This window comes from Streptomyces drozdowiczii, assembly GCF_026167665.1.
Lineage (GTDB): Bacteria > Actinomycetota > Actinomycetes > Streptomycetales > Streptomycetaceae > Streptomyces > Streptomyces drozdowiczii_A.
In genome coordinates this window covers 342018-398359 of sequence record NZ_CP098740.1, presented here as the reverse complement: position 1 = coordinate 398359, position 56342 = coordinate 342018, and the positions used below count along the sequence as shown (strand labels likewise).

Sequence of the window (56342 nt, the reverse complement as noted above, 5' to 3'; positions counted from 1 at the left end):
TCCGGGAAGGTCTGCACCCCCAGCTCCCACTGGGGGAAGGCGCCCGCCTCGATCGCGTCGGCCAGGTCCCGGCGGTGGAAGTCCGGGTCCATGCCGCAGGCGATCTGGGCCTCCTCCCACACCTGCGAGTGCACGCCCAGCTTCGGCTTCCAGTGGAACTTCACCAGCGTGGTCGCGCCCTCGGCGTTGACCAGCCGGAAGGTGTGGACGCCGAAGCCCTCCATCATCCGGTACGAACGCGGGATGCCCCGGTCCGACATGTTCCAGAGGGTGTGATGGGTCGCCTCGGTGTGCAGCGTGACGAAGTCCCAGAACGTGTCGTGGGCGCTCTGCGCCTGCGGGATCTCCCGGTCCGGGTGCGGCTTGCCCGCGTGGATGATGTCGGGGAACTTGATCGCGTCCTGGATGAAGAAGACCGGGATGTTGTTCCCGACCAGGTCGAAGACGCCCTCGTCGGTGTAGAACTTCGTCGCGAAGCCCCGGGTGTCGCGCACCGTGTCGGCGGAACCGCGCGAGCCGAGCACGGTGGAGAAGCGGACGAAGACCGGCGTCTCGGCGCCCTCGGCGAGGAACGCGGCCTTCGTGATGCCCGCTGCCGCGCCGTACGCGCGGAAGACCCCGTGGGCGGCGGCACCACGCGCGTGTACCACCCGCTCCGGGATGCGCTCGTGGTCGAAGTGGGTGATCTTCTCCCGCAGGTGGTGGTCCTGGAGCAGCACCGGGCCGCGGGGGCCGGCCTTCAGCGAGTGGTCGGTGTCGTACAGCCGGGCGCCCTGCGCGGTGGTGAGGTAGGCACCGCCCTGGGCCACCTTGTCCTGGTCGGCGCCGGTCGGCTGCCCGGTCGGGCTCACGGTCTCGGGACCGCGCTGGTCGTGCTTGGGCGGCAGCGGCCCGCGCGGCTTCGTGGGCTCGTCGATCTGGGCGGGCTCGGGACCGGGGGCGCCGGGGATCTCGTTGTCGCTCACTGGATTCCAATCTCGTGGGGGGAGGAGCAGCGCCGCGCGGAGTGGTCGGCACGCGCTGGGGACGGCATCGCCCGACCACGCGTACCCTCTGGTCCCCGGCCGGACACCTCGGTTGAGCCATCCGCATCGGCGACCCGTTCCAACGGGCGACGCGCCGTCCTCCGGCCGTCCTCCGGCCGTCTGCCGGGGGACGGACCGGGTATACGGGCCCCGTGAAAGCTCCCCGAACCACGCCCGAGAGCCCGGACGCCCCGACGAGCCTCAAGAAGGACCTCACCACCTGGCTGCTCTACTTCTTCATCCTCGGAGACGTCCTCGGCGCCGGGGTCTACGTCCTGGTCGGCGAGGTCGCGGCCGATGCCGGCGGCGCCGTCTGGGTGCCGCTCCTGGTGGCGCTGTGCCTGGCCCTGCTGACCGCCGCCTCGTACGCGGAGATGGCCACGAAGTACCCGCGCGCGGGCGGCGCCTCCCACTACGCGACGCTGGCCTACGGGCCCTTCACCGGCTTCCTCGCCGGGTTCTGCATGCTCGCGGCCGGGGTGGTCTCGGTGGCGGCCCTGGCCCGGGGGTTCGCCGGTGACTACCTCTCAGAATTCGTCACGCTCCCGCTGGTCCTGGTGACCGTCGTCTTCCTGGTGGCCCTCGCGCTGCTCAACGCCCGGGGCATCAGCGAGTCGACCCGGGCCAACGCCGTCGCCACCGTCATCGAGGTCAGCGGCCTGCTGCTGGTGATCGGACTCGGCTGCTGGATCGTGCTGCGCGGCGACGGGGACCTGGGCCGGCTCACCGACCTCGGCACCGAGAGCGAGGGGCCCGTCCTGGCCGTACTGAGCGGCGCGGTCCTCGCGTACTACTCCTTCGTCGGCTTCGAGACCTCCGTCAACGTGGCCGAGGAGACGCGCGACCCCCGCCGCTCCTATCCGAGGGCCCTGTTCGGCGCGCTGATCACCGCCGGCGCCGTCTACGCCCTGGTCGGCGCCGCCGCCGCGGCCGCCGTGCCGACGGAGAAGCTGGCCGAGTCCAGCGGGCCGCTGCTCGAAGTCGTCCGCACCGCCGGATCCGTGCCCACCTGGCTGTTCAGCGCCATCGCCCTGGTGGCCGTGGCCAACGGGGCGCTCCTGACCGGCATCATGTCCTCGCGGCTGGCGTACGGCATGGCCCGCGACGGGCTGCTGCCGCGCTTCCTGACGGCCGTGCTCCCGGGCCGGCGCACCCCGTGGGCGGCGATCGCCGCGACGACCGCCCTCTCGCTGCTGCTCGCGCTGACCGGCGACGTCTCCACGCTCGCCTCGACCCTGGTCCTGCTGCTCCTCGTCGTCTTCTTCCTCGTCAACACGTCGCTGCTCGTGCTCCGTCGCGACCCGGGCCGCCCCGGCCACTTCAGGGCCCCGACCGCGGTGCCCGTCCTCGGCGCCGCCTCCTGCGTCGGGCTCGCGACTCAGATCGAGGGCGACGTATGGCTACGGGGCCTCGCGGTCCTCGCCGTGGGCGCCGCCCTCGGTGCCGTCGCCGCGCTGCGACTGCGCCGGGCCGGCTGAACAGGGCGGCCAGTAGGCTGACTTCGTACACGCGAGCGACTAGGGGGCAGGGTGCGTGACAGAGCCACGGACGGCCGGGTGATTCCTCCGGTGGCCGGGCGGCCCTGGTGGGCGGCCAACGAACTGCTCGCATTCCTCCTGGAAATGGCGGCGCTGGCCTGCCTCTTCTGGTGGGGGTTCTCCCTCGCCGGCAATCCGGCGGCCCAACTGCTCCTGGGCACCGCCGTCCTCGCCGCGGCCATCGTGCTGTGGGCGCTGTTCGCCGCACCGCGCGCCCGGTTCCGCCCGCCGCTCGTGGGGGTCCTGGCGGTGAAGGCCGCGGTGCTCGGCGGGGGAGCGCTCGCGCTGTACGGGGTCGGGCACCCGGTCGCCGCTGCGGTGCTGGGCGCCGTCGTCGTGGTCAACACGGCCCTGGCGGAGACCTTCCGGCACCGGCCCGCCCCCGCCGCCTGACCGAGGGCCCGGCCTACCGGGGGCGGTTTCCGGCGGGCGCGGCCGGGCAGCCGACCCGTGAAGTCGGTAGCGTGGACATAACGACGACGACCGGGCGCCCCAGGGATTGAGGCCCGCGGAAGCACCACCGGCGCGTCCGCGCCGGGTCCTGCCCGCCGCCCGGGAAGGGACGGCCGCACATGTGCCGATGGCTGGCCTATTCCGGCACGAGTGTCGTGCTCAGCGATCTCCTCTACAAGCCGGAGCACTCGCTCATCGACCAGAGCCTGCACTCCACCATGGGCGTGGAGACGACCAACGGGGACGGCTTCGGGGTCGGCTGGTACGGGCCCGAGCAGGAGACGCCCGCGATCATCCGCGACACCGGCCCCGCCTGGAACAACCGCAACCTGCGGGAGATCGCGAGCCACATCCGCTCGCCGCTGTTCTTCGCGCATGTGCGGGCGTCCACGGGCACCGCCATCCAGCAGACCAACTGCCACCCCTTCCGGCACGGCCGCTGGATGTGGATGCACAACGGCGCGATCGCGGACTTCCACCGGCTGCGGCGCGACCTCTCGCTGGCGCTCGACCCGGCGCTGTTCTCGGCCCTGGAGGGGTCCACGGACTCCGAGGTGATGTTCTACCTCGCGCTGACGTTCGGGCTCGACCAGGACGTGCCGGGTGCCGTGGCCAGGATGGCCGGGCTGATCGAGCGCGTGGGCCGCGACGAGGGCGTGGAGCATCCGCTCCAGATGACCGTCGCGGTGTCCGACGGCGAGCGGCTGTGGTCGTTCCGCTATTCGAGTCTCGGCAAGTCGCGTTCGCTGTTCTACAGCAGCAGGGCGGAGACCGTGCGCGCCCTCCACCCGGACCTGGACTTCCTGCGGGGCGTGTCCGACAGCACCCGGCTGGTGGTGTCGGAGCCGCTGGGCGGACTGCCCGGGGTGTGGAAAGAGGTGCCGGAGAGCAGCTACGGGGTCGTGCAGCCGGGCGAGGACGAGTTCCGGCCGTTCGCGCCCGAACCCGTGTGAAGACCCCAGCCCATGTGAAGGCCGCCCGGAGAGAGAGCCGGGCGGCCTTCGCGGGGTGCCTCAGCCGGCGAGCGCGGCGTCGACCTCCTTGAGGAACGGGTCCAGGTCGCCCGGGTTGCGCGAGGTGATGAGCTTCCAGCCGCCGGACTCGTCCGTCACGACCGGCTCGTCCACCCAGTCACCCCCCGCATTGCGTACGTCGGTCTGCAACGAGGCGTACGAGGTGAGCCGCTTGCCCTTGACGCTCCCGGTCTCCACCAGCATCCACGGTCCGTGGCAGATGGCCGCGATCGGGCGCCCGGAGCCGGTGAACGACCGCACGATGTCGCAGGCCGGGCCCTGGAGCCGCAGCGTGTCGGCGTTCAGCGTGCCGCCCGGTACGAGCAGCAGGTCGTAGCCGGCCGGGTCGACGTCGTCCAGCGTGAGATCGGGGCGTACGGACTTGCCGGGGTCCTTGTCGCCGACCAGCGTCTCGATGTCGTCCTTCTTCAGGGCGGCGACATCGACCCGCACACCGCGCTCGCGCAGATGGCCGAGCGGCACGAGGAGTTCGTCCTGCTCCACGCCGTAGTTGGTGACGATGGCCAGCACCTTGCCCTTGCTGCCGTTGTCGCTCATCTTCTGCCGTCCTTCCGTCCTACGGGGAACACGCCCGGTGACGTGGCTTCCGGGTCGCAGCCTCTGGGTTCCCCGCACGGGCCCGCTCATTCATGTAGCGGCATCGGCGGCGCGCGCACATGGTGGGAGAGCGGCTTTCGAGCGGACGTACGAGGAGTGACACGATGGCCGGTCGGACGGTTGGACCCACGCTTCCCGGGGCCCGCGGCGCGCTCTCGGCGGCGGTCCTCGCCCATCTCCGGGGCGACGGCCCCCTGCCCGCCCCCACCCTGGCGGACGCGGCCGAGCCCTACGGCGACGACCTCCAGCTCGCCCTGTACCTCTGCTACGAACTCCACTACCGGGGCTTCGAGGGCGTGGACCCCGCCCTCGAATGGGACCCCGCGCTGCTGGCGGTCAGGGCGGCCCTCGAACGCCGCTTCGAGTCCGCGCTGCGCCAGGACGTCCCGCTCGGGGCCGGTCTGGACGACACCCTGGACGCGCTGCTCGTCGAGCCGGTCGACGGCACGGGCGTGTCGTACTTCCTCCAGGAACACGCCACACCGGACCGCCTACGGGCCTACGCCGCCCAGCGCTCCCTGTACCACCTGAAGGAGGCCGACCCGCACGCCTGGGTGCTGCCCCGGCTCAGCGGGCGCGCCAAGGCGGGCATGGCCGCGATCGAGTACGACGAGTTCGGCGCCGGCCGCGCCGACCGCGTCCACGCCCGGCTGTTCGCCGACCTGATGACGGACCTGGGCCTGGAGACGGCGTACGGCCACTATCTGGACCGGGGCCACGCCGAAATGCTGGCCCTCGTCAACCTCATGTCCCTGTTCGGCCTGCACCGGCGGCTGCGGGGCGCCCTGGTCGGACACTTCGCCGCCGTCGAGATCACCTCGTCCCCCGCCTCCCGCCGCCTCGCCCTCGCCATGAAACGGGCGGGCGCCGGACCCGCCGCCGAGTTCTTCTACACCGAACACGTCGAGGCGGACGCGGTCCACGAACAGGTCGTGCGGCACGACGTCGTACGGGGGCTGCTGGACGACGAACCCGGCCTGGAGCCGGACATCGTCTTCGGAATCAACACCACCGGCTTCCTGGAGGACCGCCTCGCGGCCCGCCTGCTGACGGACTGGGGTGCCGCCCCGGACACGCCCTAGACCTCGCCCAGCAGTCGGCGCAGCTCACGCGTGCTGCCCCGGCCCCTCGCCCGTACGATCTGCGCCGCGACGGCGCTCAGCTTCCGGTTCGTGCGCTGGGAGAGCGCGCGCAGGACGTCGAACGCCCGGCCCGGGTCGCAGTCCAGCAGGTGGGTCACGATGCCGATGGCCTGGTCGATCACGGCCCGTGACACCATCGCCGTCCGCAGCTGCCGCGCCTCCGCCTCGGCTCCGGTACGGGCGTGCGCGCGCAGTAGCCCGTCGACCGTCTCCTCGGCCAGCACCCCGACCGCCTCGCGGGCCGCCGCCGTCGGCCGCCACGGCCGGAACGCGTACAGGGTGACCGTCGCCGTGACGCCCTCCGCCAGGACCGGCACCGCCGCGCAGGCGCGCAGCCCCCGTGCCAGCGCCGCCACCCGGAAGGTCGGCCATCGCGCGTCCGCGACGAGATCGGTGACCGCGACCGGGTGAAGGGAGCGGGTGGCGTCGACGCAGGGGCCCTCGCCGGTCTCCTCCTGGAGAGCGGCCAGGGCCGCGAGATCCGGGTGGGTCGAAGCGCTGTGGGCTTCCCCGCCGGGGCACCGCAGAAACACCGTCGCGCCCCGGCACCCGGCCGAGCAGCGCATCGCCCGCAGGCCGAGCCGGACGAGCCACGGCGCCACGGCCGCGTCGTCGGTCACCGCACCCCTCAGCCGCGTCACCCTCAGCCTCCCTGGGAACCCCGGGCCCGGTCGCAGATCCGCCGCGCCGCTCTCCGCCGACGCACCGGCGATCGGCTAGCTTCGTCGTATGAACGGGCCACCGGAGGGCGAGAGCGGTCTTCAGGCCCTCGTCGCCCGCGCCCGGGAACTGCGCGCGGCCCGGGACCATCCTCCCGCCGAATACCCGGTCCTGCTCGACGCCGCCCTCGCGGAGCTGGACCACGCGATCGAAGCCCTGCGCCTGGCGGAGGACCCACCGGGACCGCCCAGGACCCCGGGCGCGAAGGCAGCGCCGTTCAAAGCCGTCTTCGACCACCTGCCGTGGCCCGTCGTCCTGACCGACGGGCAGACCGTGGTCCGCCGCCTCAACCGGGCCGCCGCCGAGCTGACCGGGCTCCACCCGGGGTACGCGGCGGGCCGGCCGCTCGCCGCGCTCCTGCGCCCCACCGACCGCGCCGCCCTCCGCGCCCACGCGGCGGCCGTGGCGGCCGGCGAGGGAGGCCGCAGCTTCCCGGTCCGCCTCCCCGGCCTGCCGGACGGCCCGCTGTACGCCACGCTCACCGGTATCGACACGCCGGGGGAGCGGGAGCTGCTGCTGGTGCTCGCACCGGCCCCCTTCACCACTGGCCGCCCCGCCGACCGGGCCGAGCCCTCGGCCGTCGTGCGCCAGGCCGAGCTGACCGGCCTCCTGGACCGCACGGCCCGCGCCCTCCTGGACCGCGAGCCCTCCGCGGCGGCCCTCGGAGCCGTCGCGGGGCTCCTGCGCGACGGCCTCGCGGACTGGGCGCTGCTCGACCTCGGGCCCCCGGACGAGCCGGTCCGGATCGCGGTCCACGGCCCCCCGGCGCCGGACGACGGAGGGCTCGAGAAGGCGTTCCTCCGGCAGGACCCGCGCGCCTGCCCCGTGGCCGCCGAGGTCATGGCCTCCGGCGCGGCGGCCGTGGAGCAGCTGACGGACGACCTGGAGAGGCTGGGCGCGGACGAGGACGGCGTGCCGCTCATGGTCCGCGCCGACGTCACCGCCCTGCTCTCCGTGGCGCTGACCGCGCCCGACGGCACGACGGTGCTGGGCGCGCTGACGCTGCTCCGGGGCGGTACCGGGCCGCCGTTCTCGCTGCTGGAGGCCGGCGCCGCGGAAATCGCGGCGGGCCACATGGCGCTCGTCGCGCGGCGGAGCGGCGTGCGCTGAGCGGCGGGCGCGGCCGACCGGGCGCGGAGAAAAACCCGCCGGTCAGGGGTGCCCGCGCCAGGAGGTGGCATACGGCGAAGTGAGGGAGGGCGGAAAGCGCCTCGGTGCGAGAGCGCCCGCCCCCCGGCCGATCGAGCATGGAGGAATGATGGTGCGGACTGTGGGTGTCGAGGAGGAGCTGCTGCTCGTGGACGAGCAGAGCGGCGAACCCAGAGCGCTGTCGACGGCCGTGCTGGCCCTGGCCGAGCGTCGCGCCGAGGGCGACTCGGCCTTCGAGGCGGAGCTGCACCGCCAGCAGCTGGAGTTCGCCACCGAGCCGCGCGCGGACATGCGGGAACTCGCGGAAGAGATCGTGCGCTCGCGGGCGGAGGCGGCCCGCAGTGCCGCCGAGGCCGGGGCAGCGGTCGCGGCACTCGCCACCTCCCCGCTGGCCGTCAGCCCGTCCATCGGCGAGGGCGAAAGGTACCGCTGGCTGGCCGACAAGTTCGGGCTGACCACGCAGGAGCAGCTGACCTGCGGATGCCATGTGCACGTCTCCGTGGAGTCGGACGAGGAGGGCGTCGCGGTCCTCGACCGCATCCGCCCCTGGCTCGCGGTGCTGCTCGCGCTGAGCTCCAACTCGCCCTTCTGGCAGGGCCAGGACACCGCGTACAGCAGCTACCGCAGCCGGGTCTGGGGCCGCTGGCCCTCGGCCGGGCCGATGGAACTGTTCGGTTCCGCCCGGCGTTACCACGACGAGGTCGAAGCCCTCGTCGCCACGGGCGTCCTGCGCGACAAGGGCATGATCTACTTCGACGCCCGGCTCTCGCACCGCTACCCGACCGTCGAGGTCCGGGTCGCCGACGTCTGCCTCGACCCCGCCGACGCGGCGCTGCTCGCCACCCTGGTGCGCGGCCTGGTCGAGACGGCCGCCCGGGCCTGGCGCGCGGGCGATCCGCCGGAGCCGTACGGGGTGGGCCTGCTCCGCATGGCCGCCTGGCAGGCCGGCCGCTCGGGCCTGGAGGGCGAACTGCTGCACCCCGCCACCATGCGCCCCGCCCCCGCGCCCGCCGTGCTGCACGCCCTGTTCACCCATGTGCGCGACGCGCTGGAGGACAGCGGGGACCTGGACACGGCCCGGGAGGGGATCGACCGGGTCCTGAAGAACGGCACGGGGGCGCGGATCCAGCGCGACGCGTTCGCCCGCACGGGCAGCCTCCACGACGCGGTCACGGAGTGCGTCAGCCGCACCCGCGGGTGACACGCCCGACGGCCTCCCACCCCGGAGGAGGGAGGCCGTCGGAGCGCTCAGGCGTCGTCGTCCGCGCACACCCGTACGGTGTGCAGCTCGGGGTCCGCCGGGTCCGGCAGGTTCATCCCCGCCTCCAGACCGGTCAGGAGATAGCGCAGCACCGGTTCCGTCAGCCGCTCGCCGGGCAGCACCACCGGGATGCCCGGGGGATACGGAGTGATCATCTCGGCGGCGACACGCCCCACCGCCTGCTCCACCGGGACGTCCTCGGTCGCGTGGAAGTAGGCGTCGCGCGGCAGCCTCGCCTGCTCCATCCGCAGCTCCGCCGGGGCCGGGACCGCCACCTCGGGCCCCCGGGGCAGCGAGGGGGCCTGCCGAGCGAGGTCGCGCAGCGCAGTCATCAGCCGCTTCGTCGTCTCGGCGTCGTCGGCGTGGGTGAGCTGCGCGCTGACCCGCCGGTGGTCCATCAGGTGCGTGTCCACATGGTGGTGTTCGCGCAGCCAGTCCGCCGCGAGATAGCCGGAGATCCCGAGCCCCGTGATGTCGATGACCACCGGCAGCGGGTCGAACTCGGCGCCGGCACCCGGACCGCAGAAGTCGTCGCCGTCGTTGACGTGCATCCCGTCGATCGACTCGATCTCCTCGCGCACCGAAGCGGCGAGGGCGAGGGCGCGCGACATCAGCGTGTGCCCCTCCAGCACCATCTGGCGCCGCCAGCCGTCCATGCCCGCGTACAGCAGTACGGAAGGGCTGGTCGTACCCAGCAGATCGGCGCGGGACGCCAGCGTGTCGTGGTCGATCAGGTCGCCCTGCAGATGGAACACCGACCCCTGTTCCAGACCGCTGCCCATCTTGTGGATGCTGGTGACGCAGACATCGGCACCGGCGTCCATCGCCCACGTCGGCAGGTCCGGATGGAACGGCAGATGCGCGCCCCACGCCTCGTCCACGACGAGCGGGCGGGAACGCCGGTGGCACACCTCGGCGATGGCCCGCAGATCGGCCGCCACCCCGTACGGCGTGGGGCTGGTGACCAGGGCGCCCTTCGCGTCCGGGTGCTCCTCGAAGGCCCGCTCGTACGCCTCCGGGGACGGCGGATGCGCCAGGTGGCGTTCGGTGTCCCACTGCGGTTCGATCCACACCGGCCGGATGCCCGAGAGGATGAGCCCGGAGATCACCGCCTTGTGGGCGTCCCGCCCCACCAGGAGCTTCTGGCCGTGCGCGGCGACGCTCAGCATCGCCGCCTTGACCGACAGGGAGCTGCCGCACGTCGAGAAGAACGCGTGCTCCGCGTGCACGGCGTCGGCCATCAGGACCTCCGCGCGTTGCAGCACCCCCGACCTCATCCGCCGGTCGTCGAGACCGCCGCTGGCCAGGACGTCCCCGAGGAACACGGCGTCGCCCAGCACGGCCCTGACCTCCGGCGCCGCGCCCCGGGCCTGTTTGTGCCCCGGGGGCGTGAAGCCCAGCTCGCCCTGCTGCCGGTAGGCGGCCAGGGCGTCGAGAACGGGTGCTTCCTCATGATTCTTCGGCATGTCCGCCGCCTTCCCGTGGTCCGCCCCGTCAACCCGTACGCCGTACGGCCTACGGGAGCGGCGTGCCGCCGGTCGCGTTCACGATCTCCCCGGTGATGAAACTCGCGTTGCCGGACGCGAGGAACACGTACGCCGGAGCCATCTCGGCGGGCTGGGCGGGCCGCCCCAGCGGACTCTGCTTCCCGAACTCCTTCGTGTCCGGCAGCGTCGCCGGAATCAGCGGCGTCCACACCGGCCCGGGCGCCACGGCGTTCACCCGGATGCCGTCGGACGCCAGCATCTGCGCGAGGCCCTGGGTGAACGTGACGATGGCGCCCTTGGTCATGGCGTAGTCCAGCAGATGCGGACTCGGCTTGTACGCCTGCACCGACGTGGTGTTGATGATGGACCCGCCCGCCGGGATGTGCGGCAGGGCCATCTTGCACAGCCAGAACATCCCGTACAGGTTGGTGCGCAGCACCCGGTCGAACTGCTCCGTGGAGATCGCGGAGATCCCGTCGGGCTGCGCCATCTGGTAGGCCGCGTTGTTGACGAGGACGTCGATCCGCCCGAACTCCTGCACCGCGCTGCCGATCAGGGCGCGGCACTGCTTCTCGTCCCGGATGTCGCACGCCTCGGTCAGCGCCTGCCGGCCCGCGTCCTCGACCAGCCGGGCGGTCTCCCGGGCCTCGTCCTCCTCGCTGTCGAGGTGGGTGATCAGCACATCCGCCCCCTCGCGGGCGAAGGCCAGCGCGACGGCGCGGCCGATCCCGGAGTCGCCCCCGGTCACCACGGCCTTGCGGTCCTTCAGGAGTCCATGGCCCCGGTAGGAGTCCTCGCCGTGGTCGGGCGGCGGGTCCATGGGGCCGGTCCAGCCGGGGTGCTCCTGCCCCTGCTGCGGGAAGTCGGGCTTCGGGAAGCGCTCGGTGGGGTCCTGGCCGGGTGTGCTCATGGGGCTCTTCTTCCGTTGCTGGTCGTGGGGGTCGGCCCGGGGGTTACCGGACGTCCTCGATGACGAATCCGCTCCGGGGCGCCGTCGGGACGCGGTGGAGCGGGATGGAGAGGTCCTGCTCCGGCACCCGGTACGCGAGGCCGGACAGCAGCACCGCGAGGGCGGAGAGCAGCGCCAGGGTGATGTCCTCGCCCGGGCAGCGGTGTCCCGCCGCCGGGTCGCCGCCGCCCTGCGGGACCAGCTCGTCGGGCCGCACCGGCGTGCCGTGGAAGCGCGCGGGGTCGAAGACGTAGGGCCGGGGCCACAGGTCCGGGTCGTGGTTCTGGCCGTACAGGTCGAGGAGCACCAGCGTCCCCGGCCGGATGGCGCGGCCCTCCCAGTCCAGCCGGTCCGCCGCGAGACCACCGATGAACGGGGCGAACGGGTAGAAGCGGCGGACCTCCTGCGCGAAGGCCAGGGCGAATGCGGGATCGCCGTCGCGGAGCGCCGCACGGTGCTCCGGCCACCGGTGCAGGGCGTGCGCCGCGAACACCGCGAACCAGCTCACCGCGACGGTCGGGCGCACGATGTTGAGCACCTCGACGGCCGCCGTCCGGGGATCGAGCAGCGCGCCGTCGGCATCGCGATGGTGAACGACGGTACGGAACGGGGTAGCGCGAACCGCGCTGTCGCCGCCGTCGCGTTCCCGCTCCACCAGGCGGGCCAGACGCCTCTCCTGCCGGCGCCGGGCGACCCGGGCGCGCAACTGCCGGGGCCCGGCCGACGCGAACCCGTCCACCATGGCCACCAGGTCACGCGCCACGCCGTCCGCCTCGCCCTCCGTCAGCGGCACCCCGGCCCACGCGTGGACGGCGCGGGTGAGCACCCCGGCCACCTCGTCGAACAGCACGACCCTGCCCCGGACCGCCCACCCGGCCACGGCGTCCTTCCACTCCAGGGCGACCCGGTCCGTCAGCGCCCGTACGCCCTCCGGATCTTTCAGCAGGTGGAGGAACATGCCCTTGCGCGCCCGGTGCGGCTCACCGTCCAGGGTGTGCACCGCCCCCTGGCCGAACAGCGTGTCGATGACCGGTTCCGGCAGCGCCCCCTGGCGGTGGATGTGCTCCTCGTCGTAGAAGAAGCGGACGGCGGCCGGCCCGTGCAGCGCGATCACCCGTTTGCCGAGCAGCCGGGTGCGGACCGGTGCTCCGCCGCTGCGCCGCCGACGGTCGGGCAGCCATGCGTAACCCTGGAGCAGGAGGGACAGGGTGCTGTCGGCCATGAACTCTCCGTAGAACAGGAAGGAGGTGCGCCCCGCCGTCGATCCTGGGCGCACCGGGACGGGCGCGCGACTCGGGGTCCGCTGGACGGCGCTGCGGCTGTGGTCCCAACCGGCAGCGCCTGCTCCCGCGTACGCCGGGAGCCTGGCCAGGCGGGTACCCGTACCGCCCGGGGACATGCGGGACCGGCCGGGAGCGCTTTCGTACGCCCCGATCGGTCCGCCGGACCGAATCGGTCATTCCGGTTGAACCCGGATTCCGTGGGAACCCGTCGCACGGAACCGCTGTGCGGGCACGCCCGCGGGACGACCGGGAGGAACCGAGCAGATATGGGACGGCATGCCGAAATCGCACGCGCCCTGGCCATGAGGGCGAAGGCGGCGAAGCTCAAGTCGGACGGCGCCGCGCTGGGCGACGAGAGCCTGAAGGCGGAGGGGCGCCGGCGCGAGACCGCCGGACGGATCGCCCAGGCGGAGGCCAATGCGGCACGCCGCACGGACCGCCACTGACCCGACAGCGAGGAGACCACTCATGCGCGCACTGACCTGGCAAGGAAAGCGTGACGTCCGCGTCGAGACCGTTCCCGACCCGGTCATCCAGGACCCGACGGACATCATCATCCGGGTCACCTCGACCGGCATCTGCGGATCGGACCTCCATCTGTACGAAGTGCTCGGACCGTACCTCGACCCCGGCGACATCCTGGGCCACGAGCCGATGGGCGTCGTGGAGGTGACGGGTCCCGAGGTGACCGCCGTGTCGCGCGGCGACCGGGTCGTCGTCCCGTTCAACGTCTCGTGCGGCACCTGCTTCATGTGCGACCAGGGCCTGCACTCGCAGTGCGAGACCACGCAGGTCAGGGAGTACGGCACCGGCGCGTCGCTCTTCGGCTACACCAAGCTCTACGGGCAGGTGCCCGGCGGACAGGCCGAGCTGCTGCGGGTCCCCTTCGGCAACACGCTGCCCATCAAGGTCCCCGACGGACCGCCGGACGACCGGTTCGTCTACCTCTCCGACGTGCTGCCCACCGCCTGGCAGGCCGTCGAGTACGCCGCGATCCCGCCCGGCGGCAGTGTCACCGTCCTCGGCCTGGGCCCGATCGGCGACATGGCCGCCCGCATCGCCCTGCACCGGGGCGCCGGCCTGGTCATCGGCGTGGACCTGGTCCCGGAACGCCTCGCCCGCGCCGCCGCACACGGCGTCCAGACCCTCGACCTGGGCCGCTACGGCAAGGACCTCGCGGACGCGGTCAGGGACCTCACCGGCGGCCGGGGCACCGACGCGGTCATCGACGCCGTCGGCATGGAGGCCCACGCCACCGGGACACCGATCGGCAAGGCCGGCCAGTGGGCCACCGGGCTCCTGCCGGACACCGCGGCCCGCAAGCTCATGGAGCACGCGGGCATCGACCGCCTCACCGCCCTGCTCACCGCCATCGACGCGGTCCGCCGGGGCGGCACCGTCTCCATCTCCGGCGTCTACGGAGGCTCCGTCGACCCGCTGCCCCTGCTCACCATGTTCGACAAGCAGATCCAGTTCCGGATGGGCCAGGCGAACGTCAAGCACTGGGTGCCCGACATCCTGCCGCTGCTCGTGGACGACGACCCGCTGGGCGTGGACGGCTTCGCCACGCACCACCTTCCGCTGGAGGACGGCCCGAAGGCGTACGAGACCTTCCAGGCCAAGGCCGACGGCATGGTCAAGACGCTGCTGCGGCCCTGACGCCGCGACGTGAGGAGTCACCGTGAACGCATCGCAAGGGCTGCGCGTCGCCGTCACGGGCGCCACCGGCAACGTGGGCACGAGCCTCGTACGGGCCCTCTCGCAGGATCCCGACGTCGGCTCAGTACTCGGCCTGGCCCGAAGGCTGCCCGACCTCACCCTGCCCGGCGTCGAGTGGGGGAGGGTGGACCTCTCCCACCCGGACAGCGCCCAGAGGCTCGGCTCCCTGCTCACGGGCGCGGACGCCGTCGTCCACCTGGCCTGGCGCTTCCAGCCCACCCACGATCCCGTCGTCACCTGGCGCAGCAACGTCGAGGGCTCCCTCCGCGTCCTCGACGCGGTGCGCACGGCCGGCGTCCCGGCGCTGGTCCACGCCTCATCCGTGGGCGCCTACTCGCCCGGGCCCAAGCGGGAGCCCGGGGTGAACGAGCAGTGGCCGACCCATGGCTGGCCGGACGCCGCCTACTGCCGGGAGAAGGCGTACCTGGAACGGGTCCTGGACACCTTCGAGCTGCGCCACCCGCAGATCCGGGTGGTACGGATGCGGCCCGGCTTCCTCTTCAAGGAGACGGCCGCCCCCGAGCAGCGGCGCATCTTCGGCGGGAAGTACCTCCCCGGCGTGCTCCTCCGCCCCGACCTGCTCCCCTTCGTGCCCGATCTGGAGGGGCTGAGGTTCCAGGTGCTGCACACGGACGACGCGGCCGAGGCGTACCGGCTCGCCGTGCTCGGCGACGTCCGCGGCCCCTTCAACCTGGCCGCCGACACCGTCACCGACGCCCACTCCCTCGGCGCCCTCCTCGACGCGCGGGTGGTACGCGCGCCCGTGCCGCTCGTACGCGGAGCCCTGGCGACCGCCTGGCACGCGCGGGCGGTCCCGGCGTCGCCCCACCTCTTCGACGCCGTGCTGCGCCTGCCCGTCATGGACTGCGCCCGGGCGCACGAGGAACTGGGCTGGCGGCCCCGCTACTCGGCGTCCGAGGCGCTGACGGCCTTCCTGCGCGGCGTCGTACGCGGCACGGGCGAGGAGACCGCCCCGCTGGCGGGGAGCCGGTGGAGCTGAGGGCACCGGACGGTTCGCCGCGAAAGCCGCCGGATGCCACCATGACAACCATGTCCCGCAAGGCGCTGATCGTCATCGACATGATCAACCCGTACGACCACCAGGACGCCGACCAGCTCCTTCCGTCGGCCGAGCGGGCCGTGCCGGTCATCGCGGACATGCTGAAGGCGGCCCGGGGCAGCGGTTCCCTCGTGATCTACGCCAACGACAACTTCGGCGACTGGCGGTCCCACCACGGGGAGATCGTGGAGGCGGCCATGGCGGGCGCGCGTCCCGACCTGGTGGAACCGCTGAAGCCCGACGACAACTCGCTCTTCGTGGTCAAGGCCCGGCACTCGATCTTCTACGAGACGCCCCTGCCGTACCTGCTCCACCAGCTGGACGTCGGCCACCTCGTCCTGACCGGCCAGGTGACGGAGCAGTGCATCCTCTACTCCGCGCTCGACGCGCACATCCGGCACATGGACCTGACCATCCCCCGTGACGGGGTGGCCCACATCCACGCCGACCTGGCCGACGCCGCGCTCCGGATGACCGAACGGAACATGGGCGCCCGGGTGTGCGCCGCCGAAGAGATCGCCCTCTGACACCGGCGGGCCACGCCGGCAGGAAAGGACCCCCATGACGCGCGCCGCACTGTTCGACGTGGACGGCACCCTGGTCGACACCAACTACCTGCACGTCACCGCGTGGTGGGAGGCGTTCCACCAGGCCGGGCACACCGTGCCGATGCCCGCGATCCACCGCGCGATCGGCCTGGGCTCCGGCGACCTCGTCGCCCATCTGCTGGGCCCCGGCCGGGACCGGGAACAGGACGCCGAGATCAGCGCCACCCACTCCGCGCTGTACGCCACCTACTTCGAACGCCTGCCCCCGCTGGAGGGCGCGGCGGACCTGCTGCGCGCCCTGGCCGGCCGGGGCTGGACGATCGTCCTCGCCACCTCCGCCTCCGGCCCCGAACTGAAGGCCCTGCGGCGCGCGCTCGACGCCGACGACGTCATCTCCGGCACCGCCAGCTCCGACGACGTGGACGAGGGCAAGCCCGCCCCGGACCCGATCCGCCACGCGATGGACCTCGCCGGCGCCACCAGCGAGGAGGCCGTGTACATCGGCGACTCCGTGTGGGACATGGCGGCGGCGACCAAGGCGTCGGTCCCCGCCGTGGGCCTGCTGTCGGGCGGCATCCCCCGGGCGGACCTGGAAGCGGCCGGAGCCGTGGAGGTCCACGAATCCCCGGCCGCGCTCCTGGGCCGCCTCGACTCCGGCGTCATCGCCCGGATGAGCCCCTGAGGCCGCGCGCCCTCAGCCGCCGCCGTTGCACAGGCAGAACGGGTGCCCCGCCGGGTCCGCGAAGACCCGGAAGCCGCGCTTGCCGCCGTCGTCGTCCACGTCGAGCGGTGTGGCCCCCAGGGCGAGCACGTCGCGCTGGGCGGCCTCCATGTCCTCCACCTCGAAGTCCAGGTGCGCCTGCTGGGAGTTCCGGTCGGCGCGCGGCCACTCCGGCGGGCGGTAGTCGGGGGCCAGCTGGAAGGCCAGGCGCGCCCCGCCGGGGACCCGGAGGTCGTACCAGCGGTCGTTGTCGTGCGTCACCTCCCCGCCCAGCACCTTCTGGTAGAAGCCGGCGAGCGCCGCCGGGTCCGGACAGTCGACGGCAACCAGGCAGTAGGTCGCGACAGCCATGTCTTCCCTCGCTTTCGGGGTACGCGGTATGCGGACGTCCCCCTCCAGGGTTCCGCGTCCGGCGCGGAGGAAACATGATCCGGGGCCCCGGGGAAACATGATCCGGAAGCCGTACGTTTCGACCGCCGGGGATCGGTAACCCATCCCATATGGTGCAATTCGGATACACGATGATGACCGAGCAGTCGGGACCGCGGGCCCTCGTCGAGGACGTGGTGGGCGCCGAACAGGCCGGCTTCGACTTCTCCGTCACCTCCGACCACTACTTCCCCTGGCTGAAGTCGCAGGGCCACGCCCCGTACGCCTGGAGCGTGCTGGGCGCCGCCGCGCAGGCCACCACCCGCATCCCGCTGATGACGTACGTGACCTGCCCGACCACCCGTTACCACCCGGCCGTCGTGGCGCAGAAGGCCGCGACGCTGCAACTGCTCTCCGAAGGGCGGTTCCGGCTCGGACTCGGCTCGGGCGAGAGCCTGAACGAACACGTCGTGGGCGGCGGCTGGCCGGACGCCCGGGTGCGGCTCGACAAGCTCGAAGAGGCCGTGGAGATCATCAAGGCGCTCCTCGCCGGAGGCTACGTCAACCACCACGGCCCCCACTTCGACGTGGAGAACGCCAAGCTGTGGGACCTGCCCGACGTGGCCGTGCCCCTCGGTGTCGCCGTCTCCGGCGACCGGTCCTGCGAGATCGCGGGCCGGCTCGCGGACCTGGTGATCGCCACCGAGCCCAAGGAGGAGCTGCTCACCGACTTCGACCGGCACGGCGGCGGCGGAAAGCCCCGGGTCGGCCAGCTGCCCGTCTGCTACGACCCCGACCGCGACGCGGCGGTGAAGCGGGCCCACGACCAGTTCCGCTGGTCCGTCGGCGGCTGGAAGGTCAACTCGGAGCTGCCGGGCCCCTCCGCCTTCGACCAGGCCACGCAGTACGTACGGCCCGACGACATCGCCGAGGCGGTGCCCTGCGGCGACGACGTCGGGCAGTTCGTGGAAGCGGTGCGCCCCTATGTCGACGCGGGCTTCACCGAGGTGGCCCTCGTACAGATCGGCGGAGACCACCAGAAGCCGTTCATCGACTGGGCCCAGGAGAAGCTGCTGCCCGCGCTGCGCGCCATGTGACGCGCGTACGGGGTCACTTGACCCGGCCCGCGTCGTTGTGTCCGTTGGACGAGCGGGTCATGGCCCAGACCGGGAAGACGAACCAGCATATGAACGACCAGAGCGCCATCCCGCCCACCAGCCACAGGGCGAGCGTATTGTGCAGGGCCACCCGCATGATGAGCAGCAGGGCCGAACACATCGTGCAGAACAGCAGCACGAGACCGAGCAGGGTGAGCCGCGACGCCCACACCACGGTCTCCGGCTTCAGATGGCGGCCGGTCAGCAGCCGGTGGTAGCAGACGGGCCCGATCAGCGCGGCCGCCGTCGCGGAGCCCAGAAGCACGGTGACCACGTAGATCGTCTTGTCGGTCTCCGCGAGCGTCCCGAAGCGCGGCTGGAACACCACCGCGAGCAGGAAGCCGAAGAGGATCTGCACCCCGGTCTGCGCCACCCGCAGCTCCTGGAGCAGTTCCGTCCAGCGCCGGTCCGCCCGTTCCTCGGTCGTCTCGTTCCGCCCCCGGTGGGCGTTCTCGCGGTCGTCCTCGTCCACTCGTCCGTTGTCCATGTGCGGTGTCCCTCCCTCCCTTGTGCCGAAACCTTTGTGCGCGGGCCGCCAGGCCCGCGCACAAAGGTTTCGGCCACACTCACTTCGCTGATTCAGCGGCTGACGGCCTTCAGAAGCTGCTCCTTGTTCATCGTGGAGCGGCCCTCGATGTTCTTCTTCTTGGCCTCTTCGTACAGCTGGTCCTTCGTGCGGCCCTGCGCCCCCTTGTGCGAGCGCTCACCCCCGCGCTCGGAGGCGGACTTGGGGTCGCGCGTGGACGTCCTGCTCGCCGTCTTCGACTCGCCGGAGCGCGCGCGCTCCTTGTTCACCGTGCGCGCGGCGATCTCCTTGGCACGCTTCTCGGAGGTGCCGCGCTTCTCGGCGCTCTCCTTCACATGCTCGTACTGACGCTCGCGCTTCGGGCTCGATCCTGCCGGCATGACGTTGTCCTCCTTGCTCTCGTCCCCGGCCCTCCGGCCCCTGGGGCCCGGTCCGGGGTCTCCACCCGGGTTTCCGGGCGGCCACGTCCGAAACATGGCACCGCGCCGCCGGGCACGCCCACCGGGTCGCGCGCTCGGGTGACGCCGCCTGCGGCCCGTACGCCCGGCCGACCGGTTCCGCGGGGCCGATCGGGGTCACTCACCGCGCCGCCCACAAGTGAATCCGCCGACTTCGGGTACCGGGGTCTCTGCGAGGCCCGGCCACCCGGGCGCGCCCGCCGGACGACGAGGAGGAGCAGCGGATGGCCATGGGAGGGGATGCCCCGGGCGCCCTCCGCCGCGAGCTGGAACGGCACGTCGACGGCGAGATCCGCTTCGACGCGGGCGCCGCAGAGGTCGCCGTCTGCGCCCGGCACGGCGTACCGGTCCTGTCGAGGGGCGGCGGGACCAGCCTCGCCGGGCAGTGCACCAACGCCGCCGTCGTCATCGACTGGACGAAGTACTGCCACCACCTGCTCTCCGTGGACGAGGCCGCCCGCACCTGCGTGCTGGAGCCCGGCATCGTGCTGGACGAACTGAACCGGCAGCGCGCGGACCGCGGTCTGCGGTTCGGCCCGAAACCCTCGACGCACAGCCACTGCTCGCTGGGCGGAATGATCGGCGACAACTCCTGCGGCGCGTCCGCGCAGGCGTACGGCAAGACCGTCGGCAACGTGCGGCGGCTGGAGATCCTGACCTACGACGGGCTGCGCCGGCGCCGGACCGTCGAGGTGCTGCGACCCTGGATCGAGGCCGGCACGCCGGTCGTCGGCCTGGAACCGTCGTGCACGGCCGTCTTCCGGTCCGGCGCCGGGCTCGACGCCGAGGTCCTGGACGAGGGCTGCTGCGGCCTCGCCGGCGACTTCGGCTTCGAACGCGGCCACTACGACCTGTCCATGGACATCGGCGACCAGGGCGTCCTGCCCGCCGTCCGGGGCGCCGCACCCGACGCCCTGGTCGTCGCCGACGGATTCAGCTGCCGTACGCAGATCGAGCAGAGCGCGACGGGTCGCCGCGCCCTGCACCTGGCCGAAGCGCTCGCGCTCGGGCTCGACGGGCCGCTGCCCGCCGACCACCCCGAGAAGGCCACCGCCCGCCCCGACGGCCCGGCCCCCGCCGCGAGCCGGCTGGTGACGGGCGCCGCGCTCGCCGTACTGACCGCGCTCGGCACGGCCGCGTACGCCGCCCTGCGCCGGAACCGCTCCACCACGCACCACCGATAGGAGAAGAGAACATGGCGACCAAGGTCTCCGACTACGTCCTTCAGCGCCTGCGCGAATGGGACGTCGACCACGTCTTCGCCTACGCCGGCGACGGGATCAACGGATTGCTCGCCGCCTGGGGGAGGGCGGAGAACAAGCCGAAGTTCGTCCAGGCCCGGCACGAGGAGATGGCCGCGTTCCAGGCCGTCGGCTACGCGAAGTTCTCCGGCAAGGCCGGCGTCTGCGCGGCCACCTCGGGCCCCGGCGCGATCCACCTGCTCAACGGCCTGTACGACGCCAAGCTGGACCATGTGCCCGTCGTCGCGATCGTCGGCCAGACCAACCGCAGCGCCATGGGCGGCTCCTACCAGCAGGAGGTGGACCTGCTCAGCCTCTACAAGGACGTGGCCTCCGAGTTCTGCGAGATGGTCACCGTCCCCGAGCAGCTGCCCAACGTCATCGACCGGGCCATGCGCACCGCGTACGCCAAGCGCACCGTGACCGCCGTCATCATCCCGGCCGACGTCCAGGAGTTGGACTACTCGCCGCCCACCCACGCCTTCAAGATGGTCCCCTCCAGCCTCGGCGCGAGCATGTCCGCGCCCGTGCCCGCCGAGGACGACATCGCCCGCGCGGCCGAGGTCCTGAACGCGGGCGAGAAGGTCGCGATCCTCGTCGGGCAGGGCGCGCGGGGTGCCCGCGCCGAGGTCGAGCGGCTGGCCGAGCAGCTGGGCGCGGGCGTCGCCAAGGCGCTGCTCGGCAAGGACGTCCTCTCCGACGACCTGCCGTACGTGACCGGCTCCATCGGGCTGCTCGGCACCCGGCCCAGCTACGAGATGATGCAGGACTGCGACACCCTGCTGGTGATCGGATCCAGCTTCCCGTACAGCCAGTTCCTGCCCGAACTCGACCAGGCCCGCGCGGTCCAGATCGACATCGACCCCTTCATGATCGGTCTTCGCTACCCCTTCGAGGTCAACCTCGTGGGTGACGCGGCCGCCACGCTGGACGCCCTGCTGCCGCGCCTCAAGCGCAAGAAGCACGGCTCCTGGCGCAAGAAGATCGAGAAGGACACCGCCAAGTGGTGGGAGGTCATGCAGCGCCGCGCCAAGGTCGAGGCCGACCCGGTCAACCCCGAGTACGTCGTCCACGCTCTCGACGCCCTCCTGCCCGACGACGTCGTCGTGGCCGCCGACTCCGGCTCCGCCGCCAACTGGTACGCCCGCCACCTGCGCTTCCGGGGCAACATGCGCGGCTCCCTCTCCGGCACGCTCGCCACCATGGGCCCCGGTGTGCCGTACGTCATCGGCGCCAAGTTCGCCCACCCCGACCGGCCCGCCATCGCGATCGTGGGCGACGGGGCGATGCAGATGAACGGCATGGCGGAGCTCATCACCATCGCCAAGTACTGGAAGGAGTGGGACAACCCGCACCTCGTCGTCGCCGTCCTCAACAACGAGGACCTGAACCAGGTCACCTGGGAGATGCGCGCCATGTCCGGCGCCCCGCAGTTCCTGCCCTCCCAGTCGCTGCCCGACGTGCGCTACGCGGACTTCGCCCGCTCGGTCGGCCTGGACGGCGTACGCGTCGAGAAGCCCGACCAGGTCGAGGACGCCTGGCACCGGGCCCTCGCCTGCGACCGGCCCTTCGTCATCGATTTCCGGACCGACCCCGCCGTCCCGCCGATCCCGCCGCACGCCAGCCTGGACCAGATCGAGGCCGCCGCACTCTCCCTCGCCAAGGGCGACAGCGACCGGGGAGCCGTGCTGCGCCAGGGCCTCAAGGCCAAGGTCCAGGAGATGCTGCCCGGCCACCACGACGGCCCCTCGGGCAAGTGAGCCCGGGCCCCGGCGACGCGGACGCCCCTCCGGTCGACCGGGTGGAGACCGCCGTCTGCACCGTGCCCACCGACGCCCACGAGGGTGACGGCACCCTGGCCTGGGCCGGGACCTCCGTCCGGCTCGCCGTACCGGCCCCCACCGAAGGAGAAGCACCGTGACCCAGAGCGTCGTCATCACAGGAGCGAGCGCCGGAATCGGCCGGGCGGTGGCCCGGGCCTTCGGCGCGCGCGGGGCCGACGTGGCCCTGCTCGCCCGGGGCCGGGCCGGTCTCGACGCGGCCGCCCGCGAGGTGGAGGCGGCCGGCGGGCGCGCGCTGGCCGTCCCCGTCGACGTGGCCGACCACCGCGCGGTCGAGGCCGCCGCCTCCGAGGCCGCCCACGCCTTCGGCCGGATCGACGTCTGGGTCAACTCCGGCTTCACCTCGGTCTTCGCGCCCTTCACCGAGATCGAACCCGAGGAATACGAGCGGGTCACCCGGGTCACGTACCTCGGGTTCGTCAACGGCACCCGGGCCGCCCTGAGGCACATGACCCCGCGCGACGCCGGGACGGTCATCCAGGTCGGCTCGGCGCTCGGCGAGCGGTCCATCCCGCTCCAGTCGGCGTACTGCGGGGCCAAGCACGCCATCAACGGCTTCACCTCGTCCCTGCGCACGGAACTCATGCACCGGGGAGCGGCATCCGGGTCACCGTGGTCCAGATGCCGGCCGTCAACACTCCGCAGTTCTCCTGGGTCCTCTCCCGGGTGCGCGGCAATCCGCAGCCCGTACCGCCGATCTACCAGCCGGAAGTCGCCGCCGAAGCCGTGCTGTACGCCGCCGACCACCCCGGCCGCAAGCAGTACTACGTGGGCTCCAGCACCGTCGCCACGCTCGTCGCCAACAAGTTCGCGGCCGGCCTCCTCGACCGCTACCTCGCGCGTACGGGTTTCGACTCCCAGCAGTCCGGGGACGCCGCCGACGGCGACCGCGAGCACAACCTGTGGCAGCCGGTGGACGACGGCACCGACCACGGGGCGCACGGCACCTTCGACCGGAAGTCCCACCGGCGCGACCCGCAGCTGTGGGCCTCCCGGCACCCCGCCCTCGCCGCGGTCGTCGCCGCCGGCGCACTCTCCGGCGCGACGGCCCTCGGCCTGCGCGCGGCCAAGGGCCGGTGAGCCACATGACCATGCGAAAGATCCCGGAGATCAGCCGCCCGGACAAGGTCCTCTTCCCGGACGACGGCCTCACCAAGGCCGACCTCGCCGGCTACTACCGCACCGTGGCCCGCCGGATGCTGCCCCACCTGAGGGGCCGCCCCCTCATGCTGGAACGCTTCCCGGACGGGATCGGCGGCCACGGCTTCATGCAGAAGGACGTGCCGGACCACTTCCCCGACTGGATCCACCGCGCCGAACTCCCCAAGGAGGACGGCACGGTCACCTACCCGATCGCCGACGACACCGCCACGCTCGTCTACCTCGCGGGCCAGGCGAGCATCACCCCGCACCGCTTCCTCTCCCGTGCCGACCGGCCCCACCACCCGGACCGGCTGGTCTTCGACCTCGACCCGCCGGGCGACGACTTCGCCCCGGTCCGCGAGGCGGCCCTCGGCCTGCACGGGCTCCTGGACGAGCTGGAACTGCCGTCCCTCGTCATGACCACGGGCTCACGCGGGCTGCACGTCGTGGTGGCACTCGACCGCCGGGACGACTTCGACGCCGTACGCGAGTTCGCCCGCGCGGTCGCCGACACGCTCGCCACCCGCAACCCCGACCGCTTCACCACCGAAGCCCGGAAGAAGGCGCGCGGCGGCCGCCTCTACCTCGACATCCAGCGCAACGCCTACGCCCAGACCGCCGTCACGCCCTACGCGGTCCGGGCCCGCCCGGGAGCCCCCGTCGCCGCGCCCCTGGCCTGGGAGGACGTCGACGACCCGGCGCTCGGCGCCCGCCGCTGGACCCTGCGCGACGCCGACGCGCTCGCCGACCGTGACCCCTGGCACAACCCCCCGCGGCCCCGCTCCCTCGGCCGGGCCCGCACTCTGCTCGACGCGCTGACCACGTAACACCGAACGGAGAACCACCATGTCCAGAGCCACGACCGTACGGAACCTGCTGGACGAGCACGGGCAGACCTACGCCGACGAGGCCGGCATCCGGCTCCGCGACACGCCCATGCCGCTGTACCAACTCCTGACCCTGTGCGCCCTGTTCTCGGTCCCCATCAAGGCCGACATGGCGGTGGCCGCCGCCCGCGAACTCTTCGCCGCCGGGATGCGCACACCCCACGCCATGGTGGAGGCGTCCTGGCAGGACCGCGTCGACGCGCTGGTCCGCGCCCACTACCGGCGGTACGACGAGAGCACCGCCACCGCGCTCGGCGAGGGCGCCCAACTCGCCCTCGACCGGTACCGCGGGGACCTGCGAAGGCTCCGCGAGGAAGCCGACGGCGACCCGGGGAAGCTGCGCGAACTGCTCACGGAGTTCCCCCGGATCGGACCCGTGGGCGCCGACATCTTCAGCCGCGAGGCCCAGGGGCTGTGGCCCGAGCTGCGCCCTGCCTTCGACAAGCGTGCCCAGGACGCGGCCGAGGAGCTGGGGCTGCCGCGCTCACCGGAGAAGCTGGCCGGTCTCGTCGCCGACGAGGACCTGCCCCGGCTGGCCGCCGCCCTGGTCCGGGTCGGGCTGGGGTGACCGGCCCCGCCGTCACCAGCCCGTCCAGAGCAGATGGTTGACGGCGAGGGCCACCACCGCCTGGGCGGCGAGCCAGCCCCTGCGCCCCCGGTCGGGCAGCAGCGCCGCCGCAGGCAGCAGCCAGACCATGAACGGCTGCCAGATCCGCTCGGTCTCCGCCTTGCTCATCCCCGACAGATCGGCTGCCAGCAGCAGGAGCAGCGCCACGAGCACCAGCGGAACCAGCCGCTCCGGCGCGCTCGCCCCGCCGCCGCGCAGCCCGCGTACGGCACCCGGCGCATCCGCGAAGACGCGGCGCAGCCCCGCGACCACCGCCGGGCCCACCGCGATCACGGTGCACGCCAGATTCGCCCACACCCAGTACCCGTACGGCCGGAACCCGCCCGCGCCCTGGTGGTAGCGCTCCACGAGTACGTGGTACGCCTCCCACCAGTCGAAGCCCGCCGCCGTGAAGGCGACAGGCGCCACCAGGGCCCCGAGCAGCGCGAGCGGCAGCGGCCGTGCGGTGCGGGTGAGGACCAGCACGGTCAGGAGCAGGAGCGCGATCAGCGGCAGCCCGTAACTCAGGTAGCAGACCCAGCCGTAGAGGAGGCCGGCGCCCAGCGCGGCGGCCCCCGGGCTCCGCACCGCGCGCGTCGCCGCCAGGGCCACCAGGGCCACGGACCAGGCGGCCACTCCCGCGAAATAGGCGTCCGCCGAGGCCCCCGCCCAGACCGCGACCGGGGCCAGGACGAGGAACGGCGCCGCGCGCCGGGCGATGTCCTCACCGGCCAGGGCCCGCACGGTGACGAGCACGGCGAGCAGGGCGGACGCGCCGGTCAGGATGCACCAGACACCGGCCCAGGCCCCGCCGCCGAGCCCGACCCGGTCCAGGAACACGAAGGTGAGCGTCGCGCCCGGCGGATGCCCGGCGACATGGGTGGGCCAGTTGCCCGGCGGACCGATCAGGATGTGCGCGTCGAAGGTGCGCAGCGCCGCGCCGATGTCGTCGAAGCGGTCGATGACCCGCAGATACTCGTGCTTGGTGGTCAGCCGCTCGGCGATGCCGCGCCCCCACCCGTCGATCAGCGCGAGCGAGAAGATCCACGCCAGCGAGGAGGCGTAGACCGCCAGGAGCAGGGTCCGCCAGCGCAGCCGTCGGGCGAGGAGCGGCCCGTACGCGATCACGGCCGCGGCCACGACGGGTGCGGCCACCGTCCCCGGGCCGGTGTGCGGGTACCAGGACGCGAGCAGCGGTGGCCAGTGCACGTACAGCGTCCGCGCGTAGTCCTCGACGGCCCGCCCGCCCAGGGCGGCGGCCACCACGAGCACGACGCCCGCCCCGGCAGCCACCAGATCCCAGCGCTGTCCGGAGCTTCGGACGGTGGCCGGTTCGGTACGGGGCTCGATGCGGTCCTCGGTCTTCACGCAGGCACCGTACGCACCGGGACACCGCGAAAGCGGGTACCGGCCGGGCGCGTCACACAACCGTCAGATTCATGACCCGGCCGTACGTTCGCCGGGGTGACGTCATCGTTTCGTCAGGAGTCGCACCCACCGAACGCGCAGGCCACGGGCATAGCGTCGGGCCCATGGGCGACAGCCGTCGGAAGACTCCGACATCCTCCTTGGTTTCCTCCCGGCCCCGCGCCGCCGCGCTCCTCGAACGGCTGCCGTCGGCGCCGGGCTTCTGGCGCAGCCCCGTGCGCGGCGTGCCGTTCACCGCCGTGCTCGGACTCGTCCTGCTCGCCGGGATCACGCTGCTCTTCGTGACCGGCCTGCTGTCGTACGCCGCGTACAACCCGGATCTCGCGCCGGTCAACGACAAGACACCGGACAAGGGGCTGCTCGGCTTCTACCTCTTCCCGTGGCCCACATCGCCGCACTGGCTCTACCGGCTGACGCAGGGGCTCCACGTCACCGTCGGAATCGTCCTCGTCCCCGTCCTGCTGGCCAAGCTCTGGTCCGTGGTGCCCCGGCTCTTCACCCTGCCGCCGGCCCGGTCCCTCGCCCACGCGCTGGAACGGATCTCGCTGCTCCTGCTGGTGGGCGGGGCGCTCTTCGAGTTCGTGACCGGACTGCTCAACATCCAGCTGGAGTACCTGTTCCCCGGCTCCTTCTACCCGCTCCACTTCTACGGGGCATGGGTCTTCTTCGCCGCCTTCCTCGCCCACGCCGCGCTGCGCACCCCGCAGGCCGTACGGGCGCTGCGGACGGGCGGACTGAACGGGCCGGTCCCCGGCGACGTGCTGGAATCGCCCGCCCCGGCCGCGCCCACCCTGTCCCGGCGCGGCGCCCTCGCCCTGGTCGGCGCGGGCTCACTGGTCCTGCTGGTCACATCGGTGGGCCGGAGCTTCGACGGGCCCCTGCGCCGCCTCGCCGTGCTGACCCCGCGCGGCGCCGCCGAACCCGGGTCCGGCCCGAACGGCTTCCAGATCAACAAGACCGCCGCCGCCGTCGGGATCACCACCGCCGACACCGGCGAGGGCTGGTGGCTCACCGTCAGCGGCCCGGCCGGCGTCCTGCGCTTCAGCCGGGAACAGCTGCTGGCCATGGAGCAGCACAGCGCGGCCCTGCCCATCGCCTGCGTGGAGGGCTGGTCCACCTCGGACCAGTGGTGGCGCGGGGTACGGCTGCGCGACCTCGCGGCCCTCGCCGGATACCCGGACCGGCCGCCCGGGGTGATGGTGGAGTCCCTTCAGCGCAGCGGCCCCTTCCGCCGGGCCGCGCTCCGCGACAACCAGGTCCGCGACCCCCGCTCGCTGCTGGCGTTGCGGGTCAACGGCGAGGACCTGTCACCCGACCACGGATACCCGGCCCGGATCATCGTCCCCGCCGCCCCCGGGGTGCTCAACACCAAGTGGGTGGCCCGGCTGACCTTCGGAGAACTGTGAACACCACCGGCCCCCGGGCCTTTCTGCGCCGCCGCTACGGAGCGGGGCCCCTGCACCTCGTACTCCTGGCCGCCTCCTTCGCGCTCGCCGGATACGCGGGCGTGCGCCTGCTCGCCGGCGACTGGCTCGGCGTCACCCTGTGGTTCGTGGGCGCGGCCCTCATCCACGACCTGGTGCTCGTACCGCTGTACTCCTCGCTGGACCTGGTGCTGCGCGGGAGCCTGGGACGGCGGCGGCCGGCCTCCGTCAACTACGTACGGGTGCCGGCCTTCCTGTCCGGGCTGCTGCTGCTCGTGTGGTTCCCGCTGATCGCGCGGCCGAGGCGTTACGAGCCGGCGAGCGGGCTGTCCCCCGACGTGTTCCTGGGGAACTGGCTGCTGACCACGGCCGCGCTGTTCCTGCTGTCGGCGCTCTGGTTCGCGGTCCGGACGCTCCGGCTCCGCCGCAGGGCGACGAAGGCGCGGCCGTCCGCCTCCCACTGACCGTCGGCCCGCAGCCCGTGCGGGCGGGCGTACTCCAGCAGCGCGGAGGAGCCGAGCCGCGCCCACGGGAAGTGCCCGTCCGCTCCGGCCCCGTTCGGGGCGCGTCCGTCGTCCAGCCGCACCCGGACCCGCTCGTCCAGGTCGTGCGGCACGGTCTCCGCGACGAGGAGGCCGCCGGGCGCGAGCAGTTCCGCCGCCCGGCGCAGCAGCCGGTCCGGATCGCCGCCGATCCCGATGTTGCCGTCGGCGAGCAGTACGGTGCCCCAGCGGCCCTCCCCGGGCAGCGGGTCGAACACGGACCGGCGCAGCGCGTACCCGCCGAGCCGGACCGTCCGGGCGACCGCCGCCTCGCTGACGTCGATGCCGAGGGCCCGGTGGCCGCGCGCCGCGAGTGCGGCGACCAGCCGGCCGGGCCCGCATCCGACGTCCAGGACCGGGCCCTCGCAGCGGCGCAGCGCCGACAGGTCCGCCGCGTCGGCCCCGGCGCACCAGCGCTCCACGTCCAGCGGCAGCAGCCAGCCGTCGGTGCGGCGCAGGAACAGCGGCCCGTGCCCGTTGCGCAGGGCGTTGGCGTACGGGTCGGTGCCCCAGGCGTCGGCGTCCGGGCGGACGGGGGGCTGGGGCGTGGTGTGCGGCTCGTGCGGTTCCACGCCCACGAGTCCGGCGTCCGGGTCCGCCGGCGAGTGGACCAGTACGTTCCGCCCCCGGTCGGCGCGGCTCATCGGACGGCCGTCCGGCGCGTCCGGGCCAGCTCCGCCGCGAACCGGCCGTCCGGGGCGAGGGCTGCGACCTCCGCCGCGTCGGCCGCCGTGTCCACGTCCCGCAGCCGGGGCAGGTCGCGCACGGCCAGCCCGGCGTCGACCAGTCGGCGCCGCTGCACCGCGCCCGTCTCCGGCACGGACATCGGCACGCCGCGCAGCAGCCCGGGGTCCGGCTCCGCCAGGCCCAGCGCCCAGAATCCGCCGTCCTCCGCCGGGCCGAACCAGGCGTCGCACCCGTCCCAGGCGCCGGGGCCCAGCGCGGGGGCCAGGTCGGCCGCCGTGATCTGGGGGGTGTCCATCCCGATCAGCAGGGTCGGTCCCGTGCACGCCCCGAACGCGGCGGCCAGCCGCTCGTCCAGCCCGCCCGCCCCTGCTTCACGACCTCGATGCCCGGCGGCAGCCACGGTCCCGGCGCCCCCTCCAGGACGACGACGCGCCGGGCAGCGGGGAGCGCGAGAACGGTGTGCAGGGTGTCGGTGAGCGCGGCCTCCGCGAGGCGCGCGGCCTCGGCGGGGGAGAAGGGCGGCGTGAGCCGGGTCTTCACCCGCCCGGGCAGCGGCTCCTTGGCGATGACCAGCAGGGTCGTCGCACCGGCTCCGGGTGCCGCGCTCATCGGGTCACCCCCACCGGGACCGTCGGCTCGGCCAGCACGGCGCGCATGTCGCGGACCGCGTGCCAGGTGCCCAGCCAGGTGCCGGTGACCTTCGACTTCCCGGTACGCGCGAGGTACGGCACGTCGGTCTCGGCCACCTTCAGCCCCGCGTCGGCCGCCCGCACCACCATCTGCAACGGGTAGCCGCTGCGCCGGTCGGTGAGCCCGAGGGCCAGCAGGTCGGCGCGGCGGCCGGCGCGCATGGGGCCCAGATCGCGCAGCCGAAGCCCGGTCCGGCGGTGCAGCATCCGGGACAGCGCGGCGTTGCCCGCCCGCGCGTGCGCCGGCCAGGCACCGCGCTCCTGAGGGCGCCGCCGCCCGAGCAGCAGATCGCACTCGCCGTCGGCCACCCGCCGTACGAAGCCGGCGAGGAGCGCGGGGTCCAGCGAGCCGTCGCAGTCGCAGAAGCAGACGTACTCCGCGTCACTGGCGAGCAGTCCGGCATGGCAGGCCGAGCCGAAGCCGCGCCGGGGCTCGTGCACCACGGTCGCGCCCAGCGAGCGGGCCACATCGGCGGAGCCGTCGGTCGAGCCGTTGTCCACCACGATCGCCCGCCAGCCCCGGGGCACCCGGGCCAGCACGCCGGGCAGGGCCGCGGCCTCGTCGAGACAGGGGAGGACGATGTCGGCGCGGGGGCCTGAGTCATCGGAAGGAAGGATCACCCGGCTCACCCTACGGAGCGAAAACCGGCATTTCGGGCTTTGGATTCTTACGAAACGTGGACGTCGCCCGCCACCGGCCCGCCCGTGTTTCCGGCGCCGCCGCCCCGGGTGCCAGGGTGGTTCCATGCAGAAGCCCCCGGACACACCGCCGCCCGTCCCCGCAGGCGGGGCGCCCACCGCCGCCCCGGCGCGCGGCCATGTCCTCGTCGTGGACGACGACCCGACCGTCGCCGAAGTCGTCGCGGGATACCTGGCCGCGGCCGGTTACGACGTCGCCCGGGCGGCCGACGGACCCGCCGCGCTCGCCCTGTACGCGGCCCGCCGTCCGGACCTGGCCGTCCTCGACCTCATGCTGCCCGGCATGGACGGCTTCGAGGTCTGCCGCCGGATGCGGGCCCAGGGGCCGGTGCCGGTCATCATGCTCACCGCGCGCGGTGACGAGGACGACCGCATCCTCGGGCTCGAAACCGGCGCCGACGACTACGTCACCAAGCCGTTCAGCCCGCGCGAGCTCGTCCTGCGGGTCGACTCCGTGCTGCGGCGCGCCAGGGCGGCGGCGGTCCCCGCCGGACCGCCCCGGCTGCTGGAGGGCGCGGGACTCGTGCTCGACCCGGCGGCCCGGAGCGCGAGCTGCCGGGGCCGGCTCCTGGCCCTCACGCTCCGCGAGTTCGACCTGCTCGCCTTCTTCCTGCGCCACCCGGACCGGGTCTTCACCCGGGAGGAGCTGATGCGCGAGGTCTGGGGCTGGGACTTCGGGGACCTGTCCACCGTCACCGTGCATGTGCGCCGGCTGCGCGGGAAGGTCGAGGCCGACCCGGCCCACCCGGAGCTGATCCGTACGGTCTGGGGCGTCGGCTACCGCCTCGACCTGCCCGCCGCTGCCGGAGCCCCGTCATGACCGACACGCTCCTCATCGCCCTCTTCGCCTTCCTCGGCGCCGCCGCCGCGGGACTGCTCGGGGCGTTCGCGCTGCGGCTCACCCGGCACCGCCCGCTCGTCGTCTCCCTGAGCATCGTGGCCGCCGTGGCCGTCACCGCGATGCTCGCCGGGACCCTGGCCGTCGCCTGGGCGATGTTCCTGTCCCCGCACGACCTGACCGTGGTCACGACGGTCGTCGCCATGGCCGCCGTCGTCTCCCTCGTCACCGCGATGCTGCTCGGCCGCTGGGTCGCCGCCCGCAGCCGCGAGCTGACCCTCGCCGCCCGCTCCTTCGGCGACGGCGGCACCTTCGCCCCGCCCGAGGCCCCGGCCACCGCCGAACTCGCCGCCCTCACCCGCGAACTCGCCGCCACCAGCGCCAAGCTGGACAGCTCGCGCGCCCGGGAACGCGCCCTGGAGACCTCGCGGCGCGAACTCGTCGCCTGGATCTCGCACGACCTGCGCACGCCCCTCGCCGGGCTGCGCGCCATGTCCGAGGCGCTGGAGGACGGCATGGCCGTCGACTCGCCGCGCTATCTGCGCCAGATCCGTACCGAGGTCGAGCGGATGAACGACATGGTCGGCGACCTCTTCGAGCTCTCCCGCATCCACGCGGGCTCGCTCGCGCTGACCCCCACCCGCGTCTCCGTCTACGACCTGGTGGGCGACGCCCTCGCCGGCGCCGACCCGCTCGCCCGCGAGCACGGGGTGCGGCTGGTCGGCGGCCGGATCGAGGAGGTGCCCGTGGAGGTGGACGGCAAGGAGATGAGCCGCGTCCTGGGCAACCTCCTGATCAACGCGATCCGCCGGACACCCGCCGACGGCACGGTCGCCGTCGCGGCCCACCGTGCGCCCGACGGTGTCGTCCTCTCGGTGACCGACGGCTGCGGCGGCATCCCGGAGGAGGACCTGCCGAGGGTCTTCGACACCGGGTGGCGCGGCAGCCATGCCCGTACCCCACCGGCCGGGGCGGGCCTCGGGCTCGCCATCGTGCGCGGCATCGTCGAGGCCCACGCCGGACGGGCGGAGGTCCGCAACGTCACCGGCGGTTGCTGCTTCGAGGTGACGCTGCCGATGGCGTGAGCCCCGGGCGGGCCCCTGGCGTGTGCCTCAGACGGTCAGCCCCGCCCCGGCCTCCCGCAGCGGCGCCGCCGCGAAGTCGGCCATGCCCTCGGCGAAGCCCACCCTCGGCCGCCAGCCCAGCTCCTCCCGCAGCCGCCGGGAGTCGGCCGTCACATGGCGTACGTCCCCGAGCCGGAACTCGCCGGTCACCACCGGCGCCGGGCCCCCGTGGGCCGCCGCCAGCGCCCCCGCCATCTCGCCGATGGTGTGCGGCTCTCCGCTGCCGGTGTTGTACGCCGCGAAGCTCCCGGGCACGCGGGCGCCCACGGCCTCCAGCGCCACCGTGTTCGCGGCGGCCACATCCCGGACATGGATGAAGTCGCGCCGCTGGCCGCCGTCCTCGAACACACGCGGCGCCTCGCCCCGGGCCAGCGCCGACCGGAAGAACGACGCGACACCCGCGTACGGCGTGTCACGGGGCATGCCGGGCCCGTACACATTGTGGTAGCGCAGCGCGACCGCGCTCCCGCCCGTCGCCCGGGCCCAGGACGCGGCAAGGTGCTCCTGCGCCAGCTTGGTCGCCGCGTACACGTTGCGAGGGTCGGCCGGAGCGTCCTCGCCGACGAGCCCGGGGACCAGCGCTTCCCCGCAGTCCGGGCAGCGCGGCTCGAAGCGGCCCGCCGCCAGGTCGGCCGGGTCCCGGGGGCCGGGGCGGACGGTCCCGTGGCGCCGACACGCGTAACGGCCCTCGCCGTACACGACCATCGACCCGGCCAGCACCAGGCTCCGCACCCCGGCCCCGGCCATCGCGGCGAGCAGGACGGCGGTGCCCAGGTCGTTGCACCCCACGTACTCCGGGGCGTCCGCGAAGTCCTTGCCCAGGCCGACCATCGCCGCCTGGTGGCACACCGCGTCGACGCCGTACAGCGCACGGTCCACGGTCGCGCGGTCCCGTACGTCCCCGACGATCAGCCGCCCGTCGTCACCCCCGGCCGGGCGCTGCGCGGCAGGGCCGTGCGCCGAGGGGAGCAGCGCGTCGAGCACCACCGCCTCGTGCCCGGCCGAGGTGAGACCGCGGACGATCTCCGAACCGATGAACCCGGCACCGCCGGTGACAAGTACACGCATGCGGCCCACGCTAGGACGCGCACGGCCCCGTCACGCGCTTTGGCGGCGGCACGTCACGGGACCGTAAGCCTTGTGCCCCTGGCTAGCGCAGTTCCTGGATGCGGACCAGGTTGCCCGCCGGGTCGCGGAACGCGCAGTCGCGGATGCCGTACGGCTGCTCGGTCGGCTCCTGGACCACCTCCGCGTCACCGGCCTGCACCTTCTCGAAGGTGGCGTCCAGGTCGCGGGTGGCGAGCAGGATCCAGCCGTACGTGCCCTTGGCCATCATCTCCGTGATGGTGCGGCGCTCGTCGTCCGTGACCCCCGGGTCCGCGGCCGGCGGCGCCAGCAGGATCGACGTGCTCGGCTGGTCCTTCGGGCCGACGGTGATCCAGCGCATCTTGCCCTGGCCGACGTCGTTGCGGACCTCGAAGCCGAGCGTGTCGCGGTAGAACGCGAGGGACTCTTCCGGGTCGTCGTGCGGGAGGAAGCTGGTGTGAATGGTGATGTCCATGAAGATCATGCTAGGCACGGCCTCCCCGCCCCGCTTCTCGATTCCTGACCGGTCCTGACCGCCGCGCGCCCGAAGGGGCACTCCGCGACGCCCCGGGCCGAACGCGAGGCGGTCGCCACCCCCGCGCCCGCGCCGTACCCGGCTTGCGGCACGGGGAGGCGCACGGCAGGGTTCGGTGCTGTGCCCACTCTCCTGATCGTGCACCACACACCGTCCCCGAACTGCCAGGCCCTCTTCGAGGCCGTCGTCTCCGGCGCGACGACGGACGAGATCGAGGGCGTACGCGTCGTACGGCGCGCCGCGCTCGCCGCGACGGCCTCCGACGTGCTCGAGGCGGACGGCCTGCTCCTCGGCACCCCGGCGAACCTCGGCTACATGTCCGGAGCGCTCAAGCACTTCTTCGACCAGATCTACTACCCGTGCCTCGATACGACCCAGGGCCGCCCCTTCGGCTACTACGTGCACGGCGGCAATGACGTCACGGGCGCCGTGCGCGGCATCGAGACGATCACCACCGGCCTCGGCTGGCGCCGGGCGGCGGAGGCCGTGAAGGTGACGGGGGAACCGGGCAGGGCGGACACCGAGGCGTGCTGGGAGCTGGGGGCCGCGCTGGCGGCGGGCCTCACCGAGTAAGGGCGGCGCGGCCGGTGGCCGGACACCGGTACGACTCCGAGGCGCGTCCCGGCCGCCCGGGCCCTGGCCCGCAGTGCGGTGCGGAGGGCATCCCGCTGGTGGGCGGCGGCGGAACCGATCCGCCCTGCGCAGCCCGCGTCGTCAACATCGGCTAGCCGAAGGGTCGTTGATCCGGGTGACGGGGCAGGTGTTCGACCCCGGGCGCGCCCGCCCGCAGCCCGTCCGTGACCAGGTCGAAGAGGCGGGCGGCGCGGGGCCGCCAGTCGCTGTGCGGGTCCAGTTGCCACAGGCCCGCTATGGCGATGAGGAAGTCGTCCGGGGTCACCCCGGCACGTATCGTGCCCGCCGCCTCGTTCGCCGCCAGCAGGAGCGTGACGGCCTCGGTCACCGGACCGTGGCCGACCTGTGCCAGGCTGCCGTGCCCGCTGGTCGCGGCGCGCAGGGCGTCCGCCAGGCCCGCCTTCGCCATGGCGTACCGGGCGAGACGGTCCAGCCACTCGCGCAGGGCGCGGTCGGCCGGGCGGTCGGCGAGGAGCTGGGCCGCCGCGTCGGCGACCTGCCGCATCTCGTACCGGTACACCTCGAGGACGAGGGCCTCGCGGTGCGGGAAGTTGCGGTAGAACGTGCCCTGGCCCACGCCGGCCTTCCGCGCGATCACGCTCACCGGGGTGTCCGCGGCCCGGGTCAGCTCGGTGAGCGCGACGGCCAGGATGCGTTCGCGGTTGCGCTGCGCGTCCGGCCGCGTGGGCGTGCTCCTCGCGTCCCGCACCCTTCCCTCCTCCCGAGCCGCGGCCGGGGACGGCCTTGCTCGCCGGACAGCGGTCCGTTAGGTTCGACAACCAAGCGGACAGCTGTCCGCTTGCCTCCACCGCAGCGCCGGATCAGGCCACTTGACCGACCGGCTTCCGTCGGCCCCCCACCCGCACGCCGCGCTCTCCGCCTCCCGCACCGGCCGCACACCGTCCCGTGCGGAGCGGCCCAGCCCCTGCGAAAGAAGGCTGAACATGGCCCCATCGACGTCCAGCGCCGTCACCCTGCGCGTCAACGGCGAAAAATACACGCTGACCGTCGACCACCGCACCACCCTGCTCGACGCACTACGCGAACGCCTCGACCTGACCGGTACCAAGAAGGGCTGCGACCAGGGCCAGTGCGGCGCCTGTACGGTGCTGCTCGACGGCCGCAGGGCCGTGGCCTGCCTCCAGCTCGCGGTGGCGGCCGAGGGGCGCGAGGTCACCACCATCGAGGGCGTCGCGGACGGCGACCGCCTGCACCCCGTGCAGCAGGCATTCCTCGACCTCGACGGATACCAGTGCGGCTACTGCACCCCGGGCCAGATCTGCTCCGCCCTCGCGGTCATCGAGGAGCACGCCGCCGGCTGGCCCAGCGCCGCCACCGAGGACGTACGGCCCGAGGCCGGGGCGCCCGCGCTCACCCCCGACGAGATCCGTGAGCGCATGAGCGGCAACCTCTGCCGCTGCGGGGCGTACACCCAGATCGTGCAGGCGGTCGCCCGCGCCGCCGACCAGGCCAAGGAGACGGTCGCATGAGGGAGTTCGGGTACGAACGGGCCCATGACGTCGCCGGAGCGGTGGCCCTCCTCGGCGCCGACCCCGGCGCCCGGCTCCTCGGCGGCGGCACCAATCTGGTCGACCTGATGAAGGCGGGCGTGGAGCGCCCCAGCCTCCTCGTCGACGTGAGGGAACTGCCCCTGGACGAGGTCGGGTTCAGCCCCGAGGGCGGCCTGCGCATCGGCGCCACCGTCACCAACAGCGACCTGGCCGCCCACCCCGACGTACGCCGCCACTACCCGGCCCTCGCCCAGGCGCTGCTCGCCGGGGCGTCCGGGCAGCTGCGCAACATGGCCACCGTCGGCGGCAACCTCCTCCAGCGCACCCGCTGCGGCTACTTCGCCGACCTCGCCAAACCCTGCAACAAGCGTGCCCCGGGCACCGGTTGCCCCGCCCTCGCGGGCGACCACCGCAACCACGCCGTCCTCGGCGCGTCGGAACACTGCGTCGCCACGCACCCCTCCGACATGGCGGTCGCCCTCGCGGCGTTCGACGCGGTCGTCTCGTACGAAACGGCCGACGGGCCGGGCGAGTTGCCGATCGAGGAGTTCTACCTGCCCGTGGGCGACACCCCGCACATCGAGACCGCGCTGCCCGCCGGTGCCGTGATCACCGGCGTCACCCTGCCGCCCGCCCCGGCCGCCGCGCACTCCCGCTACCGCAAGGTGCGCGAGCGTGCCTCGTACGCCTTCGCGATCGGCTCGGTCGCCGCCGCCCTCGACGTACGCGACGGAGTCGTGCGCGACGTCCGCCTCGCCTTCGGGGCCGTCGCCTCCCGGCCGTGGCGCGCCCGTACCGCCGAACGGGCCCTGGCCGGCGGCCCGGCCGACCCGGCCGCGTTCGCCTCGGCGGCCGACGCCGAACTGGCCGCCGCCCGGCCCCTGCCCCAGAACGGCTACAAGGTGACGCTGATGCGCAACCTCGTCGTCGCCGAGCTGACCCGACTCGCCGAGGAGGCCGCCCGATGACCACGACGACCGGCACCACCACCGCCCCCGGGGCCCTGGGCTCGGGCCGCGCCCGGGTGGAGGGCCGCGACAAGGTCACCGGCGCCGCCCGCTACGCCGGCGAGATCCCCTTCGCCCGGCTCGCCCACGGCTGGCTCGTCCTCTCCACGATCGCCCGGGGCCGGATCACCGCCGTGGCGGACGAACCCGTCCTCGCCATGCCGGGCGTGCTCACCGTGCTCCACCACGGCAACGCCCCGCGCGTCCACACCGACTACGTGGGCATGCTCGGCCGGCCCAACCCGGTCGTCGGGCTCTTCCAGCACGACCGGGTGCCGTTCGTGGGCTGGCCGGTGGCCCTCGTGGTGGCGGAGACCCCCGAACAGGCCAGGGAAGCCGCCGAGGCACTGGTCGTCGGCTACGAGGAGGAACCGCACGACGTGGCCTTCCGCACCGGCCGCGACGACGCCTACCGGCCCGAGGACTCCCCGATGGTGGAGGCCGACACGGACAAGGGAGACGTCCGGGCGCGGATCGTGGACGCCGCCTTCGTCGTGGACGCCGAGTACACGACGCCGGAGGAACACCACTGCTCGATGGAGCCGCACGCCGCGACCGCCCGCTGGGACGACGGCCGGCTCGACGTCACCGACTCCAACCAGGGCAGCTCCTGGGTGGCCGGAGAACTCGCCCAGCTCTTCTCCCTGGACCCCGCCTCGGTGCGGGTGCGCTCCGAACACATCGGCGGCGCCTTCGGGTCGAAGGGGCTGAGTGCCCATCAGGTCGCCGCCGTCATGGCGACGACTGCTCTGCACCGCCCCGTGCGCGTCGCCATGACCCGCCGTCAGATGTTCTCCCTCGTCGGCTACCGCAGCCCCACCGCCCAGCGCGTCAGGGTCGCGGCGGACGCCGAAGGCCGGCTCTGCGCCTTCGACCACGAGGCGCTGAACCTCACGTCCGGTGTGCACGAGTTCATCGAGACGAGCGCCGTGCTCGGCCGCGTCCTCTACGACGCCGACGCGCACCGCACCCGGCACCGGGTCGTACGGCTCGACGTGCCCACGCCCACCTGGATGCGGGCCCCCGGCGAGGCACCCGGCTCCTTCGCCATCGAGTCGGCCCTCGACGAACTCGCCGAGAAGTGCGGCGTGGACCCCATCGCGCTGCGAGCGCGCAACGAACCCGCCACAGGCCCGGTCTCGGGCCTGCCGTTCAGCAGCCGCAATCTGCTCGCCTGCTTCGAGGAGGGCGCCCGCCGCTTCGGCTGGGCGGACCGCGATCCGCGCCCCGGCCTGCGCCGCGAAGGCCGCTGGCTCATCGGGACGGGGACGGCCGCCGCCTCCTACCCTTCGGGCGCCGGCCGCTCCACCGCCGCCGTCACCGCCGAGGCCGACGGCACCTTCACCGTACGGGTGAACGCGGCGGACATCGGCACCGGAGCCCGGACCGCGATGACGCTCGTCGCCGCGGAAGCGCTCCAGGCGGACCCGGACCTCGTCCAGGTGCGCATCGGCGACAGCGACCTGGGCCACGCGATGATCGCGGGCGGCTCCACCGGCACCCGCTCCTGGGGCTGGGCGGTGCGCCTCGCGGCGGCCGACCTCCGCGAACGGCTGGCGCTGGGCGGCGGCATCCCCGCCGAGGGGATCACCGCCCGCGCGGACACCGCCGACGCCATCGCCGCCCTGCCGCAGCGGGAACGGCACTCGTTCGGCGCCCAGTTCGCCGAGGTCGCCGTCGACGTCGCCACCGGCGAGGTACGCGCCCGCCGCCTGCTGGGCATCTTCGCGGCGGGCACCATCGTCAACCCCCTGACCGCGCGCAGCCAGCTCATCGGCGGCATGACCTGGGGCCTCTCCATGGCGCTCCACGAGGAAGCGGTCCGCGACGCGGCGACCGGCGGGCACGTCAACGCCGACCTCGCCGGATACCACGTCGCCTCCCACGCCGATGCGCCGCTCATCGAGGCGGGCTGGGTGGACGACCCGGTGCCCGGCGACCCCGTCGGCATCAAGGGCATCGGTGAGATCGGCATCGTGGGCGTCGCCGCCGCGATCGCCAACGCGGTGTGGCACGCGACGGGCGTACGCCACCGCGCACTGCCGATCCGCCCGGACCGTGTCCTGCGAGCGGCGGCGGACCGCCCCTAATCACCCAGCCGCACTTCGCGCCCCCGCCAGCGACGCCGCAGCCAGCGGTCGTGGCTGGCGACCACGACCGCGCCCGGCCCCGGGCCCAACGCCTCCTCCAGCTCGTCGCAGAGCGCGGGGGAGAGGTGGTTCGTCGGCTCGTCCAACAGCAGCAGCTCCGGCGGGCGGGCCATCAGCAGCGCGAGCGCGAGCCTGCGCCGCTGGCCCGCCGACAGCTGCCGCACCTCCTTGCCCAGGTCCGTCTCGCGCAGCAGCCCGAGCGAGAGCAGCGGCACCAGTTCCGCGCGCCCGGCGCCCAGCACCCGTACGTAGGTGTCCGCGACGGTACGGTCCGGCCGGGCGAACACGCTGTCCTGAGCGAGCACCCCGACCGTCAGGCCCGGCCGCCTGATCACCTCACCGGCCGCCACCGGCCGACCCGCGAGCACCGCGATCAGCGTCGACTTCCCCGTACCGTTGCCGCCCGTCACCAGCAGCCGGTCGGACGCCTCCACGTCCAGCTCGTCGACGGCCAGCCGGCCGGGGAACCGCACCCCGCGCAGGGACACCAGCGTGCCCGGCTCGGACGGCTCGGCCCGCTCCGGATACCGGAACCGCAGCGGGGCGGGCGGCTCGGCGACCTGGTGGCGCTCCGCCTCGTCCAGCCGGCGGGTGGCGTTGCGCACCCGGCGCGCGATCTGGCTCTGCACCCGGCCCGCCCGCAGCCCGTACCCCATCTTCTCGCTGTCGCGCGGCCCTCGGTCGGGCGCGACCTGCCGCGCGGTCACCGCGGCCGATCGGCGCAGCTCCCCGATCTCCTCCTGCTCCTCGGCGTACCGGCGCTCCCACCGGGCCCGCTCCGCCCGCTTCTCCGCCAGGTACGCGCTGTACCCGCCGCCGTACCGTACCGGCCCGTCCACCGCCGGATCCAGGTCGATCAGATCCGTGCAGACGGCGTCCAGGAACGCCCGGTCGTGGCCGGCGAGCACCACGGGCCCGGGCATCGCGCGCAGCTGCTCCTCCACGAACGCGGCGGCCTCGTCGTCCAGATGGTTGGTCGGTTCGTCGAGGAGCAGCGCGGCCGGCCGACGCACCAGCAGCGCGGCGAGCGCCAGCCGGCCGCGCTGGCCGCCCGAGAGGGAGCGGAGCGTCCGCCCGTGCGGCAGGGAGCCCAGCCCGAGCCCGCCGAGCACGACGGACGCGCGCCGGTCGGCGTCCCAGACCTCCCGCTCCTCGGCCTGTTCGAGCCGTCCGCCGTACGCCTCCAGGAGCCGCGCGTGCTCCGGGGAGTCGTCCGGCGTACGGGAGAGCAGCCCGGAAAGGCGGTCCAGCTCGGCGAGATCGGCCCGCGCCTCGCGCAGCGCGTCGTCCAGGACGCCCGCGATGGTGGAGTCCGCGTCGAACGGCATCTCCTGGTGCAGGAACCCCACGTCTGCGGGGCGGACGACCTCTCCGGCGTCGGGTTCGTCCACCCCGGCGAGCAGCCGCAGGAGTGTCGACTTGCCGACACCGTTCTCACCGATGAGGCCGATGCGCTCACCGGGCGACGCGGTGAGCGACACCCCGTCCAGGACACGCTTCGTGCCGAGGACGCGGACCAGGTCGTGGGCGAGGAGGGCGCGGCTCATGCTTCCGGTCCCCCCGTCTCGCGCAGCTCCCCGTCCGCCAGCCGCAACCACCTGCCCACGCCGATCCGTTCCAGGAACCGTTCGTCGTGGCTGACCACCATGAACGCCCCCCGGTACGAAGCGAGCGCGCTCTCCAGCTGGCCCGCGCTCACCAGGTCCAGGTTGTTCGTCGGCTCGTCCAGGAGCAGCAGCTGCGGGGCCGGCTCCGCGCACAGCACACAGGCCAGCGTGGCCCGCAGCCGCTCGCCGCCCGACAGCACGCCGACCGGCAGATGGGCGCGGTCGCCGCGGAAGAGGAAGCGCGCGAGCAGGTTCATCCGCTCGGCCTCCTCCCGGTGCGGGGCGTACGCGGCGAAGTTCTCCGCCACCGTGCGCCCGAGGTCGAGCAGGTCGAGCCGTTGCGAGAGGTACGCGATCCGCCCGTCGGCGCGCCTGACCGACCCGCCGTCCGGCTCCAGGTCCCCGTTGACCAGCCGCAGCAGGGTGCTCTTGCCGGCGCCGTTGGGCCCGGTCAAGGCGATGCGTTCGGGGCCCCGGATCGTCAGGTCGACGCCCTCGCCGGAGAACTGCTCCCGGCCGCCGAGGCGCACCCGAAGCCGCTCGGCGAGGAGCACGGTACGACCGGCGGGCACATCGGTGTCCGGCAGGTCGAGCGTGATGCGCTGCTCGTCGCGTACCGCTCGCCCCGCCTCGTCCAGGCGGGCCTGCGCCTCGCCGACCCGGGAGGCGTGCGTCTGGCCGGACTTGCCGGCGGCCTCCTGGGCGCCGCGCTTCATGTTCCCGGCGAAGATGCGGGGCAGCCCGGCGTTCTTGAGGTTGCGGGCCGCGTTGCTCGCGCGCCGCTCAGCCCGCTCGCGGGCCTGCTGCATCTCGCGCTTCTCCCGCTTCAACTCCTGTTCGGCGTTGCGGACGTTCTTCTCGGCCACCTCCTGCTCGGCCCGCACGGCTTCCTCGTACGCCGTGAAGTTGCCCCCGTACAGCCGCAGTTCGGAGGTGCCGAGTTCCGCGATGCGGTCCATGCGGTCCAGGAGCGCGCGGTCGTGGCTGACGAGCAGCAGGGTGCCGTTCCACGACTCCAGCGTGTCGTAGAGGCGGTGCCGTGCGTCGAGATCGAGGTTGTTCGTCGGCTCGTCGAGGAGCAGGACGTCCGGCCGCTTCAGTAGCTGGGCCGCAAGCCCGAGCGAGACGACCTGGCCTCCGCTGAGCGTGCCGATGCCGCGGTCCAGGGCGATGCCGTCCAGGCCGAGCCGGTCGAGCTGGGCGCGGGTGCGCTCCTCGATGTCCCAGTCGTCGCCGATGACCGCGAAGTGCTTCTCGTCCACGTCACCGGACTCCACGGCGTCCAGCGCGCGGATCACGGCGTCGACGCCCAGGACCTCGGAGACCGACAGGTCACCGGTGAGGGGGAGGCTCTGCGGGAGGTAGCCGAGCGTGCCGTCGACAGTGACGGAACCGGCGTTGGGGCGGAGTTCACCGGCCAGCAGCCTGAGCAGCGTGCTCTTCCCGGAGCCGTTGGGGGCGACGAGACCGGTGCGGCCGGTGCCCACACTGAAGGAGAGGCCGGAGAAGACAGGGGTGTCGTCCGGCCAGGAGAAGGAAAGGTTCGAGCAGATGAGGGATGCGTCGGACATGCGGAGACCTCGCGTGTGAATCCGGGGACGGCAGACACCACGGCCCCGGAGAAATGGTCTGAGGGAACAACGACATGGCCACTGCGGCGGCGCCCTGGGCGCCCGCTGCGGCTATGGGGCTCCGGGATCACCCGGAGATGTCGTCGTCGCCTGCCATGTCTGGTCTCCTCGTACACGCTGAACGGCCCGTCGATCTTAGCAGCCGTGCCCCTTCACGGCTTCTTGTTTCCGGCGGCGCAGATCATCGATGCCTTGGTCCAGGGCCGCCTCCAGGTGTCCCAGACTGCCAGTGGACAGCAGGATCACCACACCTCCCTGGATCCCGGCCAGCAGGGCCGCCGCCGAGCGGTCCGCGTCCCGGTCGGCGTCGATCTCCCCGATCGACTGCATGTGCCGGATTCCGGCGGCCAGCGCGTCCTGCCAGCGTTCCAGCAGCTCGGTGGCGACGGCCTGCGCGCCCGCCGAGGCCGGTCCGATCCGGGAGACCGCGATGTCGAGCGGACACTCCCGGCCCTGCTCGCGGTAGCGCGCGACGACCTTGTCGCGCCAGCTCAGCCAGGCCGGCCACGAGGTCAGGGCGCCCAGCTCGGGCTGCTGGTCGCCGATCACCCGGTCGGCCTCGTGGTGGGCGACGGCCAGCATCAACTCGTCCTTCCCGCCGGGGAAGTAGTGGAACAGCTGGCTCTTGCTGGTCGACGTAAACGCCAGGACGTCGTCCAGCGTCAGCGCGAACACACCCTGCCGCCGGATCGCCGCGGCGGCGCCCTCGACAATGCGCTGTTTCGTCGCGGCGCCCTTGGGGGTCAGCGGCACGATGTCTCTCCCTCTCTCACAGTCGTCCGGGCGTGCGCTCAGGGGATCAGCAGCAGCTTCCCGGTGGTCCGGCGGGACTCCAGGTCGCTGTGGGCCCGTGCCGCGTCCGAGAGCGCGTACCGCCCGCCGATGCGCGGGGACACCTGCCCTGCCCGCACCATCGCGAAGACCTCCTCGGACCGGGCGACCAGGGCCTCCCGGGTGGGGACATGGTCCTGCACGGTCGGGTACGACAGCAGGATGCTGCTCGGCAGATCGGTCACCGAGAGCGACGGTACGCCCATGAAGGGGCCGTAGTAGGCATGCACCCCGTGCAGCCGCAGGGCCAGCTGCGAGGACCGGAACGTCGAGGTCCCGCCGCCGTCGTACACGACATGGGCGCCCTCGCCGTCCGTCAGCTCGCGCACCCGGTCCTCGAACCCGGCCCCGGACGACACGAGGACATGGTCCGCACCGGCCTCCTCGGCGACGGCCGCCTTCTCCGGGCGGGAGACCAGGCCGATGACCCGGCCGCCGCGCGCCTTGATCATCTGGGTCAGCATGAGCCCCACGCCCCCGGCGGCGGCGTGCACCACGGCGGTGTCGCCGGGGCCGACGGCGTACGTCTCGGTGGTGAAGTGGTTCGCCGTGAGCCCCTGCATCATCACCGCGGCCGCCGTCTCGTCCGGCACCTCGTCGGGCACCTTGACCAGCCGGTCCGCCGGGACGGCCAGGAGCTCCGCGTAGCTGCCAGGGTGGTAGTACCAGGCCACCCGGTCGCCGACGGCCAGCCCCTCGACGCCCTCGCCGAGCGCGGTCACGTACCCCATGCCCTCGGCGCCGAGCACGGTCGGCGCGGCCCAGCCCGGGCCGCCCACCTTGCGGGCGCCCACGTCCATGAAGTTCACCCCGGCGGCCCCGAGCCGGACCAGGGCCTCGCCGGGGGCGGGGACGGGGTCCGGCAGTTCGGTCCAGGCCATGACCTCGGGGCCGCCGTGCTCGGTGATGCGGATCGCGTGCATCGGGTGTGCCTCTCCGTGAGCCGTCACCGCGAGCCGTGTGCCGCGGTGAGGTCATGCCACCGTAGAAAGGCAAAAATGGACCGGCAAGTCCAGTCTGCGGGGCGGCGGGACATCCCCGCGCCCGCGATGTCACCCGCGCGGGTTGTGGCCGAACCTGACCCCCTCCCACGGCGTTCCGGCCGGGAAGGACTCCGCCCGGCGCTGCCCGGACGGCCGTGCCGGGGCGCGTACGACGGCGGGCTCCGCGCCCTCGATCCGGGCCAGCCAGTCCAGGAGCTCCCGGCGCAGCTCGTCGGCGACCGCGCGGTGCGAGTCGAGGCCGACGAGATTGTCCAGCTCGTACGGGTCGGCCGCCAGGTCGTACAGCTCCGTCTCCGTGTAGTGGTCCGCGCCAGGATCGTTCCAGGCGTCCGCGCCCGGTGCCTCCACGGCGTACTTCCAGCGCGAGGTGCGCACCGCGCGCCCCACCCGGTCCTCGCTGATCTGGACGAACACGGAGCCGGGCCGCTCCGGATCGCGGCCGCCTCCGGTCAGCGGCAGCAGGGAGCGCCCCTGTACGCCGGGCGGGACCGGGAGGCCGGCCGCCGCGAGCAGGGTCGGCATCAGGTCCACCGTGGAGATCGGCCGACGGACGAGCCCGCCACCGCTGAAGCCCGGCCCGGTGACCGCCAGGGGCACCCGGACCGACGCCTCGTGGGCCGAGCGCTTGTACTCGCTGTTGCGGGTACGGAAATGGGACCCGTGGTCCGCCGTCCACGCCAGGACCGTGTGCTCCTCGGTGCCCAGGCTCCGCAGGGCGTCGCGCAGCCGGCCCACCCCCTCGTCGACCCGCTTGATCTGGCCCAGGTACCCGGCGAGGTGGCGGTGCGCCCCGCCCTGCTCGGCCCCCGGGGAGAGCGCGGCCAGGTCGGGCGGCAGCCAGGCACCCTCGTACCGCTCCCGGTACCCCGCCGGGGCCGGGTAGTCGTCGGTGGGGTTCTGGTGGTGCGGCTCCAACAGCGACAGGAAGAGGAGGTACGGCCGGTCGTGGTGGTCGGCGACGAACCGGATCGCCGCGTCGATCAGGGCGTCCGAACGGTAGCCGGGCAGCCGCACCGGCTCGCCGTCCTCGTCGTGCACCACCGTGCGGTACGCGTCCGAGGTGAATTCCAGCCGGTCGGAGGCCAGCCAGGTACCGTAACCGCCCCGCAGGGCCGGCGGCACCGGCCCGTCGGGGTTGTCGTCGCCCGCCAGGTGCCACTTCCCGATGTAGCCGGTGGCGTATCCGGCCGCCGCGAACTCGCCGGCCAGCGTGGGGATGTCGCCGGGGAGCGGCAGACCGTTGCGGAAGACACCGGTGGCTGTCGGGTAGCGGCCGGTCTGGAGCGACGAACGGGCGGGCGCGCAGACCGGGTTGGGGGTGACCGCCTGCTCGAAGAGGGTGCCTTCGCGGGCGATGCGGTCGAACTCGGGTGTCACACCGGCCCGGTTGCCGTGCACCCCGGCCGTGTCCCAGCGCTGCTGGTCGGTGAGGACCACGATCACCTGCGGGCGTGGCCCGGAGGGCGGCGCCGGGACGCCGCCCTCCGGGATCGGGGAGTGCTCGCTCACGCAGCCGTCGCCTCGGCGGTGGAGGCGCCGGACGGGATGCCGAAGGACGGGTCCGGCACCGCCTCGGGGCTGAGGAGGGTGGAGGAGCGGCCGTCGACGCCGACCGGGACGTCACCGTCGATGGTGACGCGGCGGAGCTTGCGCTCGTGGGTGTCGGAGTCGTCCACGCCGTAGTGCTGGGTGGCGCGGTTGTCCCAGATCGCCACGTCGCCCACCTGCCAGTCCCAGCGCACGGTGTTCTCCGGGCGCTCGATGTGCGACTGGAACAGGTCGACCAGGGCCCGCGAGTCGCGCCCGGTCAGGCCGCTGATCCGCTGCACGAAGTTGCCCAGCAGCAGGACGCGTTCGCCGGTCTCGGGGTGCACGCGGACCACCGGGTGCTCGGTGAGGAACTTGGTCGACGTGAACACCTCGCGGTACTGCTGGAGTGCTTCCGGCAGGGCGTTGGGGCGCACGGAAACGTAGTCGTAGTCGTTGGAGTGGACGGCCCGCAGCCCGTCCGCCAGGGTGCGCAGCTGCTCGGGCAGCTCCGCATAGGCGGCGGCCGTGTTGGACCACAGGGTGTTGCCGCCGTACGGGGGGATCACGACGGCCCGCAGGATGGAGAAGGCCGGGTAGGCGGGGACGAAGGTGACGTCGGTGTGCCACTGGTTGGCCCGGCCGCCGTGGTCGGAGTCGATGCCGAGCGAATACCGCCCGTCGGCGGACGGCACGGTCGGATGGGCGACGGGCGTGCCGAGCAGCCGGCCGAACGCCTCGTGGCTCTCCTCGTCCAGGTGGTCCTGCTCCCGGAAGAAGACGACCTTGTGGGCGAGGAGCGCGGCCCGGACGGCGGCCACCGTCTCCGGGTCGAGATCGCCGCCGAGCCGTACACCCGAGATGACCGCGCCGATACGGCCGCCGAGCTGCTGGACGGTGACGGCGGGGGCGGTGGTGGTGGAGGACATGGGGTTTCCCTTCGAGGTTGCCCGTCGCGGCCGGGCGCTGGACGCGGCCGACGGCGGGCGGATTAATTGTGGAGCGGAATTAATTGAGGCGGGAGGAGCCCACGGGCGGAGACGGTGCACTGCCCGGAGCTACGGTGCGCGGAGTTGCCGACTCAGCGGAATCGCCGGGCCAGGAGAGGGAGCGCGGTGCGGTGGTACGCCGGTGAGGTCAGGCGGCGGTACAGGGGCCCGGACACACGGGCTGAGGAGCGGGGCGGCCGGCGCGGGCGGGCCGCGCATCGGTGAGTGCCGTCGCGAACATGTCCCGGAGACTCGCAGCGCCCCACCGGGTACGTCAAGCACCCGCCGGCACCCCGCGGGGCGTTCGGCAGTGGTTCAATCGGCGCCTGCACGGGGTCACCGAACACCTTCGAGGAGCGCCCAAAAGCCCTCGCTGACCTGGGAATTCACCCATGAGACCCGGCAGTGCGCGGGCGCCGCCCCCGGCCCCGGCCACCGGCCCCGTGCGAATTCACGCCGCCGTAACGTTGCGAGCGCCCCACCGGGCGCAGGACCGAAGGAAGGCCCCCATGACCGCCGCCCCCCGCCTCTTCCGCGCGACCGGTGACGGAAGGCGCGAGACCAACGCCGCCACCGTGCTGCGCACCGTCCTGGACCACGGCCCCGTCGCCCGCCGGACGATCGCCGACCGCTCCGGGCTGAGCCAGGCCGCCGTGTCACGCCAGTGCACCGACCTCGTACGGCTGGGCCTGGTGCGGGAGTTGCCCGAGCTGACCGTCGGCAACGGGGTGGGCCGGCCGCAGATCCCGGTCGACCTGCACACCGGCGAGAGCGACGGACCCCTGGTCGCCGGGGTGCACATCGGGGTGCCCGCGTCGACCTTCGGCCTGCTCGACCTGCGCGGCCGGCTGCTCGACCGGCGCACCTTCCCGCACGACGGCATCGCCGCCGGGGACCTGCCGCCGAGGATCGCGCGCGGGCTGCGCGCCTTCCTGGACGACGTCCGGCGCGACCGGCCGCTGCTGGGGGTGGGCGCGGCCCTCGGCGGCTGGGTCGACCCGGTCTCGGGCACGGCCGTGCGGCACCACACGCTCGGCTGGGCCGGCCGCCCTCTCGCTGCCGAACTCGCCGGTGAACTGGGCGGTTTGGAGGTGCGCGTCGACAACCACGCCCGGGCCGTCGCCCAGTCCGAGATCCTGTTCGGCCGGCCCGAGGCGCGGCGCAGCCTGGTCCACCTGTTCATCGGCAACGTGGTCGACGCGGCACTCGGCATCACCGGCCTGGTGCACCAGGGGCCCGGGTCCGGTGCCGGGGACGTGGCTCACCTGCCCGTGCCGGACTCCACGGTGGTCTGCCCCTGCGGGCGCTCGGGCTGCCTGGAGGCGACCGCCTCGAACACCGCGATGGCGCGGACCGCCGTGCGGCGGGGCATCGTGCCCTGGCCCGACGCCTTTCTGGTGGTGGACGCGGCGGCGGCCGGGGACCGGCGCGCCGACCGGCTGCTCCGCGAACGGGCCCGCGCGGTCGGCCGGGCCACGGCCCTGCTGCTCGACGTCCTCAACCCCGACCTCGTGGTCGTCACCGAGCACGCCAGCCTGACCAACCCGGAGTACCTGGAGGAGATCAGGGGCGCAGCGGTCGACCACTCGCACGTCTGCCAGGACCCCGAACGCATCGTCAGTCCGCATGCCGGGACGGCCGTCCTCCCGGTCGCGGCCGGTGCCGTCGTCCTGAACCCCCTGTTCAGAAGCCCCCTGACGGCCTCCGTGCGCTAGTCGGCCACCGGACGGGGGAAAGCACTTCGTACCAGGATGCGGACCACGCAGGTTGACCGTCCGGCGAGGCCGCTGTCATATTGCTCCCGTGAACCCGGACAAGCGCCTCGTCTCCCGCAGGCACGTCGACCTCTGTCGACAGGCCAGCGCGGTCTGTGCCGTCCGCCGCTGACCCGGACCGCGGCGGCGCGGCCCCACGGCCCCGCTCCGCTGACCTCTCACGGGTGACACCGACCCGCTGAGACCCGGGAACCCCCTTCTCCGTTCGGCTTCTCCCGCTCCCGTGCGTCGCGGGAGCCCTTCACGCCTACCCGCGCCGATTCCGTAGGGCCGCCGCAGCGGTCCCGGTCCGGTGCGCCTTTCGCGCAGCGCATCCCCGTCGCTCCATTCCTCCCGCAGCGGAACGAATACGCGTACGCGCTCCGCCGCGCGCTCCTCCCTTCCCTCTTCCCACCGTCACAGGCAGGCATCGATGACCGAGCTGTACCCCCTCACGCCCTCCGGACCGTCCCGGCGCTCCACGCTCCGCGCCGCGGGCGGCGGCGCCCTGCTCCTCGGACTGGGCCTCGCGGGCTGCCGCTCGGCCGTGTCGGAGACCTCGTCCGCCCCGAAGGGCGCGAGCGCCGCACCACGACGCGGCGGTGTGCTGAACATCGCCGTGAACGCCGACTTCACCCCCGCCCTGCTCTTCGCGCAGAGCAACCAGTCCCTCCAGCAACGCCTGCTCTACAACACCCTCACCCGCTACGACGACCGCCTCCACCCGAAACCCGAACTCGCCAGCTCCTGGACGTACGCCAAGGACGGACGCAGTATCACGCTCCGGCTGCGCGACGACGTCACCTTCCACAACGGCCGCGAGTTCACCGCCGACGACGTGATCTTCGCGGTGAAGAACCTTCAGAACCCGGTGAGAGCAGCTCAGTTGCGCAGCACGGCCGCCGCCATCACCGGATTCGAGAAGCGCGGCGACCACGAGCTGGTGCTCAAGCTGGCGCACCCGGTCAACAACCTCTTCGACCTGTTCGAGTTCATGATCATCGCGGACTCGGAGAGCGTCGAGGACGCCGTCGCCGGAAAGAAGTTCATCGGGACCGGCCCGTTCAAGCTGAAGAAGTGGAGCCCCGGCGCCGGTCTGAGCCTCGCCCGCAACGACGCGTACTGGCAGCCCGGCCGCCCCTACCTCGACGGGGTCGAACTGCGGGTCATAGCCCAGGCCGACGCGCTGATCTCGTCCCTGCGCTCCGGCCAGTCCCAGCTCTCCTTCGACGTGCCCGGCAAGAGCCTCGGCGTCGTCAAGACCGACAACGGGCTCACCATCAGCGACTACGACACCGGCGCCGGCGCCATCTACCTGGGCGTCAACACCACGGTCACCCCGCTCAACGACCGCACCGTCCGCCAGGCGCTCGCCTGGGCCGTCGACCGGGACCGGCTCGTCGCCCAGACCCTCGGCGGTTACGGCCTCGCCTCCGCCGCGCCCTGGCCCAAGTCCTCACCCGCGTACAGCGAGGCCAACCGCACCCACTACACGCACGACCCCGCGAAGGCCCGGCAACTCCTGAAGTCCGCCGGGCACACCAGGCTCGACCTGCCCATGCTGCACATCGCGCTGCCCGGCGAGACGGCCATCGCCGAGTCCATCCAGTACGACCTCAAGCAGGTCGGCGTCCACGTCACGCTCCAGCCCACCGACGGGGCCACCGCGCAGAAGAAGCTGATCTCGCAGGGCATGCCCGCCCTGTGGTCCCTCGGCCACGGATTCGCCCAGGTGCAGCCCTCCACCCTGGCCGTCAGCGCATACCCCTTCAACGAGGCGAAGAACACCAGCAAATACCGCTCGGCCACCTACACCGAGGTCGTGCGGGAGGCATGGACCGAGCCCGAGACCGACACGGCCGCCGCCAACGCCCTGCACCGGAAGATCTCCTCCATCCTGCTGGACGAGGCGTTCCTCATCGACCTCGTCGTGCGCGGACAGCTCCAGGTCTCCGCGGCCCGGCTGCACGGCGTCACGCTCAACAAGTTCTCCTACCTCAACCTCGACAACGCCTACCTGGTGTGACATGCGCAGCTACCTGCTCCGGCGGCTGCCGTCCGCCCTCCTCGTCCTGGTCGCCGCCTCCTTCCTGATCTTCACCATCCTCAGGCTGGTGCCCGGCGACCCCGCCACCGCGCTCGCCGGACCCGACGCGGACACGGCGACCGTCGCCGCGATCCGCGCACGGCTCGGCCTCGACGCACCCCTGCTCTCCCAGTACGCCCACTGGATCGGCTCGCTCCTCAAGGGCGACCTCGGACCCTCGTACGCGATCGGCGGACAGACCGCCGACCTCATCGGCGACGGGCTCGGCGCCACCACCGAACTCACCGTCGCCGCCCTCCTCTTCGTGATCGTGCTCGGTACGGCCTTCGGCGTCATCGGGGCCACCTCGCGCAACCGGTGGCTGAGCGCCGCCGTGCGCGTCATCACCACCGCCGCCCTGGCCGTGCCGCCCTTCGTCAGCGGCGTGCTGCTCGTCCTGGTCTTCGCCGTGGCGCTCCCCGTACTGCCGCCCGGCGGCCGGGTCGCCTTCCTGACCGCCCCGGACCTCGCCGCCCAGTACCTCGTGCTGCCGGCGCTCTGCCTGGCGCTCCCGAGCGCCGCGGTCCTCGGCCGCTACCTCAAGGACGGCATCGAACGCGGCCTCGCCGAGGACTACATCCGCACCGCCACCGCCGCCGGGATCGCCCCGCGCCGCCTGCTCTGGCGCCACACCCTGCCCAACGCCCTGCCGCCCGTCGTCACCCTGCTCGGCATGCAGGTCGGGAACCTGCTCGGCGGGGCCGTCCTGGTCGAGGCGATCTTCGCCTGGCCCGGCCTCGGACAACTCGCCGAACAGGGCCTCCAACGCCGCGACTACCCGGTCGTCCAGGACCTGCTGCTGCTCCTGGTCGGCGTCTTCGTCCTCGTCCAGCTGCTCACCGACCTCGTGTACGCCTGGCTCGACCCCCGGATCAGGTGGGAGTAACCCTGATGACCCAGACGACCGACCTCCTCACCGCCGCGCCGCCCCGGCCACCCGCAAGCCGCGCACCACGGCCCGCCCCCGCCACCCCTACCGCACCGCCCTGTCCACCGCCCGCGCCCGCACCGGCCTCGTCCTCGTCGGCGTGATCGTCCTCGCCGGACTCCTCGCACCGCTGCTCGCCGGCCACGGGCCCACCGACCAGAGCGGCCAGAGCCTCGCCGGGCCCGGGACGCCCGGACACCTCCTGGGCACCGACGACCTCGGGCGCGACCTGCTCAGCCGGGTGCTGTACGGCATCCGCACCGACCTCACCATCATCACGATCGCCGTACCCGCCGGTGCCGCACTCGGCTGCCTGCTCGCCCTGGCCGCCGCCGCACACCCGGTCGCCGACACCGTCGTCCAGCGCGTCTTCGACCTGCTCCTCGCGTTCCCCGGGCTGATCCTGGCGCTCGCCGTCACCGCGATCCTCGGCCCCGGACGCGTCCCCGTCGTACTCGTCATCGCCCTCGCCGAGGTCCCGGTCTTCGGCCGGCTGCTGCGCAGCGGCGTCCTCGTACAGCGGGAACGCGAGTACGTCACGGCCGCCCGGGTCGGCGGCGGTTCGAGCACCCGGGTGCTGGTCCGGCACATCCTGCCCAACGCGGCCGACCCGCTCGTCGTGCAGATCGCCGTCTCGCTGACCGTCGCCGTCTTCATCGAGGGCGCCATGAGCTTCCTCGGCGTCGGCGTCCGGCCGCCCGAACCCACCCTCGGTGCCGTGCTCAGCCAGTCCATGCCCTATCTCGCCCAGTCCCCGCACTTCGCCGCGGGGCCCCTGATCACCGTGACCGCGCTCGTCCTCGGACTCTCGCTCATCGCCGAGGCGCTCAACCGGGAGATACGCCGATGACCGCCCCCGAGCTGCTGGAAGTCCGCGACCTCGGCGTCGAGTTCACCGCACCCGACGGTTCACCGCTGCGCGCCGTGCGCGGGGTCTCCTTCACCCTGCGCCGGGGCGAGACCCTGGCCGTCGTCGGCGAGTCCGGGTCCGGCAAGTCCACCACCGCGCTCGCCCTGAACCGCATGCTGCCCGGCACCGGCCGCATCACCACCGGCACGGTCCGCCTGGAAGGGCGCGACCTCGCCGCCGCCGACGAGACCGAGCTGCGCGCGGTGCGCGGCGCCCGCATCGGCATGGTCTTCCAGGACCCGATGACCGCCCTCAACCCCGTGCTCACCGCAGGCCGCCACATCGACGAGGCCCTGCGCGCCCACGGCAACCACGACAAGGCCGCCCGCCGCGCCCGTACCGTCGAACTCCTGGACCGGGTCGGCATCCCCGACCCGCACCGGCGCGCCGACGACCACCCGCACCAGTTCTCCGGCGGCCAGCGCCAGCGCATCCTCATCGCCATGGCCCTGGCCGGGGAACCCGACGTCCTCCTCGCCGACGAGCCGACCACCGCACTCGACGCCACCGTGCAGGACCAGATCCTCGCCCTGCTCGGCGACCTCAACCGCGAGACCGGCACCGCCCTCGTCCTCATCACCCACAACATGGGCGTCGTCGCCCGCGCCTGCGAACGGGTCCTCGTCATGTACGGCGGCACCGTGGTCGAGGACGGGCCCACCGCCGAAGTGCTCACCCGCCCCCGCCACCCGTACACCGCCGGACTCCTGGCGGCCGTCCCGCGCCTCGCCACCCCGTCCGGGACCCGGCTCACCGGCATCCCCGGCAGCCCGCCCGACCTCACGCTCCTCGGGGACGGCTGCGCCTTCGCCGACCGCTGCACCCTGACCGAGGACCGCTGCCGCACACAGACCCCGCCGCTCACGCGGGTGGCCGACGGCATACGGGTGGCCTGCCTCCCCGCCGCCGGACGCACCGAACCCCTGCCCGCCCCGGCCCCGCCCGCCCGCATCGACCGCCCCGCGCCCGGAGCGGTCGTCCTGGAGGCGGACGGCCTCACCAAGACGTACGGGGGACGTGGCGCCCGGCGACGCGGGGAGCCAGCGCTCGACGGGGTGTCGCTGACGCTCAGGGAGGGCGAGACGCTGGGCATCGTCGGCGAGTCCGGCTCCGGCAAGTCCACCCTGGCCCGGGTCCTCGCCCACGCCCACACCGCCGACGGCGGCACCCTGCGGCTGCGCGGCGAGGACATCACCCGGCCCTCGCGCCGGGCGCTGCACGCGGTGCGCCGCCAGGTCCAGATGGTGTTCCAGGACCCCTACGCCTCGCTCAACCCGCGCATGACGGTGGGCGAGATCGTCGCCGAACCCCTCGTCGCGTTCGGCATCGGGGACCGCGAGGCGCGCCGGGAGCGGGTCGCGGAACTCCTCGAACTGGCGGGCCTGGACCCGGCCGTGGCCGGACGCCACCCGCGCTCCTTCTCCGGCGGCCAGCGCCAGCGCATCGGCATCGCCCGCGCGCTCGCCCCGGCGCCGACCGTCCTCATCTGCGACGAACCCGTCTCCGCGCTCGACGTGTCCGTCCAGGCCCAGATCACCGGACTCCTCACCGACCTCCAGCGCGACCTGGGCCTCTCCCTCGTCTTCATCGCCCATGACCTCGCGGTCGTCCGGCAGATCAGCCACCGCATCGCCGTCATGCACCGGGGCCGGATCGTGGAGACCGGCACCGCCGACGAGGTGTGCGAGCACCCCCGCGACCCGTACACCCGCGCCCTGCTCGCCGCCGCGCCCGAACCCGTGCCCCCGGCGGCCCGGACCGAGCACGCCGAGAAGACGGGCGCCCTCGCATGAACCGCCCCAGCCCGCAGCCCACCCCGACCCGTGACGGAGCCACCCGCCGATGACCACCAGCACCCGCCGCGACCCCTACGACGGCTTCCCGGGCCGGATCGGCCGCACCTTCGCCGCCTCCGAGCCGGCCTGGCCGGCGCCCCGGACACCGGGGGAGAAGGCCCCCAACATCGTCGTCGTGCTCGTGGACGACATGGGCTACAGCGACATCGGCCCGTTCGGCTCCGAGATCCCCACCCCCGTCCTCGACACCCTCGCCGAGGACGGCGTACGGCTCAGCAACTACCACACCATGCCGCTGTGCTCCCCGGCCCGCGCCGCCCTGCTCACCGGCCTCAACCCGCACCGCGTCGGCTACGCCATGGTCGCCAACTCCGACCCCGGCTTCCCCGGTTACGGCATGGAGATCGCCGACGACATCCCCACCCTCGCCGAACTCCTCCACGACTCCGGCTACGCCACCTACGCCGTCGGCAAGTGGCACCTGGTCCGCGACTCCGCCTCCAACGCCGCCGACGACCGCGACAACTGGCCGCTGCGCAAGGGCTTCGACCAGTACTACGGCGTCCTCGAAGGGCTCACCAGCCTCTTCCACCCGCACCAACTCGTCCGCGACAACAGCCCGTTGGACATCGACGAGTTCCCGGACGACTACTACTACACGGACGACATCACCGACCAGGCCATCTCCATGGTGAAGTCGCTGCGCGCCCACGACCCGGACAAACCCTTCTTCCTCTACCTGGCGCACAACGCCGTCCACGGCCCGCTCCAGGCCAAGGAGGAGGACATCGCCCGCCACCGGGGCCGCTACGACGAAGGCTGGGACGCGCTGCGCGAGCGCCGTTTCGCCGCGCAGATCGCCGACGGCCTCTTCCCGCCGGGCACCGAACTCCCCGCACGCAACAGCGAGGCCGGGCAGGACGTGCCCGCCTGGGACAGCCTCACCGAGGAGCAACAGCGGCTGTACGCGCGCTACATGGAGGTGTACGCGGCGCTGGTCGACAACATCGACCAGAACCTCGGCCGGCTCACCGCCACCCTCGAAGCGCTCGGTGAACTCGACAACACCATCATCGTCTTCACCTCCGACAACGGCGGCACCGGCGAGGGCGGCGCCGAGGGCACCCGCTCCTACTTCAGCCGCTTCGTCCACCACCCCGCGCTGCCCGAGGACTGGACCCCCGACGTCGACCGGGACCCCGAGCTGATCGGCGGCCCGCGCAGCCTGGTGCACTACCCGCGCGGCTGGGGCATGGCCTCCAACACCCCGTTCCGGCTCTACAAGGGGCACACGTACGCGGGCGGGGTGCGCGTCCCGTTCGTCCTCTCCTGGCCCAGGGGCGCCCGCGAAGGCCGGCTCACCCCGGGCACCCGCCCGCAGTACCAGTACGTCACCGACATCGCCCCGACCCTCCTCGAACTCGCCGGTCTGGAACGGCCGGAGCGCCGACGCGGGGTGCCGCTCCAGGAACCGGACGGCGTCACCTTCGCCCCCGTACTCGCCGACCCGGAACACCTCTCCACCCACCCCGAGCAGTACTGCGAGATGACCGGCAACCGCAGCTACTACCGCGACGGCCGCAAACTCGTCACCCTGCACCGCCCCGGCGCCCCCTACGACGACTCCGAGTGGGCCCTGTACGACATCAGGACCGACCCGACCGAGATCCACGACCTGGCCGCCGAACACCCCGGCCTCGTCAAGGAACTCTCGGCGGCCTGGGAGAAGGCCGCCTGGCGCAACGGCGTCTTCCCGCTCCCCGACGGCAGCGGCGCGCTGGCCCGCCGCAACCCCGCCGAACAGCGGCTGTCACGCCCGCTCACCCTGCTGCCGGGCACCCCCGAGCTGGAGCGCTACCGCTCCTCGCGCCTGGTCTCGTTCCGTTCCTTCGAGGTCACCGTCGCGATCGAGGAGACGGGCGAGGGCGTCCTCGTCTCGCACGGCGACCAGGGCGGCGGCTACAGCCTGTATGTGGAGGACGGCCGCCTGCACTTCGCGTACAACGAGTAC

51 protein-coding genes and 3 pseudogenes (2 of these 54 cut by a window edge) are annotated in these 56342 nt (G+C 73.4%); 32 read left to right on the top strand and 22 right to left on the bottom strand.

Annotation, left to right across the window (positions count from 1 at the left end; genetic code table 11):
- On the bottom strand, positions 1 to 965 hold the 5' portion of the coding sequence (locus tag NEH16_RS01865; protein ID WP_265538651.1) for a catalase. It extends 1243 nt beyond the left edge of the window; only the first 965 of its 2208 coding nucleotides appear in the window; the start codon lies at positions 963 to 965; its stop codon lies beyond the left edge, outside the window.
- Between the two features lie 212 nt (positions 966 to 1177).
- Between NEH16_RS01865 and NEH16_RS01860 the strand changes: the two genes are divergently transcribed.
- The 3 genes from NEH16_RS01860 to NEH16_RS01850 all read left to right on the top strand — a co-directional run bounded on the left by NEH16_RS01860 (position 1178) and on the right by NEH16_RS01850 (position 3969).
- Positions 1178 to 2503 carry an APC family permease gene (locus NEH16_RS01860; protein WP_265538649.1) on the top strand — a complete coding sequence of 442 codons (1326 nt, stop codon included), beginning with the start codon at positions 1178 to 1180 and terminating at the stop codon, positions 2501 to 2503.
- 90 nt (positions 2504 to 2593) lie between these two features.
- Positions 2594 to 2956: a YrdB family protein gene (locus tag NEH16_RS01855; protein ID WP_265547029.1), complete on the top strand. Its 363-nt coding sequence runs from the start codon at positions 2594 to 2596 to the stop codon at positions 2954 to 2956.
- A gap of 179 nt (positions 2957 to 3135) precedes the next feature.
- Positions 3136 to 3969, top strand: a complete 834-nt coding sequence (locus NEH16_RS01850) for a class II glutamine amidotransferase (RefSeq protein ID WP_073967129.1) — start codon at positions 3136 to 3138, stop codon at positions 3967 to 3969.
- Between the two features lie 60 nt (positions 3970 to 4029).
- Here the strand turns inward: NEH16_RS01850 and NEH16_RS01845 are convergent, their stop codons facing one another.
- Positions 4030 to 4587, bottom strand: coding sequence for a type 1 glutamine amidotransferase domain-containing protein (locus tag NEH16_RS01845; RefSeq protein ID WP_265538646.1), 558 nt, complete (start codon positions 4585 to 4587; stop codon positions 4030 to 4032).
- A 164-nt stretch (positions 4588 to 4751) separates the two neighbouring features.
- On the opposite strand from NEH16_RS01845, the gene NEH16_RS01840 reads away from it, so the two are divergent.
- On the top strand, positions 4752 to 5729 hold the full coding sequence (locus NEH16_RS01840; RefSeq protein WP_265538643.1) for an iron-containing redox enzyme family protein: 978 nt from the start codon (positions 4752 to 4754) through the stop codon (positions 5727 to 5729).
- Here NEH16_RS01840 and NEH16_RS01835 read toward each other — a convergent pair.
- Positions 5726 to 6430 carry a GAF and ANTAR domain-containing protein gene (locus tag NEH16_RS01835; RefSeq protein WP_265538641.1) on the bottom strand — a complete coding sequence of 235 codons (705 nt, stop codon included), beginning with the start codon at positions 6428 to 6430 and terminating at the stop codon, positions 5726 to 5728. The genes NEH16_RS01840 and NEH16_RS01835 overlap by 4 nt on opposite strands.
- A gap of 88 nt (positions 6431 to 6518) precedes the next feature.
- Between NEH16_RS01835 and NEH16_RS01830 the strand changes: the two genes are divergently transcribed.
- Together NEH16_RS01830 and NEH16_RS01825 are read left to right on the top strand one after the other, a co-directional pair.
- On the top strand, positions 6519 to 7619 hold the full coding sequence (locus NEH16_RS01830; RefSeq protein ID WP_265538638.1) for a PAS domain-containing protein: 1101 nt from the start codon (positions 6519 to 6521) through the stop codon (positions 7617 to 7619).
- Between the two features lie 148 nt (positions 7620 to 7767).
- Positions 7768 to 8859, top strand: a complete 1092-nt coding sequence (locus NEH16_RS01825; RefSeq protein WP_265547028.1) for a glutamate--cysteine ligase — start codon at positions 7768 to 7770, stop codon at positions 8857 to 8859.
- Between the two features lie 47 nt (positions 8860 to 8906).
- Here the strand turns inward: NEH16_RS01825 and NEH16_RS01820 are convergent, their stop codons facing one another.
- The 3 genes from NEH16_RS01820 to NEH16_RS01810 are packed head-to-tail and all read right to left on the bottom strand — an operon-like array spanning position 8907 to position 12577.
- Entirely contained in the window at positions 8907 to 10385 is a 1479-nt protein-coding gene (locus NEH16_RS01820; protein ID WP_265538636.1) for an aminotransferase class I/II-fold pyridoxal phosphate-dependent enzyme, read from the bottom strand.
- A 49-nt stretch (positions 10386 to 10434) separates the two neighbouring features.
- Positions 10435 to 11316 (bottom strand): SDR family oxidoreductase, encoded by an 882-nt coding sequence (locus tag NEH16_RS01815; RefSeq protein WP_073967122.1) that lies wholly within the window; start codon positions 11314 to 11316, stop codon positions 10435 to 10437.
- A 43-nt stretch (positions 11317 to 11359) separates the two neighbouring features.
- The gene (locus NEH16_RS01810; RefSeq protein WP_265538634.1) at positions 11360 to 12577 is read right to left on the bottom strand and encodes a cytochrome P450; all 1218 of its coding nucleotides are present in this window, start codon (positions 12575 to 12577) and stop codon (positions 11360 to 11362) included.
- A 327-nt stretch (positions 12578 to 12904) separates the two neighbouring features.
- Here NEH16_RS01810 and NEH16_RS01805 point away from each other — a divergent pair, with 327 nt between their 5' ends.
- Genes NEH16_RS01805 through NEH16_RS01785 form a run of 5 tightly spaced genes read left to right on the top strand, consistent with a single transcriptional unit; the run spans position 12905 to position 16647 of the window.
- A complete protein-coding gene (locus tag NEH16_RS01805) occupies positions 12905 to 13084 on the top strand; it encodes a hypothetical protein (RefSeq protein WP_265538632.1) in 180 nt (59 codons plus the stop codon).
- 22 nt (positions 13085 to 13106) lie between these two features.
- Complete coding sequence (locus NEH16_RS01800) at positions 13107 to 14297, top strand: zinc-dependent alcohol dehydrogenase (RefSeq protein WP_265538630.1); 1191 nt, start codon at positions 13107 to 13109, stop codon at positions 14295 to 14297.
- 22 nt (positions 14298 to 14319) lie between these two features.
- Positions 14320 to 15357, top strand: coding sequence for an NAD-dependent epimerase/dehydratase family protein (locus NEH16_RS01795; RefSeq protein ID WP_265538628.1), 1038 nt, complete (start codon positions 14320 to 14322; stop codon positions 15355 to 15357).
- Between the two features lie 50 nt (positions 15358 to 15407).
- Positions 15408 to 15944, top strand: a complete 537-nt coding sequence (locus NEH16_RS01790; RefSeq protein WP_265547026.1) for an isochorismatase family cysteine hydrolase — start codon at positions 15408 to 15410, stop codon at positions 15942 to 15944.
- Positions 15945 to 15978: 34 nt separating this feature from the next.
- Positions 15979 to 16647 carry an HAD family hydrolase gene (locus tag NEH16_RS01785; protein ID WP_265538626.1) on the top strand — a complete coding sequence of 223 codons (669 nt, stop codon included), beginning with the start codon at positions 15979 to 15981 and terminating at the stop codon, positions 16645 to 16647.
- 12 nt (positions 16648 to 16659) lie between these two features.
- Here the strand turns inward: NEH16_RS01785 and NEH16_RS01780 are convergent, their stop codons facing one another.
- Positions 16660 to 17037: a VOC family protein gene (locus NEH16_RS01780; protein WP_073967115.1), complete on the bottom strand. Its 378-nt coding sequence runs from the start codon at positions 17035 to 17037 to the stop codon at positions 16660 to 16662.
- A gap of 149 nt (positions 17038 to 17186) precedes the next feature.
- Here NEH16_RS01780 and NEH16_RS01775 point away from each other — a divergent pair, with 149 nt between their 5' ends.
- A complete protein-coding gene (locus NEH16_RS01775) occupies positions 17187 to 18152 on the top strand; it encodes an LLM class F420-dependent oxidoreductase (protein ID WP_265538623.1) in 966 nt (321 codons plus the stop codon).
- 13 nt (positions 18153 to 18165) lie between these two features.
- On the opposite strand, the gene NEH16_RS01770 is transcribed toward NEH16_RS01775, so the two are convergent.
- Positions 18166 to 18699: a DUF6328 family protein gene (locus NEH16_RS01770; protein WP_265538621.1), complete on the bottom strand. Its 534-nt coding sequence runs from the start codon at positions 18697 to 18699 to the stop codon at positions 18166 to 18168.
- 92 nt (positions 18700 to 18791) lie between these two features.
- Positions 18792 to 19118, bottom strand: a complete 327-nt coding sequence (locus NEH16_RS01765; RefSeq protein ID WP_073967112.1) for a plasmid stabilization protein — start codon at positions 19116 to 19118, stop codon at positions 18792 to 18794.
- Positions 19119 to 19426: 308 nt separating this feature from the next.
- On the opposite strand from NEH16_RS01765, the pseudogene NEH16_RS01760 reads away from it, so the two are divergent.
- The 6 genes and pseudogenes from NEH16_RS01760 to NEH16_RS01735 all read left to right on the top strand — a co-directional run.
- A pseudogene (locus NEH16_RS01760) lies at positions 19427 to 19870 on the top strand (FAD-binding oxidoreductase); the annotation flags it as partial.
- Between the two features lie 521 nt (positions 19871 to 20391).
- Entirely contained in the window at positions 20392 to 22197 is a 1806-nt protein-coding gene (locus NEH16_RS01755; protein ID WP_265538618.1) for a thiamine pyrophosphate-requiring protein, read from the top strand.
- Positions 22194 to 22358, top strand: a complete 165-nt coding sequence (locus NEH16_RS01750; RefSeq protein ID WP_265538616.1) for a hypothetical protein — start codon at positions 22194 to 22196, stop codon at positions 22356 to 22358. The genes NEH16_RS01755 and NEH16_RS01750 overlap by 4 nt, the downstream gene beginning before the upstream one ends.
- Positions 22355 to 23358 (top strand): annotated as a pseudogene (locus NEH16_RS01745) (SDR family oxidoreductase). Before NEH16_RS01750 ends, NEH16_RS01745 begins: the two are co-directional and overlap by 4 nt.
- 5 nt (positions 23359 to 23363) lie before the next feature.
- Positions 23364 to 24248, top strand: a complete 885-nt coding sequence (gene ligD / locus NEH16_RS01740) for a non-homologous end-joining DNA ligase (RefSeq protein ID WP_265538614.1) — start codon at positions 23364 to 23366, stop codon at positions 24246 to 24248.
- Positions 24249 to 24267: 19 nt separating this feature from the next.
- Positions 24268 to 24876, top strand: coding sequence for an endonuclease (locus tag NEH16_RS01735; RefSeq protein ID WP_265538612.1), 609 nt, complete (start codon positions 24268 to 24270; stop codon positions 24874 to 24876).
- Positions 24877 to 24888: 12 nt separating this feature from the next.
- On the opposite strand, the gene NEH16_RS01730 is transcribed toward NEH16_RS01735, so the two are convergent.
- Positions 24889 to 26283 carry a hypothetical protein gene (locus NEH16_RS01730; RefSeq protein ID WP_265538610.1) on the bottom strand — a complete coding sequence of 465 codons (1395 nt, stop codon included), beginning with the start codon at positions 26281 to 26283 and terminating at the stop codon, positions 24889 to 24891.
- Positions 26284 to 26447: 164 nt separating this feature from the next.
- Here NEH16_RS01730 and NEH16_RS01725 point away from each other — a divergent pair, with 164 nt between their 5' ends.
- Complete coding sequence (locus NEH16_RS01725) at positions 26448 to 27749, top strand: molybdopterin-dependent oxidoreductase (RefSeq protein ID WP_374215684.1); 1302 nt, start codon at positions 26448 to 26450, stop codon at positions 27747 to 27749.
- A gap of 325 nt (positions 27750 to 28074) precedes the next feature.
- Here the strand turns inward: NEH16_RS01725 and NEH16_RS01715 are convergent, their stop codons facing one another.
- The 3 genes and pseudogenes from NEH16_RS01715 to NEH16_RS01705 form a co-directional block, all read right to left on the bottom strand.
- On the bottom strand, positions 28075 to 28953 hold the full coding sequence (locus NEH16_RS01715; protein WP_308286030.1) for a class I SAM-dependent DNA methyltransferase: 879 nt from the start codon (positions 28951 to 28953) through the stop codon (positions 28075 to 28077).
- A pseudogene (locus NEH16_RS01710) lies at positions 28950 to 29605 on the bottom strand (TIGR04282 family arsenosugar biosynthesis glycosyltransferase). The gene NEH16_RS01715 and the pseudogene NEH16_RS01710 overlap by 4 nt, the downstream one beginning before the upstream one ends.
- On the bottom strand, positions 29602 to 30306 hold the full coding sequence (locus tag NEH16_RS01705; protein ID WP_265538605.1) for a glycosyltransferase family 2 protein: 705 nt from the start codon (positions 30304 to 30306) through the stop codon (positions 29602 to 29604). Before NEH16_RS01705 ends, NEH16_RS01710 begins: the two are co-directional and overlap by 4 nt.
- A gap of 124 nt (positions 30307 to 30430) precedes the next feature.
- Between NEH16_RS01705 and NEH16_RS01700 the strand changes: the two genes are divergently transcribed.
- The gene (locus NEH16_RS01700; RefSeq protein WP_265538603.1) at positions 30431 to 31204 is read left to right on the top strand and encodes a response regulator transcription factor; all 774 of its coding nucleotides are present in this window, start codon (positions 30431 to 30433) and stop codon (positions 31202 to 31204) included.
- Positions 31201 to 32307 (top strand): sensor histidine kinase, encoded by a 1107-nt coding sequence (locus NEH16_RS01695; protein ID WP_073967103.1) that lies wholly within the window; start codon positions 31201 to 31203, stop codon positions 32305 to 32307. Before NEH16_RS01700 ends, NEH16_RS01695 begins: the two co-directional genes overlap by 4 nt.
- Positions 32308 to 32334: 27 nt before the next feature.
- Here the strand turns inward: NEH16_RS01695 and NEH16_RS01690 are convergent, their stop codons facing one another.
- Together NEH16_RS01690 and NEH16_RS01685 are read right to left on the bottom strand one after the other, a co-directional pair.
- Entirely contained in the window at positions 32335 to 33414 is a 1080-nt protein-coding gene (locus NEH16_RS01690) for an NAD-dependent epimerase/dehydratase family protein (protein ID WP_265538602.1), read from the bottom strand.
- Between the two features lie 82 nt (positions 33415 to 33496).
- Positions 33497 to 33907, bottom strand: a complete 411-nt coding sequence (locus tag NEH16_RS01685) for a VOC family protein (protein WP_073967342.1) — start codon at positions 33905 to 33907, stop codon at positions 33497 to 33499.
- Positions 33908 to 34087: 180 nt separating this feature from the next.
- Between NEH16_RS01685 and NEH16_RS01680 the strand changes: the two genes are divergently transcribed.
- Positions 34088 to 34540, top strand: coding sequence for a flavodoxin family protein (locus NEH16_RS01680; RefSeq protein ID WP_265538601.1), 453 nt, complete (start codon positions 34088 to 34090; stop codon positions 34538 to 34540).
- 151 nt (positions 34541 to 34691) lie between these two features.
- On the opposite strand, the gene NEH16_RS01675 is transcribed toward NEH16_RS01680, so the two are convergent.
- A complete protein-coding gene (locus tag NEH16_RS01675) occupies positions 34692 to 35309 on the bottom strand; it encodes a TetR/AcrR family transcriptional regulator (RefSeq protein ID WP_265538600.1) in 618 nt (205 codons plus the stop codon).
- 235 nt (positions 35310 to 35544) lie between these two features.
- Between NEH16_RS01675 and NEH16_RS01670 the strand changes: the two genes are divergently transcribed.
- Genes NEH16_RS01670 through NEH16_RS01660 form a run of 3 tightly spaced genes read left to right on the top strand, consistent with a single transcriptional unit; the run spans position 35545 to position 39208 of the window.
- Positions 35545 to 36090, top strand: coding sequence for a (2Fe-2S)-binding protein (locus NEH16_RS01670; protein WP_265538599.1), 546 nt, complete (start codon positions 35545 to 35547; stop codon positions 36088 to 36090).
- Positions 36087 to 37079 (top strand): FAD binding domain-containing protein, encoded by a 993-nt coding sequence (locus tag NEH16_RS01665; protein WP_265538598.1) that lies wholly within the window; start codon positions 36087 to 36089, stop codon positions 37077 to 37079. The genes NEH16_RS01670 and NEH16_RS01665 overlap by 4 nt, the downstream gene beginning before the upstream one ends.
- The gene (locus tag NEH16_RS01660; RefSeq protein ID WP_265538597.1) at positions 37076 to 39208 is read left to right on the top strand and encodes a xanthine dehydrogenase family protein molybdopterin-binding subunit; all 2133 of its coding nucleotides are present in this window, start codon (positions 37076 to 37078) and stop codon (positions 39206 to 39208) included. Before NEH16_RS01665 ends, NEH16_RS01660 begins: the two co-directional genes overlap by 4 nt.
- On the opposite strand, the gene NEH16_RS01655 is transcribed toward NEH16_RS01660, so the two are convergent.
- The 6 genes from NEH16_RS01655 to NEH16_RS01630 form a co-directional block, all read right to left on the bottom strand.
- On the bottom strand, positions 39205 to 40815 hold the full coding sequence (locus NEH16_RS01655; protein WP_265538596.1) for an ABC-F family ATP-binding cassette domain-containing protein: 1611 nt from the start codon (positions 40813 to 40815) through the stop codon (positions 39205 to 39207). The genes NEH16_RS01660 and NEH16_RS01655 overlap by 4 nt on opposite strands.
- Positions 40812 to 42446 (bottom strand): ribosomal protection-like ABC-F family protein, encoded by a 1635-nt coding sequence (abc-f, locus tag NEH16_RS01650; RefSeq protein ID WP_265538595.1) that lies wholly within the window; start codon positions 42444 to 42446, stop codon positions 40812 to 40814. The genes NEH16_RS01655 and abc-f overlap by 4 nt, the downstream gene beginning before the upstream one ends.
- 195 nt (positions 42447 to 42641) lie before the next feature.
- The gene (locus tag NEH16_RS01645; protein WP_265538594.1) at positions 42642 to 43259 is read right to left on the bottom strand and encodes a TetR/AcrR family transcriptional regulator; all 618 of its coding nucleotides are present in this window, start codon (positions 43257 to 43259) and stop codon (positions 42642 to 42644) included.
- A 38-nt stretch (positions 43260 to 43297) separates the two neighbouring features.
- Complete coding sequence (locus tag NEH16_RS01640; protein WP_265538593.1) at positions 43298 to 44260, bottom strand: quinone oxidoreductase family protein; 963 nt, start codon at positions 44258 to 44260, stop codon at positions 43298 to 43300.
- A gap of 129 nt (positions 44261 to 44389) precedes the next feature.
- Positions 44390 to 45850 carry a sulfatase-like hydrolase/transferase gene (locus NEH16_RS01635; protein WP_265538592.1) on the bottom strand — a complete coding sequence of 487 codons (1461 nt, stop codon included), beginning with the start codon at positions 45848 to 45850 and terminating at the stop codon, positions 44390 to 44392.
- The gene (locus tag NEH16_RS01630; protein WP_265538591.1) at positions 45847 to 46797 is read right to left on the bottom strand and encodes a TauD/TfdA dioxygenase family protein; all 951 of its coding nucleotides are present in this window, start codon (positions 46795 to 46797) and stop codon (positions 45847 to 45849) included. Before NEH16_RS01630 ends, NEH16_RS01635 begins: the two co-directional genes overlap by 4 nt.
- Positions 46798 to 47366: 569 nt before the next feature.
- Between NEH16_RS01630 and NEH16_RS01625 the strand changes: the two genes are divergently transcribed.
- From NEH16_RS01625 to NEH16_RS01600, 7 genes are all read left to right on the top strand, one after another.
- Positions 47367 to 48572 (top strand): ROK family transcriptional regulator, encoded by a 1206-nt coding sequence (locus NEH16_RS01625; protein ID WP_265538590.1) that lies wholly within the window; start codon positions 47367 to 47369, stop codon positions 48570 to 48572.
- A gap of 88 nt (positions 48573 to 48660) precedes the next feature.
- On the top strand, positions 48661 to 48744 hold the full coding sequence (locus NEH16_RS33815) for a putative leader peptide (RefSeq protein ID WP_361031313.1): 84 nt from the start codon (positions 48661 to 48663) through the stop codon (positions 48742 to 48744).
- 300 nt (positions 48745 to 49044) lie between these two features.
- Complete coding sequence (locus NEH16_RS01620) at positions 49045 to 50637, top strand: ABC transporter substrate-binding protein (RefSeq protein ID WP_265538589.1); 1593 nt, start codon at positions 49045 to 49047, stop codon at positions 50635 to 50637.
- A 1-nt stretch (position 50638) separates the two neighbouring features.
- A complete protein-coding gene (locus tag NEH16_RS01615) occupies positions 50639 to 51583 on the top strand; it encodes an ABC transporter permease (protein ID WP_073967088.1) in 945 nt (314 codons plus the stop codon).
- A 142-nt stretch (positions 51584 to 51725) separates the two neighbouring features.
- The gene (locus NEH16_RS01610) at positions 51726 to 52475 is read left to right on the top strand and encodes an ABC transporter permease (protein WP_265538588.1); all 750 of its coding nucleotides are present in this window, start codon (positions 51726 to 51728) and stop codon (positions 52473 to 52475) included.
- Positions 52472 to 54328, top strand: coding sequence for a dipeptide ABC transporter ATP-binding protein (locus NEH16_RS01605; protein ID WP_265538587.1), 1857 nt, complete (start codon positions 52472 to 52474; stop codon positions 54326 to 54328). The genes NEH16_RS01610 and NEH16_RS01605 overlap by 4 nt, the downstream gene beginning before the upstream one ends.
- A 49-nt stretch (positions 54329 to 54377) precedes the next feature.
- On the top strand, positions 54378 to 56342 hold the 5' portion of the coding sequence (locus NEH16_RS01600) for an arylsulfatase (protein WP_265538586.1). The gene runs 351 nt beyond the window's last position; the window shows 1965 of its 2316 coding nt (coding positions 1–1965); the start codon lies at positions 54378 to 54380; its stop codon lies off the right edge, out of view.

Coding starts and splice junctions, on each gene's coding strand:
- NEH16_RS01715 (WP_308286030.1), bottom strand. CDS start 28,953: ATGAGCCGCGCCGACCGGGGGCGGAACGTACTGGTCCACTCGCCGGCG.
- NEH16_RS01685 (WP_073967342.1), bottom strand. CDS start 33,907: ATGGACATCACCATTCACACCAGCTTCCTCCCGCACGACGACCCGGAA.
- NEH16_RS01670 (WP_265538599.1), top strand. CDS start 35,545: ATGGCCCCATCGACGTCCAGCGCCGTCACCCTGCGCGTCAACGGCGAA.
- NEH16_RS01660 (WP_265538597.1), top strand. CDS start 37,076: ATGACCACGACGACCGGCACCACCACCGCCCCCGGGGCCCTGGGCTCG.
- NEH16_RS01785 (WP_265538626.1), top strand. CDS start 15,979: ATGACGCGCGCCGCACTGTTCGACGTGGACGGCACCCTGGTCGACACC.
- NEH16_RS01765 (WP_073967112.1), bottom strand. CDS start 19,118: ATGCCGGCAGGATCGAGCCCGAAGCGCGAGCGTCAGTACGAGCATGTG.
- NEH16_RS01655 (WP_265538596.1), bottom strand. CDS start 40,815: ATGAGCCGCGCCCTCCTCGCCCACGACCTGGTCCGCGTCCTCGGCACG.
- NEH16_RS01605 (WP_265538587.1), top strand. CDS start 52,472: ATGACCGCCCCCGAGCTGCTGGAAGTCCGCGACCTCGGCGTCGAGTTC.
- NEH16_RS01830 (WP_265538638.1), top strand. CDS start 6,519: ATGAACGGGCCACCGGAGGGCGAGAGCGGTCTTCAGGCCCTCGTCGCC.
- ligD (WP_265538614.1), top strand. CDS start 23,364: ATGACCATGCGAAAGATCCCGGAGATCAGCCGCCCGGACAAGGTCCTC.
- NEH16_RS01825 (WP_265547028.1), top strand. CDS start 7,768: ATGGTGCGGACTGTGGGTGTCGAGGAGGAGCTGCTGCTCGTGGACGAG.
- NEH16_RS01815 (WP_073967122.1), bottom strand. CDS start 11,316: ATGAGCACACCCGGCCAGGACCCCACCGAGCGCTTCCCGAAGCCCGAC.
- abc-f (WP_265538595.1), bottom strand. CDS start 42,446: ATGTCCGACGCATCCCTCATCTGCTCGAACCTTTCCTTCTCCTGGCCG.
- NEH16_RS01790 (WP_265547026.1), top strand. CDS start 15,408: ATGTCCCGCAAGGCGCTGATCGTCATCGACATGATCAACCCGTACGAC.
- NEH16_RS01840 (WP_265538643.1), top strand. CDS start 4,752: ATGGCCGGTCGGACGGTTGGACCCACGCTTCCCGGGGCCCGCGGCGCG.
- NEH16_RS01820 (WP_265538636.1), bottom strand. CDS start 10,385: ATGCCGAAGAATCATGAGGAAGCACCCGTTCTCGACGCCCTGGCCGCC.
- NEH16_RS01845 (WP_265538646.1), bottom strand. CDS start 4,587: ATGAGCGACAACGGCAGCAAGGGCAAGGTGCTGGCCATCGTCACCAAC.
- NEH16_RS01620 (WP_265538589.1), top strand. CDS start 49,045: ATGACCGAGCTGTACCCCCTCACGCCCTCCGGACCGTCCCGGCGCTCC.
- NEH16_RS01850 (WP_073967129.1), top strand. CDS start 3,136: ATGTGCCGATGGCTGGCCTATTCCGGCACGAGTGTCGTGCTCAGCGAT.
- NEH16_RS01780 (WP_073967115.1), bottom strand. CDS start 17,037: ATGGCTGTCGCGACCTACTGCCTGGTTGCCGTCGACTGTCCGGACCCG.
- NEH16_RS01695 (WP_073967103.1), top strand. CDS start 31,201: ATGACCGACACGCTCCTCATCGCCCTCTTCGCCTTCCTCGGCGCCGCC.
- NEH16_RS01775 (WP_265538623.1), top strand. CDS start 17,187: ATGGTGCAATTCGGATACACGATGATGACCGAGCAGTCGGGACCGCGG.
- NEH16_RS01690 (WP_265538602.1), bottom strand. CDS start 33,414: ATGCGTGTACTTGTCACCGGCGGTGCCGGGTTCATCGGTTCGGAGATC.
- NEH16_RS01725 (WP_374215684.1), top strand. CDS start 26,448: ATGGGCGACAGCCGTCGGAAGACTCCGACATCCTCCTTGGTTTCCTCC.
- NEH16_RS01735 (WP_265538612.1), top strand. CDS start 24,268: ATGTCCAGAGCCACGACCGTACGGAACCTGCTGGACGAGCACGGGCAG.
- NEH16_RS01630 (WP_265538591.1), bottom strand. CDS start 46,797: ATGTCCTCCACCACCACCGCCCCCGCCGTCACCGTCCAGCAGCTCGGC.
- NEH16_RS01615 (WP_073967088.1), top strand. CDS start 50,639: ATGCGCAGCTACCTGCTCCGGCGGCTGCCGTCCGCCCTCCTCGTCCTG.
- NEH16_RS01800 (WP_265538630.1), top strand. CDS start 13,107: ATGCGCGCACTGACCTGGCAAGGAAAGCGTGACGTCCGCGTCGAGACC.
- NEH16_RS01665 (WP_265538598.1), top strand. CDS start 36,087: ATGAGGGAGTTCGGGTACGAACGGGCCCATGACGTCGCCGGAGCGGTG.
- NEH16_RS01770 (WP_265538621.1), bottom strand. CDS start 18,699: ATGGACAACGGACGAGTGGACGAGGACGACCGCGAGAACGCCCACCGG.
- NEH16_RS01640 (WP_265538593.1), bottom strand. CDS start 44,260: ATGCACGCGATCCGCATCACCGAGCACGGCGGCCCCGAGGTCATGGCC.
- NEH16_RS01805 (WP_265538632.1), top strand. CDS start 12,905: ATGGGACGGCATGCCGAAATCGCACGCGCCCTGGCCATGAGGGCGAAG.
- NEH16_RS01625 (WP_265538590.1), top strand. CDS start 47,367: ATGACCGCCGCCCCCCGCCTCTTCCGCGCGACCGGTGACGGAAGGCGC.
- NEH16_RS01755 (WP_265538618.1), top strand. CDS start 20,392: ATGGCGACCAAGGTCTCCGACTACGTCCTTCAGCGCCTGCGCGAATGG.
- NEH16_RS01810 (WP_265538634.1), bottom strand. CDS start 12,577: ATGGCCGACAGCACCCTGTCCCTCCTGCTCCAGGGTTACGCATGGCTG.
- NEH16_RS01700 (WP_265538603.1), top strand. CDS start 30,431: ATGCAGAAGCCCCCGGACACACCGCCGCCCGTCCCCGCAGGCGGGGCG.